This is a genomic window from Sphingomonas sp. 77B (assembly GCF_056497825.1).
The window spans coordinates 2,677,501-2,734,023 of sequence record NZ_JBWMBY010000001.1; the positions used below are offsets into that span (position 1 = coordinate 2,677,501).

At 66.6% G+C, this 56,523-nt stretch carries 46 protein-coding genes, 1 tRNA gene, 2 rRNA genes, 1 other RNA gene and 2 pseudogenes (2 of these 52 cut by a window edge); 23 read left to right on the top strand and 29 right to left on the bottom strand.

The window, feature by feature from the left end; all coding sequences use genetic code 11:
• The 3 genes from AC1GI4_RS12560 to AC1GI4_RS12570 all read left to right on the top strand — a co-directional run.
• Positions 1 to 1,945: ribosomal RNA gene (locus AC1GI4_RS12560) — 23S ribosomal RNA — on the top strand; it begins 846 nt to the left of the window's first position.
• 132 nt (positions 1,946 to 2,077) lie between these two features.
• Positions 2,078 to 2,192: ribosomal RNA gene (rrf, locus tag AC1GI4_RS12565) — 5S ribosomal RNA — on the top strand.
• Positions 2,193 to 2,239: 47 nt separating this feature from the next.
• Positions 2,240 to 2,316: transfer RNA gene (locus AC1GI4_RS12570), tRNA-Met, on the top strand.
• Positions 2,317 to 2,633: 317 nt separating this feature from the next.
• Here AC1GI4_RS12570 and AC1GI4_RS12575 read toward each other — a convergent pair.
• A protein-coding gene (locus AC1GI4_RS12575) for an IS3 family transposase (RefSeq protein WP_479628475.1) occupies positions 2,634 to 3,799 on the bottom strand; the annotation gives its coding sequence in 2 pieces (ribosomal slippage) (positions 2,634 to 3,538 and positions 3,538 to 3,799; 1,167 coding nt in all).
• Positions 3,800 to 3,837: 38 nt separating this feature from the next.
• Here AC1GI4_RS12575 and AC1GI4_RS12580 point away from each other — a divergent pair.
• The 3 genes and pseudogenes from AC1GI4_RS12580 to AC1GI4_RS12590 all read left to right on the top strand — a co-directional run bounded on the left by AC1GI4_RS12580 (position 3,838) and on the right by AC1GI4_RS12590 (position 6,931).
• Positions 3,838 to 4,748, top strand: a pseudogene (locus AC1GI4_RS12580) (IS630 family transposase).
• A 288-nt stretch (positions 4,749 to 5,036) separates the two neighbouring features.
• Complete coding sequence (locus AC1GI4_RS12585) at positions 5,037 to 6,569, top strand: L,D-transpeptidase family protein (protein ID WP_479629729.1); 1,533 nt, start codon at positions 5,037 to 5,039, stop codon at positions 6,567 to 6,569.
• Between the two features lie 14 nt (positions 6,570 to 6,583).
• Entirely contained in the window at positions 6,584 to 6,931 is a 348-nt protein-coding gene (locus tag AC1GI4_RS12590; protein ID WP_479629730.1) for a hypothetical protein, read from the top strand.
• Between the two features lie 138 nt (positions 6,932 to 7,069).
• Here the strand turns inward: AC1GI4_RS12590 and AC1GI4_RS12595 are convergent, their stop codons facing one another.
• The 3 genes from AC1GI4_RS12595 to uxuA are packed head-to-tail and all read right to left on the bottom strand — an operon-like array spanning position 7,070 to position 11,054.
• Complete coding sequence (locus AC1GI4_RS12595; protein WP_479629731.1) at positions 7,070 to 8,446, bottom strand: mannitol dehydrogenase family protein; 1,377 nt, start codon at positions 8,444 to 8,446, stop codon at positions 7,070 to 7,072.
• Positions 8,443 to 9,855 carry a glucuronate isomerase gene (gene uxaC, locus AC1GI4_RS12600; protein WP_479629732.1) on the bottom strand — a complete coding sequence of 471 codons (1,413 nt, stop codon included), beginning with the start codon at positions 9,853 to 9,855 and terminating at the stop codon, positions 8,443 to 8,445. The genes AC1GI4_RS12595 and uxaC overlap by 4 nt, the downstream gene beginning before the upstream one ends.
• Positions 9,852 to 11,054 carry a mannonate dehydratase gene (gene uxuA / locus AC1GI4_RS12605; RefSeq protein WP_294273563.1) on the bottom strand — a complete coding sequence of 401 codons (1,203 nt, stop codon included), beginning with the start codon at positions 11,052 to 11,054 and terminating at the stop codon, positions 9,852 to 9,854. Before uxuA ends, uxaC begins: the two co-directional genes overlap by 4 nt.
• A gap of 140 nt (positions 11,055 to 11,194) precedes the next feature.
• Between uxuA and AC1GI4_RS12610 the strand changes: the two genes are divergently transcribed.
• Positions 11,195 to 12,094, top strand: a complete 900-nt coding sequence (locus AC1GI4_RS12610; protein WP_479629733.1) for a sugar kinase — start codon at positions 11,195 to 11,197, stop codon at positions 12,092 to 12,094.
• 365 nt (positions 12,095 to 12,459) lie between these two features.
• Here the strand turns inward: AC1GI4_RS12610 and rplA are convergent, their stop codons facing one another.
• From rplA to AC1GI4_RS12640, 6 genes are all read right to left on the bottom strand, one after another.
• Entirely contained in the window at positions 12,460 to 13,152 is a 693-nt protein-coding gene (rplA, locus tag AC1GI4_RS12615) for a 50S ribosomal protein L1 (protein ID WP_294273559.1), read from the bottom strand.
• A 4-nt stretch (positions 13,153 to 13,156) separates the two neighbouring features.
• A complete protein-coding gene (gene rplK / locus AC1GI4_RS12620) occupies positions 13,157 to 13,588 on the bottom strand; it encodes a 50S ribosomal protein L11 (RefSeq protein WP_007407063.1) in 432 nt (143 codons plus the stop codon).
• A 328-nt stretch (positions 13,589 to 13,916) separates the two neighbouring features.
• Entirely contained in the window at positions 13,917 to 14,453 is a 537-nt protein-coding gene (nusG, locus tag AC1GI4_RS12625; protein WP_042491307.1) for a transcription termination/antitermination protein NusG, read from the bottom strand.
• Positions 14,454 to 14,463: 10 nt separating this feature from the next.
• Complete coding sequence (secE, locus tag AC1GI4_RS12630) at positions 14,464 to 14,661, bottom strand: preprotein translocase subunit SecE (RefSeq protein ID WP_042491311.1); 198 nt, start codon at positions 14,659 to 14,661, stop codon at positions 14,464 to 14,466.
• Between the two features lie 615 nt (positions 14,662 to 15,276).
• Positions 15,277 to 15,459, bottom strand: coding sequence for a YbdD/YjiX family protein (locus tag AC1GI4_RS12635; protein ID WP_433909025.1), 183 nt, complete (start codon positions 15,457 to 15,459; stop codon positions 15,277 to 15,279).
• Positions 15,456 to 17,501: a carbon starvation CstA family protein gene (locus tag AC1GI4_RS12640; RefSeq protein WP_479629734.1), complete on the bottom strand. Its 2,046-nt coding sequence runs from the start codon at positions 17,499 to 17,501 to the stop codon at positions 15,456 to 15,458. Before AC1GI4_RS12640 ends, AC1GI4_RS12635 begins: the two co-directional genes overlap by 4 nt.
• A 265-nt stretch (positions 17,502 to 17,766) precedes the next feature.
• On the opposite strand from AC1GI4_RS12640, the gene AC1GI4_RS12645 reads away from it, so the two are divergent.
• Positions 17,767 to 17,976: a cold-shock protein gene (locus tag AC1GI4_RS12645; protein ID WP_042491318.1), complete on the top strand. Its 210-nt coding sequence runs from the start codon at positions 17,767 to 17,769 to the stop codon at positions 17,974 to 17,976.
• A 57-nt stretch (positions 17,977 to 18,033) separates the two neighbouring features.
• On the top strand, positions 18,034 to 18,219 hold the full coding sequence (locus tag AC1GI4_RS12650; RefSeq protein WP_294274395.1) for a hypothetical protein: 186 nt from the start codon (positions 18,034 to 18,036) through the stop codon (positions 18,217 to 18,219).
• Here the strand turns inward: AC1GI4_RS12650 and AC1GI4_RS12655 are convergent.
• Positions 18,214 to 19,062 (bottom strand): MipA/OmpV family protein, encoded by an 849-nt coding sequence (locus AC1GI4_RS12655; RefSeq protein WP_479629735.1) that lies wholly within the window; start codon positions 19,060 to 19,062, stop codon positions 18,214 to 18,216. The two genes, AC1GI4_RS12650 and AC1GI4_RS12655, sit on opposite strands and share 6 nt — an antisense overlap.
• A gap of 111 nt (positions 19,063 to 19,173) precedes the next feature.
• On the opposite strand from AC1GI4_RS12655, the gene AC1GI4_RS12660 reads away from it, so the two are divergent.
• The gene (locus AC1GI4_RS12660) at positions 19,174 to 19,767 is read left to right on the top strand and encodes an NADPH-dependent FMN reductase (RefSeq protein ID WP_479629736.1); all 594 of its coding nucleotides are present in this window, start codon (positions 19,174 to 19,176) and stop codon (positions 19,765 to 19,767) included.
• A gap of 388 nt (positions 19,768 to 20,155) precedes the next feature.
• Here the strand turns inward: AC1GI4_RS12660 and AC1GI4_RS12665 are convergent, their stop codons facing one another.
• Complete coding sequence (locus tag AC1GI4_RS12665) at positions 20,156 to 20,827, bottom strand: nucleoside/nucleotide kinase family protein (protein ID WP_479629737.1); 672 nt, start codon at positions 20,825 to 20,827, stop codon at positions 20,156 to 20,158.
• Positions 20,827 to 21,105: a chorismate mutase gene (locus AC1GI4_RS12670; protein WP_294274403.1), complete on the bottom strand. Its 279-nt coding sequence runs from the start codon at positions 21,103 to 21,105 to the stop codon at positions 20,827 to 20,829. The genes AC1GI4_RS12665 and AC1GI4_RS12670 overlap by 1 nt, the downstream gene beginning before the upstream one ends.
• 121 nt (positions 21,106 to 21,226) lie before the next feature.
• On the opposite strand from AC1GI4_RS12670, the gene AC1GI4_RS12675 reads away from it, so the two are divergent.
• The 3 genes from AC1GI4_RS12675 to AC1GI4_RS12685 all read left to right on the top strand — a co-directional run bounded on the left by AC1GI4_RS12675 (position 21,227) and on the right by AC1GI4_RS12685 (position 25,311).
• Entirely contained in the window at positions 21,227 to 22,237 is a 1,011-nt protein-coding gene (locus AC1GI4_RS12675) for a polyprenyl synthetase family protein (RefSeq protein WP_479629738.1), read from the top strand.
• A gap of 329 nt (positions 22,238 to 22,566) precedes the next feature.
• Complete coding sequence (hrpB, locus tag AC1GI4_RS12680) at positions 22,567 to 25,017, top strand: ATP-dependent helicase HrpB (protein ID WP_479629739.1); 2,451 nt, start codon at positions 22,567 to 22,569, stop codon at positions 25,015 to 25,017.
• Positions 25,018 to 25,029: 12 nt separating this feature from the next.
• Entirely contained in the window at positions 25,030 to 25,311 is a 282-nt protein-coding gene (locus tag AC1GI4_RS12685) for an ETC complex I subunit (RefSeq protein WP_042491340.1), read from the top strand.
• A gap of 449 nt (positions 25,312 to 25,760) precedes the next feature.
• On the opposite strand, the gene AC1GI4_RS12690 is transcribed toward AC1GI4_RS12685, so the two are convergent.
• From AC1GI4_RS12690 to AC1GI4_RS12705, 4 genes are read right to left on the bottom strand one after another with little or no spacing between them, the layout of a single operon-like run.
• Positions 25,761 to 26,294, bottom strand: a complete 534-nt coding sequence (locus AC1GI4_RS12690) for an NUDIX hydrolase (protein WP_479629740.1) — start codon at positions 26,292 to 26,294, stop codon at positions 25,761 to 25,763.
• Positions 26,291 to 26,956: a TPM domain-containing protein gene (locus tag AC1GI4_RS12695; protein WP_479629741.1), complete on the bottom strand. Its 666-nt coding sequence runs from the start codon at positions 26,954 to 26,956 to the stop codon at positions 26,291 to 26,293. The genes AC1GI4_RS12690 and AC1GI4_RS12695 overlap by 4 nt, the downstream gene beginning before the upstream one ends.
• 1 nt (position 26,957) lies before the next feature.
• Positions 26,958 to 27,854 (bottom strand): TPM domain-containing protein, encoded by an 897-nt coding sequence (locus AC1GI4_RS12700; protein WP_479629742.1) that lies wholly within the window; start codon positions 27,852 to 27,854, stop codon positions 26,958 to 26,960.
• A 10-nt stretch (positions 27,855 to 27,864) separates the two neighbouring features.
• A complete protein-coding gene (locus AC1GI4_RS12705; RefSeq protein WP_433909016.1) occupies positions 27,865 to 28,458 on the bottom strand; it encodes a LemA family protein in 594 nt (197 codons plus the stop codon).
• Positions 28,459 to 28,567: 109 nt separating this feature from the next.
• Between AC1GI4_RS12705 and mscL the strand changes: the two genes are divergently transcribed.
• Positions 28,568 to 29,020: a large conductance mechanosensitive channel protein MscL gene (gene mscL / locus AC1GI4_RS12710; RefSeq protein ID WP_294272317.1), complete on the top strand. Its 453-nt coding sequence runs from the start codon at positions 28,568 to 28,570 to the stop codon at positions 29,018 to 29,020.
• Between the two features lie 164 nt (positions 29,021 to 29,184).
• On the opposite strand, the gene AC1GI4_RS12715 is transcribed toward mscL, so the two are convergent.
• Positions 29,185 to 29,616 carry an RrF2 family transcriptional regulator gene (locus AC1GI4_RS12715; RefSeq protein ID WP_042491370.1) on the bottom strand — a complete coding sequence of 144 codons (432 nt, stop codon included), beginning with the start codon at positions 29,614 to 29,616 and terminating at the stop codon, positions 29,185 to 29,187.
• A gap of 37 nt (positions 29,617 to 29,653) precedes the next feature.
• On the opposite strand from AC1GI4_RS12715, the gene ssrA reads away from it, so the two are divergent.
• Positions 29,654 to 30,004: a transfer-messenger RNA gene (gene ssrA / locus AC1GI4_RS12720) on the top strand.
• A gap of 277 nt (positions 30,005 to 30,281) precedes the next feature.
• On the opposite strand, the gene mutS is transcribed toward ssrA, so the two are convergent.
• A complete protein-coding gene (mutS, locus tag AC1GI4_RS12725; protein WP_479630404.1) occupies positions 30,282 to 32,852 on the bottom strand; it encodes a DNA mismatch repair protein MutS in 2,571 nt (856 codons plus the stop codon).
• A 330-nt stretch (positions 32,853 to 33,182) separates the two neighbouring features.
• Here mutS and AC1GI4_RS12730 point away from each other — a divergent pair, with 330 nt between their 5' ends.
• Positions 33,183 to 35,441 (top strand): NADP-dependent malic enzyme, encoded by a 2,259-nt coding sequence (locus AC1GI4_RS12730; RefSeq protein WP_479629743.1) that lies wholly within the window; start codon positions 33,183 to 33,185, stop codon positions 35,439 to 35,441.
• A gap of 313 nt (positions 35,442 to 35,754) precedes the next feature.
• Positions 35,755 to 38,142 carry a TonB-dependent receptor gene (locus AC1GI4_RS12735; protein ID WP_479629744.1) on the top strand — a complete coding sequence of 796 codons (2,388 nt, stop codon included), beginning with the start codon at positions 35,755 to 35,757 and terminating at the stop codon, positions 38,140 to 38,142.
• Positions 38,143 to 38,284: 142 nt separating this feature from the next.
• On the opposite strand, the gene AC1GI4_RS12740 is transcribed toward AC1GI4_RS12735, so the two are convergent.
• The 4 genes from AC1GI4_RS12740 to AC1GI4_RS12755 all read right to left on the bottom strand — a co-directional run bounded on the left by AC1GI4_RS12740 (position 38,285) and on the right by AC1GI4_RS12755 (position 43,348).
• Positions 38,285 to 39,568, bottom strand: coding sequence for an Hsp70 family protein (locus AC1GI4_RS12740; protein WP_479629745.1), 1,284 nt, complete (start codon positions 39,566 to 39,568; stop codon positions 38,285 to 38,287).
• Between the two features lie 177 nt (positions 39,569 to 39,745).
• Positions 39,746 to 41,305, bottom strand: coding sequence for an alpha,alpha-trehalase TreF (treF, locus tag AC1GI4_RS12745; RefSeq protein WP_479629746.1), 1,560 nt, complete (start codon positions 41,303 to 41,305; stop codon positions 39,746 to 39,748).
• Between the two features lie 13 nt (positions 41,306 to 41,318).
• Positions 41,319 to 42,683, bottom strand: a complete 1,365-nt coding sequence (locus tag AC1GI4_RS12750) for an ATP-binding protein (protein ID WP_479629747.1) — start codon at positions 42,681 to 42,683, stop codon at positions 41,319 to 41,321.
• Complete coding sequence (locus AC1GI4_RS12755) at positions 42,680 to 43,348, bottom strand: response regulator (protein WP_294272331.1); 669 nt, start codon at positions 43,346 to 43,348, stop codon at positions 42,680 to 42,682. The genes AC1GI4_RS12750 and AC1GI4_RS12755 overlap by 4 nt, the downstream gene beginning before the upstream one ends.
• 135 nt (positions 43,349 to 43,483) lie before the next feature.
• On the opposite strand from AC1GI4_RS12755, the gene AC1GI4_RS12760 reads away from it, so the two are divergent.
• From AC1GI4_RS12760 to AC1GI4_RS12770, 3 genes and pseudogenes are all read left to right on the top strand, one after another.
• Positions 43,484 to 44,176 carry a hypothetical protein gene (locus AC1GI4_RS12760; protein WP_479629748.1) on the top strand — a complete coding sequence of 231 codons (693 nt, stop codon included), beginning with the start codon at positions 43,484 to 43,486 and terminating at the stop codon, positions 44,174 to 44,176.
• Positions 44,177 to 44,546: 370 nt separating this feature from the next.
• Positions 44,547 to 45,304, top strand: a pseudogene (locus tag AC1GI4_RS12765) (IS5 family transposase).
• Between the two features lie 135 nt (positions 45,305 to 45,439).
• Entirely contained in the window at positions 45,440 to 46,561 is a 1,122-nt protein-coding gene (locus AC1GI4_RS12770) for a mechanosensitive ion channel family protein (RefSeq protein WP_479629749.1), read from the top strand.
• Between the two features lie 63 nt (positions 46,562 to 46,624).
• Here AC1GI4_RS12770 and AC1GI4_RS12775 read toward each other — a convergent pair whose 3' ends face one another.
• From AC1GI4_RS12775 to sdhC, 6 genes are all read right to left on the bottom strand, one after another.
• Complete coding sequence (locus AC1GI4_RS12775) at positions 46,625 to 48,040, bottom strand: alpha,alpha-trehalose-phosphate synthase (UDP-forming) (protein ID WP_479629750.1); 1,416 nt, start codon at positions 48,038 to 48,040, stop codon at positions 46,625 to 46,627.
• Positions 48,037 to 49,815 carry a glycoside hydrolase family 15 protein gene (locus AC1GI4_RS12780; protein ID WP_479629751.1) on the bottom strand — a complete coding sequence of 593 codons (1,779 nt, stop codon included), beginning with the start codon at positions 49,813 to 49,815 and terminating at the stop codon, positions 48,037 to 48,039. The genes AC1GI4_RS12775 and AC1GI4_RS12780 overlap by 4 nt, the downstream gene beginning before the upstream one ends.
• Complete coding sequence (gene otsB / locus AC1GI4_RS12785; protein WP_433909005.1) at positions 49,815 to 50,588, bottom strand: trehalose-phosphatase; 774 nt, start codon at positions 50,586 to 50,588, stop codon at positions 49,815 to 49,817. Before otsB ends, AC1GI4_RS12780 begins: the two co-directional genes overlap by 1 nt.
• 419 nt (positions 50,589 to 51,007) lie before the next feature.
• Positions 51,008 to 52,816: a succinate dehydrogenase flavoprotein subunit gene (gene sdhA / locus AC1GI4_RS12790; protein WP_479629752.1), complete on the bottom strand. Its 1,809-nt coding sequence runs from the start codon at positions 52,814 to 52,816 to the stop codon at positions 51,008 to 51,010.
• Positions 52,816 to 53,199, bottom strand: coding sequence for a succinate dehydrogenase, hydrophobic membrane anchor protein (gene sdhD / locus AC1GI4_RS12795; RefSeq protein ID WP_479629753.1), 384 nt, complete (start codon positions 53,197 to 53,199; stop codon positions 52,816 to 52,818). The genes sdhA and sdhD overlap by 1 nt, the downstream gene beginning before the upstream one ends.
• Complete coding sequence (sdhC, locus tag AC1GI4_RS12800; protein ID WP_367113955.1) at positions 53,199 to 53,627, bottom strand: succinate dehydrogenase, cytochrome b556 subunit; 429 nt, start codon at positions 53,625 to 53,627, stop codon at positions 53,199 to 53,201. Before sdhC ends, sdhD begins: the two co-directional genes overlap by 1 nt.
• A gap of 189 nt (positions 53,628 to 53,816) precedes the next feature.
• On the opposite strand from sdhC, the gene AC1GI4_RS12805 reads away from it, so the two are divergent.
• The 3 genes from AC1GI4_RS12805 to AC1GI4_RS12815 all read left to right on the top strand — a co-directional run.
• Positions 53,817 to 55,199: a methyl-accepting chemotaxis protein gene (locus AC1GI4_RS12805; RefSeq protein WP_479629754.1), complete on the top strand. Its 1,383-nt coding sequence runs from the start codon at positions 53,817 to 53,819 to the stop codon at positions 55,197 to 55,199.
• A 182-nt stretch (positions 55,200 to 55,381) separates the two neighbouring features.
• Positions 55,382 to 56,077, top strand: coding sequence for an SDR family NAD(P)-dependent oxidoreductase (locus AC1GI4_RS12810; protein ID WP_479629755.1), 696 nt, complete (start codon positions 55,382 to 55,384; stop codon positions 56,075 to 56,077).
• Positions 56,067 to 56,523: the beginning of a 50S ribosomal protein L11 methyltransferase gene (locus tag AC1GI4_RS12815; RefSeq protein WP_479629756.1), read on the top strand. 476 nt of this gene lie beyond the right edge of the window; only the first 457 of its 933 coding nucleotides appear in the window; its start codon is at positions 56,067 to 56,069; its stop codon lies beyond the right edge, outside the window. Before AC1GI4_RS12810 ends, AC1GI4_RS12815 begins: the two co-directional genes overlap by 11 nt.

Genomic DNA, 56,523 nt, shown 5'->3' on the forward strand with positions numbered 1-56,523 from the left:
CGAAAACTATTGAGGTAGTGCCTCGAGCGGACACCATAGGGGGTAGAGCACTGGATGGTTGCGGGGGTCGCGAGATCTACCAATACTAACCAAACTCCGAATACCTATGAGTGATACTCGGGAGACAGACGGCGGGTGCTAAGGTCCGTCGTCAAAAGGGAAACAGCCCTGACCTACAGCTAAGGTCCCCAAGTCGTGTCTAAGTGGGAAAGCATGTGGAAATCCCAAAACAACCAGGAGGTTGGCTTAGAAGCAGCCATCCTTTAAAGAAAGCGTAACAGCTCACTGGTCTAAACAAGGGTTTCTGCGGCGAAGATGTAACGGGGCTCAAGACACGCACCGAAGCTTAGGGTGTACACTTTGTGTACGCGGTAGCGGAGCGTTCCGTAAGCCTGCGAAGCGATCTGGTAATGGGTCGTGGAGGTATCGGAAGTGCGAATGCAGACATGAGTAGCGATAAAGAGGGTGAGATGCCCTCTCGCCGAAAGACCAAGGGTTCCTGCGCAAGGCTAATCCGCGCAGGGTGAGCCGGCCCCTAAGACGAGCCCGAAGGGGGTAGTCGATGGGAACCACGTTAATATTCGTGGGCCTGGTGGTGTGTGACGGATGGTGTGTGTTGTACGTCCTTATCGGATTGGACGTGCTTCGAAACTGTCCCGGGAAATAGCCCCACCGTATAGACCGTACCCGAAACCGACACAGGTGGTCAGGTAGAGTATACCAAGGCGCTTGAGAGAAGTGTCCTGAAGGAACTCGGCAAATTGCCTCCGTACCTTCGGAAGAAGGAGGCCCCACATGAGCGCAAGCTTTTGTGGGGGGCACAGGCCAGGGGGTAGCGACTGTTTAGCAAAAACACAGGGCTCTGCTAAGTCGGCTTCAAGACGACGTATAGGGCCTGACGCCTGCCCGGTGCCTGAAGGTTAAGTGGAGGAGTGCAAGCTCTGAAATGAAGCCCAGGTAAACGGCGGCCGTAACTATAACGGTCCTAAGGTAGCGAAATTCCTTGTCGGGTAAGTTCCGACCTGCACGAATGGCGTAACGACTTCCCCACTGTCTCCAGGACATGCTCAGCGAAATTGAATTCTCCGTGAAGATGCGGAGTACCCGCGGTTAGACGGAAAGACCCCGTGCACCTTTACTGCAGCTTCAGAGTGGCATTGGACAAGAACTGTGTAGCATAGGTGGGAGGCTTTGAAGCATTGGCGCCAGCCGATGTGGAGCCATAGGTGAAATACCACCCTGTTGTTGTTTAATGTCTAACCTCGTACCGTGAAACCGGTACAGGGACCCTCTGTGGCGGGTAGTTTGACTGGGGCGGTCGCCTCCTAAAGAGTAACGGAGGCGCGCGAAGGTTGGCTCAGGACGGTTGGAAACCGTCTGTTAGAGTGCAATGGCATAAGCCAGCCTGACTGCGAGACTGACAAGTCGAGCAGAGACGAAAGTCGGTCATAGTGATCCGGTGGTCCCTCGTGGAAGGGCCATCGCTCAACGGATAAAAGGTACGCCGGGGATAACAGGCTGATAACCCCCAAGAGCTCATATCGACGGGGTTGTTTGGCACCTCGATGTCGGCTCATCACATCCTGGGGCTGGAGCAGGTCCCAAGGGTTTGGCTGTTCGCCAATTAAAGTGGTACGTGAGCTGGGTTCAGAACGTCGCGAGACAGTTTGGTCCCTATCTGCCGTGGGCGTCGAAATTTGAGAGGAGTTGACCCTAGTACGAGAGGACCGGGTTGAACGTACCTCTGGTGTACCTGTCGTCGTGCCAACGGCGCAGCAGGGTAGCTATGTACGGACGGGATAACCGCTGAAAGCATCTAAGCGGGAAGCCTCCCTCAAGATAAGATTTCTCAGGACGGTCGAAGACCACGACCTCGATAGATCGGATGTGGAAGTGCGGTAACGCATGGAGCTAACCGATACTAATTGTCCTATTCGCGCTTGAGAGCTCCACACCCCCACCATCAGCCCTGGGCTAGATGGCAGGGTGCGGTCATCAACACAGCCAGTGCACGCATCGATTTTATACCCAAACGCCCCATCCCAACAGATGGGGCCTGTATTCGCGGACTCTATTGCCTGGTGGCCATAGCGTCGGTGTCCCACCCGATCCCATCCCGAACTCGGCCGTGAAACCCGACTGCGCCAATGGTACTACTGCTCAAGCAGTGGAAGAGTAGGGCGTCGCCAGGCATTACAGCCCGCGAATACACAAAACCCATTCACAATTTCCCCCTTCTCGCGGGGTGGAGCAGCCCGGTAGCTCGTCAGGCTCATAACCTGAAGGCCGCAGGTTCAAATCCTGCCCCCGCAACCACCGCATTACAACGCCACACGCCGCCCTCCAGGGCGGCGTTGTCGTTTATGCCATACGCCACCAATGACGCTACGCCTGACACTTGGCGCAACCTTAGGGCCGGTGGGCGCATGCGGATCAAACGCCATGCGCCCTAGAGTCTGAGTCATCTGAGCGGAATCGATTGAGGATTCCCAAAGCGGTGCGCTTCTGATTCAAGCTGTCTGCCGTTTGGAGGTCGGCAGCTATGGGTCGAGCCTATTCGGATGATCTGCGTGAGCGAGTAGCAGCATCGGTTCTGGGTGGCCGGTCGTGCCGGGTGACGTGACCCCCGCCTTTCATCCAGCGGCAACCAGAGACTGACCGTGGTTTTCGCGCATGAGCGCAAGTGAAGCAACGGGCGGGGTTAACCCCGCCCGTTGCTGTTCGAGCCCGGCAGCGAACGCAGCCGGGGTATCGTAGCCGAGCGACGAGTGCGGCCGCTCGGTGTTGTAGTCGTCGACCCAGCGCGCCAGGATCGAGCGGGCCTGACCGATGGTGAAGAACAGCGTCTCGTTGAGCAGCTCGTCGCGCATGCGACCGTTGAAACTCTCGACAAAGCCATTCTGCGTCGGCTTGCCCGGCGCGATGTAATGCCACTCGATGCCGGTATCGCCGGACCAGACGAGCACCGCGTTCGACGTCAGTTCAGTCCCATTGTCGCTGACGATCATCTTCGGCCTGCCGCGCTCGGCGATCAGATCGGCCAGTTCGCGCACGACCCGCCGGCCCGAGATTGACGTGTCCACTACCGCCCGGAGGCATTCGCGCGTGACGTCGTCGACGATGTTGAGCACGCGGAACCGTCGACCGGTAACGAGCTGGTCGTGCACGAAGTCCAGGCTCCAGCGCTGATTGGGGAGCGTTAGCACCGGCGCGGGTGCCCGGCTGCCTGTAGCACGCCTTCGTCCTTTACGACGACGCACCGTCAGGCCCTCCTCGCGGTAGAGCCGCTGGGTCTTCTTGCGGTTGATCGTGATGCCGTCCCGGCAAAGCAGAATGTGCAGACGCCGATAGCCGAACCGCCGGCGCTGCTGCGCCAGCTCACGCAAACGCGACCGCAGGTCGCCATCATCTGCCCGGCACGAGCGATACCGCATGCTCGTGCGGTCTGCCCCAACGACCATGCACGCCCGCCGCTCGCTCATCCCCAACGTCGCCTGGAGATGCGCGACCGCTTGCCGCTTCGCGGCGGGCGTCACCACTTTTTTGACAGCAGGTCTTTCAACCCCGCGTTGTCGAGCATCGTGTCCGCCAATAGCCGTTTGAGCCGGGCGTTCTCCTCTTCGAGCGACCGCAGGCGCTTTGCGTCAGACACCTCCAGGCCGCCGAACTTCGCCTTCCACGCATAGTAGGTCGCGCTCGACATCCCGTGCTTGCGGCACAGCTCCGTCACCACCGCCCCCGCCTCGGCCTCCTTCAGGATGCCGATGATCTGCTCTTCCGAAAACTGCTTCCGCTTCATTCCGTCCGTCCCTTCAATGGGCCGGTCTCTAGTTCCAGATGGATGAAGAAACGGGGGTCACTTCAATCACGTCACGGGCAACCGCGGAACTGTTCGGCGTCAGCGTGGCGAGTGCGGTGAAATGGTCGCAACGCCATCGGGCGACGGGCAGCGCCGCGGCCCGGCCGCTGGGACGCAAGCAGCCCCGTTCGCTGGCCGCCGAGCGTGAGTGGTTGCTGGAGTGACTGGCGACCAAGCCGGACGTGACGTTACGCGGCTTGGTGGCGGAGTTGGGTGAACGGGGCGTGGTGACGAGCTACGGGTCGGTGTGGCGGATCGTGCGCGAGGCGGGGATCACGTTCAAAAAAAGACGCTGATCGCCCGCGAGCAGGATCGGCCAGCGATCGCCAGGCGCCGCACGCAATGGCGCAAGTATCAGGGCCGGATCGATCCGCGGCGCCTCGTCTTCATCGACGAAACCTGGGCCAAGACCAACATGACGCGGTTGCGCGGCTGGTGTGCCCGTGGTCAGCCGCTGGTCGACAAGGTGCCGCACGGCCATTGGCGCACGCTCACCTTTCTGGCCGCGCTCCGGCATGATCGTATCGACGCGCCGCTCGTGCTCGATGGCCCCATCAACGGCGAGAGTTTCACCGCTTATGTCGAGCAGTTCCTGCTGCCCACCCTCTCGAGCGGCGACATCGTCGTCATGGACAATCTGGGCAGTCACAAGAGCAAGGCCGTTCGCCAGCTCATCCGCTCCGTCGGCGTCAGGCTCCTCTTCCTGCCGCCCTACTCCCCCGACCTCAATCCCATCGAGCAGGTCTTTGCCAAGCTCAAGACGCTGCTTCGCAAGGCAAACACCCGGTCGGTCGAGGCCACATGGAAGCAGATCGGCTCGCTACTCGACGCCTTCCCACCTCACGAATGTGCCAACTACCTCCGCAATAGCGGTTACGCTTCAGCTTAGATGGATCAGACTCTAGAAGCCGCGATATCACGATGCCGCCTGCTTGCCTGCCGCACGGGCCAGCACCCCCGTTCCCAGACCAACGCCGGGTTGCTCAACAAGATGCGTTGCGCGTCGATGCAGGGCGGCGCGGAAGGGGCGTACCCTGATCCATGTTGCCTCAAGAATGTTGATCCCTGGTGGCTGCAGGGCGTTCAACTGACGATCGGTTCAGCTTGGCGTAGGATAGCGTGATTTAATGCGCCCTCCGACGACGACATGCCGACGAACAGGGGCTATCATATTCGCATGACCAAATTGCCTTTCTCCGTTTCCCGCCCGTCCGTTGCCCGGCTCCTCGGTGCGTTGGCGGCGGGATCGATGATCGCGACTCCGCTGCTGGCTCAGGTCGCGCCGCCGCCGGTGATGGTGCCCGCCACACCCGAGCAGGCCCGCACCCCGGCCGCGCCGCCTGCGATCGTGCAGCCCCTGCCGCAGGCCGCACCGGCCGTGGTGATTCCGTCGCTGTCGGACGCCCAGGCGCGGCAGTTGGCGACGCTGATCGCGGAAGGCGAGGTGGCGCAGGGGCTGCGCCAGGGACCACCGCGTGACCTGACGACCTTGTCGCCCGCAGCGCTGACCCGCGTGGCGCTGGATTATGCCCATGCGGTCCATGTCGGGCGGCTCGACACCGCCGATTTCACCAAGGACTGGGGCATCCGGCCGCAGCCTTATGACCCCGCACCCGGATTTGCGGAGGCGGTGCGGCGCGATCGGCTGTCGACGTGGATCGCCTCGCTGCCGCCGCCCTATGCGGGCTATGACGCACTGGTGAAGGGGCTGGCTCGGTATCGGGCGATGGCTGCGGCGGGGGGCTGGTCGTCGCTTCCCGCGACCACCATTAATTTCGGTGCAAGCGGGCCGCAGGTGCTGGCGCTGCGCAAGCGGCTGGCGATGGAGGATCCGGCGGTCAGTGCCACCGGCGAGAAGTTCGACGACGATCTGCTCGCAGCCGTACGGCGGGCGCAGCGCCGCTATGGCCTGAACCCGGTCGGCACCGTCGGCAGCCAGACCATTGCCGTGCTGAACGTGCCGGTGGCGCAGCGCATTCGCCAGATCATGGCGAACATGGAGCGCTGGCGCTGGCTGCCCCAGCAGCTGGAGGCCAAGCGGGTCCAGGTGAACATCGCCGCCGCCGTGCTGACCGTGTTCGACGGGGACAATCCGGTCATGTCGATGAAGGCGGTGACGGGGCGTCCGGGCAATGAGACGCCGATGCTGGTCTCGACGATCCGTAGCATCGTGCTGAACCCGCCCTGGAACGTGCCCAGCTCGATCGCCAATAAGGAACTGTGGCCCAAGGAAAAGGCCAATCCCGGCTATCTGAAGCGCGCGGGTTTCCGCATCATCGACAATGGCGACGGCTCCAAGCGGTTGCAGCAATCGTCGGAGAAAAGCGCATTGGGGCGGTACAAGTTCGACTTCCCCAACGACTTCGCGGTCTATCTGCACGACACACCCGCCCAGTCTGGTTTTTCGAAGTTCGACCGGCTGGCCAGCCATGGCTGCGTCCGCCTGGAAAAGCCTGCGGACCTCGCCGCGTTGATGCTGAAGACCACGCCCGAATGGCAACAGCCGCAGATCGATGCGGTCATCGCCTCGGGCAAGACGGTACGCGCGACCATGGCCGAGCCGGTGGCGGTCTATCTGCTCTATTGGACCGCATTCGCGAATGCCGATGGGCAGGTGGGGTTCCGCGAGGATCCCTATAGCTGGGATGCGCAGCTGGCGACCAAGATCGAGGCGCGTTCGGCCGAGCGTGCCCAGGCGACCAAGGACTGAAAAGGGGACACAGGATGAAGATTGCTACCAAAAGCGCCATGGCGCTGTTCGCTGCCGGCCTGTTGCTGGCGGGCTGCTCGCGTTCGTCAGAGGACCCGCCCGTGCCGGTGGAGAACGACACGCCCGCCGTGGAAGAGAATATGACCGCGCCCGACGAGACCCCGGTCATGACCAATGATGCGGAGACGGTCGCGCCGGTCAATATGGCGGCCGACACGATCCCGCCGCCGCCGCCCGAGCGGACGGTCGATCAGCAGATGCTGGACGATGCCTCGGCCACCGGCATGACCTCGCGCGTGCAGCGTACGCCGAGCAACGACGCGCCCCCGGCGGAGGGTATCGAGCCGAAGGACGGGCAGTAAACGAAAAATCCTCCCCGGCACGGGGAGGGGGACCGCCGCGAAGCGGTGGTGGAGGGGGCTTGCCGCTAAGCACGTCCTATGAGGAAGCCCCCTTCCGTCAGGCCTGACGGCCTGCCACCTCCCCGTGCCGGGGAGGATCTATTCTGCGATCTCGCGGATCAGCGCCTGACGCTGCGCCTCGGTCGGCCGCCATTGGCCCGCCATCGAACCGCCGTCCCCGAACAGCGCATCCACGACATGGGCCGCATCGCCCTGTTCCCACAGCGTGGCCAGTTCCGCCCGGCGCGGATCGGGCGAGGCGTCATTCCCAGTGCGGATGAACCGTAACCACGCCGCCAGCGCGGTCAACGTCGCGGGTGCGTCCCCGCGATGCGCTGTCAGCGAGGACAGCCAGCGTGGGCCGACCTTTTGCGATCCGTCGCTGGCGATCTGCGACAGCCGATGCTCCAGCGTCCGATTGGCAAAGCGCGCCAGCAGTGCATCGGCATAGGGCTCCAGCGCCTGTCCCTCGGCAGCGGTGAAGCTGGTCGCCGCCTCGTCCCGCATCAGCCGTTCGACCACGGGGCGGATGTCGGGATCGGCGACGGCCTGGTGGACGAACTGATGCCCGCGCTCCAGCCCCAGATAGGCGAGCGCCGAATGCGCACCGTTGAGCATGCGCAGCTTGGCGGTCTCATAGGGCGCGACATCGGTGACGAACTGTGCACCGCCGACTTCCCAGCGGGGGCGGTCGCCCGCGAAGTCATCCTCGATCACCCATTGGCGATAGGGCTCGGTGATGACGGCGGCTTCGTCGCGCATCCCCAGTGACGCCTCCACTGCTGCGCGATCGGCATCGGTGACGGCGGGGACGATGCGGTCGACCATGGTGTTGGGGCAGCGCCAGTCGCGCTCGAACCAGTCGCGCGCCGCAGCCTCGCCCTGATGGTCGAGAAACGCCGCCACACCGGCGCGTAACACCCGGCCATTGTCGGGTAGATTGTCGCAGCTGACCAGCGTCAGCGGACCCAGGCCCGCCGCCTTTCGTGCGACCACCGCCTGCGCCAGATAATGATAGATGCTGTTCCCGTCCGCGACGATGCCCGCCAGATCGGTCGCGCCATCGGGCCGCCGCCAATAGCCCTTTTCGGTGACGGTCAGCGTCACGACCCGCGTGTCGGGCCTGGCGAGGCGTTCGGCCAGCCGCTCGGGCGTCTGGGCCGCGACGATCACCTCGCGGATCGCACCGATCAGGCGGACGCTCTCGCCCTCGCTCGACCGTTCGGTGACGGTATAGAGGCCGTCCTGCGGTGCCATCTGGTCGTGCACGCCCGCCGAGCGAAGCGAGGCCGCTGCGATGGCCCAGTCGCGGTCGCCCGCCGCCATCGCATCGTCGGTATAGACCGCCTGATGCGCGCGGTGGAACGCACCGAGGCCAATATGGACGATCCCGATCCGCTGGCCCGCCCGGTCGTAACCGGGGCGCGCCACGCTTTCGGGCAGCGTCGCGGCGGTCGCTTCGCGCAGCCGGGTCACAGCCGGTACGCCGTGCGGACCAGACCGTTGGTCAGCGCATGGGCCAGCTCGACCGCCTCGTCCTCCTCCAGCCGATGCTCGGCAACGAGGCGCGCGAGGAAGCCGCAGTCGATGCGCCGCGCCACGTCGTGCCGCGCCGGGATCGACAGGAAGGCGCGGGTGTCGTCGTTGAACCCGACCGTGTTGTAGAAGCCCGCCGTCTCGGTCGTCATTTCGCGGAAGCGGCGCATCCCCTCCGGGCTGTCATGGAACCACCAGGCGGGGCCCAGCTTCAAGCAGGGATAATGCCCGGCCAGCGGCGCCAGCTCACGCGCATAGACACTCTCGTCCAGCGTGAAGAGGATGATGGTCAGGTCGCGCTCATTGCCGACCACGTCGAGCATGGGTTTCAGCGCATGGACGTAATCGGTGCGCATCGGCATGTCCGCGCCCTTGTCGCGACCATGGCTGGCGAACAGCCCGGCATTGTGATTGCGGAACGAGCCCGGATGGATCTGCATCGTCATGCCGTCCGCGACGCTCATCTTCGCCATCTCGGTCAGCATCTGTGCGCGGAAGAGCTCGGCGTCCGCAGGCGTCCAGGTGCCGCCGACGACACGCGCGAACAGCGTCTCGCACTCGGCGGTCGAAAGGTTCGCCGTCGCTGCCGTCGGATGGCCGTGATCGGTCGCGGTCGCGCCCAGCGCGCGGAAGGCGGCGCGGCGCTTGGCATGGGCGGCAAGATAGCCCGACCAGCTATACACATCCTCGCCGGTCAGCTCGGCGAAGCGCTGCATGGCGCCGCCGAACTGCTCATGCTCGACGTCGATCACGCTGTCGGGGCGGTAGGTGGTGATGACGCGGCCGTTCCAACCGGAGTCGCGGATCGCCTGGTGATGGACCAGCGGATCGTCGGCACCTTCGGTCGTCGCGAGGCATTCGATGCGGAACCGCTCGAACAGCGCGCGCGGGCGGAAGGCGGGGGTGGCCAGCGCCTCGCCGATCGCGTCGAAATAGCGATCCGCGGTGGCCTCTTCCAGTGCGACATCGAAGCCGAACACCTCGGCGAAGACATGGTCGAGCCACATGCGCGACGGCGTGCCGCGGAACAGGTGATAGTTCGACGCGAACAGCTTCCACGCCGCACGCGGATCGGTCGCCGGGCGGCCGCCGCGATGCGGGATGCCCAGATCGTCGAGTGCGATCCCCTGGCTGTAGAGCATGCGGAAGACATAATGGTCGGGCGCGAGCAGCAGATCGCTGGCATCCGCCCAGGGCTCGTCGGTGGCGAACCAGCGCGGGTCGGTATGGCCGTGCGGACTGATGATCGGCAGGTCCGCGACTTCGGCGTAGAGCGTGCGTGCAATGCCCCGCGTCGTCGGATCGGCGGGCAACAGCCGGTCGGGATGCAGTTCCAGCTTGCGGGTCATGCGGTCAGCTCCAGTTCGGCCGGAGCCGCGTTCGCGTTCAGGCCCAGCATGTGCACGATCCCTTGCTCCAGCCCGCGCAGCTCGGCCAGCCCGCGCATCCGGCCCAGCAGCGAATAGCCGGGATTGGAGCTGCGATGAAGGTCGTCCATCATCCGGTGGCCATGGTCGGGGCGCATCACGATCGCGCGGCCTTGCGCATGCGAAATCTCGACCACGGCCTGCATCACCTGGGTCATGCGGGCATTGCCGCCCAGATGCTCGGCCTCATGGAAATTGCGCTCACCCGGCTCCCAGCCGACCGAGCGGAGGTGAAGGAAGTCGATCCGCTCGGCAAAGCGCCGGACCATTGCAGGCAGGTCGTTGTCCGGCCGCGCCCCGAACGATCCGGTGCAGAAGCAGAGGCCGTTCGCCAGCGACGGCACCGCGGCATAGAGATGATCGAGGTCGTCCGCCGTGCTGACCACGCGCGGCAGACCGAAGATCGGGAAGGGGGGATCATCGGGATGGACGACCAGTGTGATGCCCACCTCCTCGGCGATCGGGCAGACCGCGCGCAGAAAGGCGATATGGTTGGCCCGCAACGCGTCGGCGTCGATCCCGGCATAGGTGTCGATCGCGCGCTGGAAGGCGGGTGAGTCGAAGCTCTCCTCGCTGCCCGGCAGACCCGCGATGATCGTGCGCTCCAGCTTGTGGCGTTCCTCCGGCGTCATCGCGGCGAAGCGTTCGGCGGCGGCGGCGCGGACGGCCTCGGAGTAATCCGCCTCGGCACCGGGGCGGCGCAGGATGTGGATGTCGTAGGCCGCGACCGCCGCCCATTCGAAGCGCAGCGCGGTCGCGCCGTCTGGCAACCGCCAGTCCAGGTCGGTGCGAGTCCAGTCGAGCAGCGGCATGAAATTATAGGTGACGGTGCGTACGCCCTCGGCCGCCAGGTTGCGCAGACTGTCGCCATACGCCCGGATCAGTTCGTCAGTCAGTTCGCCGCGCTTGATCGCGTCATGCACCGGCAGGCTCTCGACCGTCGACCAGCCGAGCCCGGCCGCCTCGATCATCGCGCGACGCTCGGCGATCGCCGCGCGGGGCCATACCACGCCATTGGGGATCTCGTGCAGCGCGGTGACGACCTCGGTAGCGCCCGCCTGGCGGATATGGGACAAGGCGATCGGGTCGGCGGGGCCGAACCACCGCATGGACTGGATCATCAACACGTCCGCTATTCCCTCATCCCAAATTCGCGTTTTTGCTGGGGTTAGCGGTAGCATTCAGCATTCGGATTGACCAGTTACAAATTTTGGCCTTGCCACTATGCAGGTGTGGTCCAGAGAGGCAGGAGAGAAACGAAATGCGGATCGTCGTCGTCGGGGAAGGGATGATCGAATTGTCGCGGGCGGACGGCGGGCTGTGGCGGTTGGGTCATGGCGGCGATACGCTGAACACCGCGATTCATCTGGCACGAATGGGCCGTGACGTCCGCTACGTGACCGCCCTGGGCGACGATCCGTTCAGTGCGACGCTGCTTCACGATTGGGCGGCGGAGGGCATCGATACCAGCCTGACCCTGCGCGACCCGACCCGGATGCCCGGCCTGTACGCGATCACCACCGATGAAGCGGGCGAGCGCAGCTTCTCCTATTGGCGCGGGCAGAGCGCCGCGCGGCGCACCTTGTCCCTGCCGGAGAGCGAGGCGGTGATGGTGCAGGCCGAACAGGCCGATCTGTTGCTATATTCGCTCATCACCCTCGCGATCCTGGACGAGCCGAGCCGCGAGCATCTGTTCGATCTGGCGCAGCGGTTGCGGGCGCGGGGCGGGCGGGTCGCGTTCGACGGCAATTATCGCCCCCGCCTGTTCGCCAGCCAGGACGAAGCGCGCGCGCTGTGCCGCCGGGCGATCGGCGGCTGCGACATCGGCCTGCCGACGCTGGAGGACGAAGCGATGCTGGTCGGCGCCCAGTCCGCCGAAGAGGTGCAGGGTCGCTGGCAGGGGCTGGGCGCGAGCGAGGTCGTGGTGAAGCTGGGCGCCGAGGGCTGTCTGGTCGCCGGTATCGGCATCGTCCCCCCGCCCGAGCGGCTCAGCCCTCGCGATACCAGCGGGGCGGGGGATGCGTTCAACGCGGGCTATCTGGCGGCGCGGCTGGATGGGATAGATCCTGCGGAGGCGGCGGTGCGGGGGCATAGGCTGGCCGGATGGACGGTCATGCGCTCGGGCGCGATTCCGGCGCGGGATGACGACTTGCCGCGTTGATTGGTTTTGGACTGACCAAAATCGATGGCGTGGTCTGGGGTAAGCCCCTTTAGCCCCTCCCCTTCAGGGGAGGGGTTGGGGTGGGGCCTCCCCCCCTTGGCGACGTGCTTGTGGGACTGCCCCACCCCCAGCCCCTCCCCTGAAGGGGAGGGGGGAATCCGCCTTTTTCCCATCCCTCCGTTCGCACGGAGCGAAGTCGAAGTGCATGGGGTTCGCTTGCGGCGAGGCTCGGGCGTGGCCTTCGACTTCGCTCAGGCTGAACGGAGCGGGGGAAGGGGGCGACACCGCCTCGCCCCAAAACGAAAAGGGGGCCGGAACCTCGGTTCCGACCCCCTGATCCTGTCAGCTTGTGCTGGCGGCGGTGATTACGCGCCCGGGATTTCCGAGACGTTCACCTTGATGCCGCGGCCCATCGTCGACGAGACGGCGACCTTGCGGACATACTTGCCCTTCGCGCCCGACGGCTTGGCCTTGATGAGCGCATCGACCAGCGCGTCGAAGTTGGCGCGCAGGTCTTCCGCCGGGAACGACGCCTTGCCGATGCCCGAGTGGATGATGCCGGCCTTTTCGACGCGGTACTCGACCTGGCCGCCCTTGGCCGCCTTGACGGCTTCGGCGACGTTCATGGTCACGGTGCCCAGCTTCGGGTTCGGCATCAGGCCCTTGGGGCCGAGAACCTTACCGAGGCGACCGACGACGCCCATCATGTCCGGGGTCGCGATGCAGCGATCGAAGTCGATGGTGCCGCCCTGGATGGTTTCCATCAGGTCTTCGGCGCCCACGACGTCGGCACCAGCGGCGCGCGCTTCGTCGGCCTTCGCGCCCTTGGCGAACACGCCGACGCGAACGGTCTTGCCGGTGCCCTTGGGCAGGGTGACGACGCCACGGACCATCTGGTCGGCGTGACGCGGGTCAACGCCCAGATTGACGGCGACTTCGATCGTTTCGTCGAACTTCGAGGTCGCGTTGGTACGAGCCAGCGTGATCGCTTCGTCGATGCCGTGCAGCTTCTCGGAGTCGATCTGGACCGACTTCTGCTTCTTGGTCAGCTTGGCCATGATCTTAGCCCTCCACCACTTCGAGGCCCATCGCGCGGGCGGAGCCTTCGATGATCTTGGTCGCAGCCTCGATGTCGTTGGCGTTCAGGTCCTTCATCTTGACCTGGGCGATTTCCGCGAGCTTCGAGCGCGCGATCTTGCCCGCCGACACCTTGCCCGGCTCCTTCGAGCCCGACTTCAGGTTGGCGGCCTTCTTGATGAGGTAGGTCGCAGGCGCGGTCTTCGTCTCGAACGAGAACGAACGGTCGGCATAAACGGTGATGACGGTGGGCAGCGGGGTGCCCTTCTCGACTTCGCCGGTCTGCGCGTTGAACGCCTTGCAGAATTCCATGATGTTCACACCGCGCTGACCCAGCGCCGGGCCGATCGGCGGCGAGGGGTTGGCGGCGCCTGCAGGGACCTGCAGCTTGATATAGCCGGTAATCTTCTTTGCCATGTCACTCTCTTTTCGAGTCTAGCGGTCGTGACGGGCACGTGGCGTACGCCAGCGCACCCTCCCGCAAGGGTTCCGTCGCATGATGCTAGGGAAGCGCGGGCCGATAGCGGATTATGGGTGGAATGGCAAGGCGGCCAAACCACCACCTCCGTTCGCACTGAGCGAAGTCGAAGTGCACGGGATTCGCTTGGCGGCGAGGCTGGGGGCGTGGGCTTCGACTTCGCTCAGCCTGAACGGAGGTTTGGGAGGGGTGGGGAGTGGGCGCACAATACGAAAAAGGGCCGGTGGCGTCGCCGCCCCGGCCCTGTTTTCGTCGGATGGTCCGTGCTTACTTCGAGCGTTCGACCTGCTCGAAGTCCAGTTCCACCGGGGTGGCGCGACCGAAGATCGACACCGACACCTTGACCTTGGACTTGTCGAAATCCAGTTCCTCGACCACGCCGTTGAAGCTGGCGAAGGGGCCTTCCAGCACCTTGACCGCGTCGCCGATCTCGTAGTCGACCTTGACCTTGTGCTTCGGGGCGGCGGCGGCTTCTTCCTTGGAATTCAGCATCCGCGTGGCTTCCGCCTCGCTGATCGCTTGCGGCTTGCCCATCGCGCCCAGGAAGCCGGTCACCTTCGGCGTGTTCTTGACGAGGTGATAGACCTGATCGGTCATGTCGAGCTTGGCGAGCACATAGCCGGGCATGAACTTGCGCTCGACCGCGATCTTCTTGCCGCGGCGGGCCTCGGTCACGGTCTCGGTCGGAACCTCGATCTGGTCGACCAGATGGTCGAGGCCCAGACGGGTCGCCTCGGCCATGATCGAGTCGCGAACCTTGCCCTCGAAACCGGAATAAGCGTGGATGATGTACCAGCGCGCCATGAGAACCCTTTTACTTCGCGAGCGACAGCAGGGTGCGGACCAGCGTCTCGAAGAACGAGTCGACCGCCAGGAAGAAGATGGCCAGGATCGTGGTCATCACGACCACCATCACGCCGGTCATCACCGTCTCGCGCCGCGTCGGCCAGACGACCTTCTTGGTCTCGGTCTTGACCTGGTTGAGGAATTCGATGGGGGTCGTCTTCGCCACTCGTGCCGTTCCCGCACCTGCGTTGAAATTACTGTCAGCGGGGCATGGGTCCGCCGTCGCCTGCCCAAGGGGCCTGCGACGAAAGGTCCGTCCGCGCTGTTCGGATGGGAACGCGATGTAGCCGTGGCTCGGGTAAAAGGCAAGGGTGAGGGCGGGGCGAGGTTTTTGGGTTCGCGGGGAGGCGTGGATAGGGAGGGGAAAGCTCTTATCGACTCTCTCCCAACCTTCCGTTCAGCCTGAGCGTAGTCGAAGGCCAAGGGAAGGCGTCGCTTCAAAAGGCCTTCGGGCCGTAGGCTCAAGGAACGCTGGCGCATTAGACTGTGATGACATTGCCTTGAACCAACGTAAGCCCCTCCCCTTCAGGGGAGGGGTTGGGGTGGGACCTCGCCACAGACTGTACGTTTGCGGAAACGCCCCACCCCCGGCCCCTCCCCTGAAGGGGAGGGGTGAATGAATCTCATGTCATCATGCTCTAAACCCGTATGACGGGCGTTATCCCGTAGCCTTCGACTACGCTCAGGCTGAACGGAGGTGGGGGTGGGTGACGCCCCCTCCGCGTCTCCGCGTCTCCGCGCGAACCAGCTTTCTTCGCATCCTCGCGCCTTCGCGTGGAAATCAGCAGCACCGCCCGCCATTCTTCCCGCCATACCGCGCCTGCTGCCGCTCGCGGAAGAACGTCACCTCGTCCATCGGCTCGCGGTCGGGATGCTTGGCGGCCATGTGCGCCACATAGGCGCCGTAGCTGGGCATCCCGACCATGGCGTTGCCGATCTCGCGCAGGCGGGCGAGCCAGCTCATTCGGCGGCGACCATTGCGGGCGGGACCTCGGTCACGCTCGGCCGGTCGATCGCCCGCGCGATCAGGCAGGTGCGCACCGCATAGACCAGGATCGCCAGCACCACGCCCAGGAAGATCGCGCACAGCCCGGCGTCGATCCGGTCGTTGAAGACGATCCGGCCCATGTCGCCCATGGTCTTGGCGGGGGGCAGGACCTTGCCCGACGCGGCGGCGCTGGCGAACTTGTCGGCATGCGCCAGGAAGCCGACGCGCGGATCGGCGGAGAAAATCTTCATCCACCCGGCGGTCAGCGTGCAGGCGAGCAGCCAGACGGTCGGCACCACCGTGATCCAGGCATATCGGTCCTTCTTCATGCGGAACAGCACGACCGTCGCCAGCATCAGCGCGACGGCGGCCAGCATCTGGTTGGAAATGCCGAACAGCGGCCACAGCGTGTTCACCCCGCCCAGCGGATCGGTGACCCCCTGATAGAGGAAGAAGCCCCAGGCCGCGACGCACAGGGCCGTCGCGATCAGGCCCGGCGCGACCTTGCTCGATCCCCGGAAGCTGGGGACGACCAGGCCGATCAGGTCCTGCAGCATGAAGCGGCCCGCACGGGTGCCTGCATCCACGGCGGTCAGGATGAACAGCGCCTCGAACAGGATGGCGAAATGATACCAGAAGGCCTTCATCGCCTGTCCGCCAAAGACATGGCTGAAGATTTCCGCCATCGCCACCGCCAGCGTCGGCGCGCCGCCCGCACGGCTGATGATCGTATGCTCGCCCACGTCCCGCGCGACCTGCGCCAGCGTGTCGGCGGAGATGGGAAAGCCCATCGCGGTCACGGCGGCGGCGGCGCTGGCCGGGTCGGTGCCCAGCACGGCTGCGGGCGCGTTCATCGCGAAATAGACGCCCGGATCGAGGATCGAGGCGGCGACCAGCGCCATGATCGCGACCGCGCTTTCCATCAGCATCGCGCCGTAACCGATGAAGGGCGCGTCCTTCTCGCTGGCGATCAGCTTGGGCGTGGTGCCGCTGGCGATGAGGGCGTGGAAGCCCGACACCGCACCGCACGCGATGGTGATGAACAGGAAGGGGAAAAGCGGCCCCGCCCAGACCGGCCCGCTGCCGTCGATGAACTTGGTCAGCGCGGGCATCTTCAGCGGCGGCGCCATGATGACGATCCCGATCGCCAGCGCCACGATCGCGCCGATCTTGAGGAAGGTCGAAAGGTAATCACGCGGCGCAAGCAACAGCCACACCGGCAGGACCGAGGCGACCGCGCCATAGCCGATCAGCAGGAAGCAGAGTTGCACCGGGGTGAAGGTGAACAGCGGGGCCAGCACCGCCGACTGGGCGATCGACTGGCCATAGACGATGGCGAGGATCAGGCCGATGAAGCCGATGATCGACACCTCGCCGATCTTCCCCGGCCGGACCCAGCGGGTGTAGCCGCCCATCAGCATCGCCAGCGGCACGGTCGCCGCCACGGTGAACAGCCCCCAGGGGCTCTCGGCGAGTGCCCGCACCACGATCAGGGCGAGGACTGCCAGGATGATGACCATAATCATGAAGGCGCCGAACAGCGCGATCGTGCCCGCCACTGGGCCCATCTCCATGCGGATCAGCTCGCCCAGCGACCGCCCGTCGCGCCGCATCGACAGGAACAGCACCAGGAAGTCCTGCACCGCGCCCGCCAGCACCACGCCCGCCAGGATCCACAAGGTCCCCGGCAGATAGCCCATCTGCGCCGCCAGCACGGGGCCCACCAGCGGCCCGGCACCCGCGATCGCGGCAAAGTGGTGGCCGAACAGCACTGTCCGGTCGGTCGCGACATAGTCCAGGCCGTCGGCCCGGCGGATGGCGGGGGTGGGTCGGCTGGGGTCGATGCCGATCACCTTGGCGATGAACAGCGCATAATAGCGATAGGCGATCAGATAGACCGAGACGGCGGCGGCGACGATCCACAGCGCGTTGATCGGCTCGCCGCGTACGCTCGCGACGACGCCCAATGCGCCCGCTCCGACGATCGCCAGCGCGATCCAGGGAAGGTGTTTCGTCATGCCCCGCTCGGTCCTCCGGTTATGCTCTTGTCCGCCTTTCTACCCCTCCGACAGAAGCATGCCACCCCAATTTCGGCCTTGATGGCGGTGGAGCGCAGGAAGTTATTTTCGGCTTGGCCTTGTAGATTCAGGTGGGGAGGCCCACATGTCAGGCTGCTAAAGTCGCAAATCGACGGTTCTCTGCTTTGCGGCTCGTTCCTTCTTTCCCTGCACCGCGGCCCCGAATCCGGCCCAGCGCCTGGTTCACCATTATGAAGGAACGAATATGAGCATCACCGGAACCGTCAAATTCTTCAACGCTGACAAGGGTTATGGCTTCATCGCCCCCGAAAATGGCGGCGCGGACGCCTTCGTCCATATCAGCGCGGTCGAGCGTGCGGGCATGATTACGCTGAACCAGGATCAGCGGGTCAGCTACGAACTGGAGCAGGATCGCCGCGGAAAGATGGCGGCGGTCAACCTTCAGCCCGCCTGAATGTCGAAGCGGTAGCCGATCCGGCTACCGCTTTTTTTGTGGTCGAAAGGATAATCCATGTCGCGCGATGCCATCTTCTTCCGCAACCAGGCCGAGCTTGAGCGCGCCAATGCCGCCGATGCGACTTTGCAGAATGTCCGCGAACGCTGCGAGCGTGCGGCGTCCTCGTGGGAGGCCATGGCCGTCCGGGCCGAGCGCGCCGAACTGGGTCGCGCGGCGGCAGCAGCCCGATCCGCGCTATAGGCCGAAGCGGAACCCGTAACCCAGGCCCAGCGTCGCCTGCATCCGCTGTCCCTGCTGACGGATCAGCGGCGAGTCGGCGGCAGGACCGCCCAGCCGCTCCAGGCTGGTGAACAGCGTCAGCGCGCTGCGCCGGTTCAACGGGCGAATGACATTGCCGCCCAGCCCATAGGACAACACGCCGCCGTCCGCACGATAGGGGGCCAGGCCGGTGCGCGCCGATTGCGCCGCCGAGATGCCGAAATAGGTCCGCATGAAATTCGCGCTGGCCAGCGTCATGCGCGGCCCCACGCTGACGATCGCGCGGCCGATCCGGGTGCGATAGGCCGCTGACAGGTCCGCGACCACGCCGTCATGGCCGCCGAACCCCTGCCGCACCTCTGCGCGTGCCCGCCAGGCCCGGCGCGGGCCGAACGACTTCTCGACGAAACCGCCAGCCTCGCCCGCCGCCTTGATATTCCCCATGCCCTCCAGCGCGTCGCTGCCGCCCGCGATCAGGAAGGGCGAGCCGCCATTGCGCTCGTCACGGCCGAAGCGGATCTTGACCAGCGGCCCCGCGCGCCAGCCGTCGCGGCGGATCGCGTTCCAACCGATCCCGTCGGGCACCGAGGCAAAGAGCGTGTCGCCATAATTCACCCGCAGATCGGGAAATACCGACAGCGCCATGTCGCGCGATCCCTGCCAGGCTGGGCCAAGGACGGGAGCCGCCCCGATGGTGATGCTCCAGCCCGCAGGCGTGGCCGGTGCGCCGGACGCGATGCCAGGGGGCGGGCCGCTCTGCCGCACCTCCTGCGCCTCCGCCGGACAGGCGAGCAGCGCAACCATCCCCAAAGCCCAGACACGCATCCTTCATCTCCCTGTCATCTTGGATAGGGCGGGACCCGCATCGCCGCAACCGGACGTGGACCCTGAACTTAGCGCTTGCCCCGCCGCGCCGTCCGGGGTGAAAGGCGGGGTATGGCCAGCGCATCCTCTTCCCCGCTCGTCGTCGGCATCGGCGGCACGATCGGCAGCGTCTCCTCGACCGAGCGTGCGCTGTGCACCGCGATGACGGCGGCGGCGGACGAGGGGTTCCGCACCCATGTCTTCGGTGGCGAGGATCTGGCGCGCCTGCCGCTCTACAACCCGCGCGCGACCGAGCGAACCGAGGCGGAGCGGGTGTTCGTCGACACCGTGCGACAGGCCTCGGCGATCATCATCGCCAGTCCGGGCTATCATGGCAGCATCTCGGGGCTGGTGAAGAACGCGCTCGACCTGTTGGAGGAAACGGCGAAGGACGATCGCCCCTATCTCGCCGACATGCCGGTGGGGCTGATCGCCACCGCCTATGGCTGGCAGGCGACGGGCTCGACCATCGCGGCCCTCCGCTCGATCGTTCATGCGCTGCGCGGCTGGCCGACGCCCTTCGCGGCGGCGGTGAACACGCAGCAGACGCGGTTCGACGAAGAAGGCCGGATCAGCGACCCGGCGGTCGAAGGGCAATTGCGCCTGGTCGGCCAACAGGTCGCCCGCTTCGCACCGCTGGCGGGGACGATCGGGGCGTCGAACTGAGGGGCTTTTGATTCACGCGAAACCGCGATGACGCGAAGAGCTTGATTTCGTGCGAAGGCGCGGAGGACGCAGAGATGTATCGCGCGCGGCAGCGCCTATTTCTCCATCTTTGATCGCTGGAAGAATAAAGGCTGCAAGAGCACCGGGTACGACATCTCCGCGTCCTCCGCGCCTCCGCGCGAACCAACTTCTTCCTCTTCGCGGCATCGCGGCTTCGCGAGAGATAGAGAGATTATACCCCGTTCCCCGGCGAAGGCCGGGGCCCAGTTTCTTCCAGGCCGCTGGTGCGCAAAGATCGTGCGTGGGCGGCAAATGCCTTGCGCCTTCGATAGCACACAGGAACTGGACCCCGGCCTTCGCCGGGGAACGGCGAGTCGCCGGGAAACCGTTAGCGCAGACGCTCCGTCACCAGCGCCGTGATCTCGTCCGCGATCTCCGCCGGATCGCGCAAAGCACCATGCGCCACGGTCGACACCGTCACCCACTCGCCCAGCATCGCCCCGTCCGCCATCGCGGCGTAATTGGCGCGCACCCGTGCCTGAAGCCCCAGATCGGCCTCATAGGCGTCATAGGTATCGTCCGTATAGCTGCGCTTGCGCTTGCGGGCGATCAGGTCGCGCGCGACGTCGAGCGGCGTGTCGAGATAGACCGACAGATGGGGTGCGGGCAGGCGGAACTGCACCGTCTCCAGCTGTTCGATCCATTGCAGCAGCGCAGGCGCCCGGTCAGGCGGCACTTGGGCCGCCTGATAGGCCATGTTCGACGCGATATAGCGGTCGAAGACGATGACATCGTGCGCTTCGGCCAGCTCGACCAGATGCGGCCGCGACTCGAATCGGTCGAGCGCATAGAGCGTCGCCGCCGTCTCGGGTGCGGCGGCATGGGGCAGGCGGCCCGCCAGATACTCGCCCAGCGCCCAGCCGCCGACCGTCTCGGCATAGCGCGGGAATGACAAGGCCGCCGCCGACAGCCCGGCGGCGTTCAGCCGTTCGGTGACGGCCGCCGTCGCGGTCGCCTTGCCCGCGCCGTCGGCGCCTTCGATCGCCAGCAGGAAGGCCATCAGCCGCGAAAGCCTTCGTGGTGGCGGATCACCTCGTCGATGATGAAGCGCAGGAATTTTTCGGAAAATTCGGGGTCCAGCTGCGCATCGCTGGCCAGCTGGCGCAGGCGCGCGATCTGTGTTTCCTCGCGGCCGGGATCTGCGGGGGGCAGGGCGTTCTCCGCCTTGTAGCGCCCGACCGCCTGGGTGATCTTGAACCGCTCGGCCAGCATGAACACCAGCGCGGCGTCGATATTGTCGATCGACTGGCGATAGCCGGTCAGGACGGTGTCGGACATGATCGCTACGTCTCCCTCTGGCGCCCCTGCCGGGGCCCGTGCCGCACATGAATTCGCGCGCGCCCTTTCGCGCTTAGGCTTGCGTTCGGCAAGCGTTGTCGCCAGAGGCTCTTACCTGCCCATGACCGTAACCGCCACCCGCCTCGCCAAGCCCGCGCCCTCGCTGGACCCGATGATCCGGCTGGTGGCCGACGACATGAACGCCGTGAACCAGGTCATCATCGACCGGATGCGGTCGGAGATTCCGTTGATCCCGCAACTGGCGGGTCACCTGATCTCCGGCGGCGGCAAGCGGATGCGCCCGATGCTGACCTTAGCCAGCGCACAGCTGCTGGGCTATCAGGGCACCAGTCACCATGTCCTGGCGGCGGCGGTCGAGTTCATCCACACCGCCACGCTGCTGCACGACGACGTCGTCGACGGCTCCGACCTGCGGCGCGGACGGCGCACCGCCAACATCATCTGGGGCAATCCGGCCAGCGTGCTGGTCGGCGACTTCCTGTTCAGCCGGTCCTTCCAGCTGATGGTCGATGCGGGCAGCCTGAAGGTGCTGAACATCCTGTCGGGCGCGTCGGCGGTGATCGCCGAGGGCGAGGTGAACCAGCTGACCGCGGTGCGGCAGGTGGGATTGCCCGAGGAACGCTATCTCTCGATCATCGACGCCAAGACGGCGGCGTTGTTCGCCGCCGCCTGCCGCATCGCGGCGGTCGTCGCCGAGCGGCCCGAGGTGGAGGAGCTGGCGCTGGAGGCCTATGGCCGGAACCTGGGCATCGCGTTCCAGCTGATCGACGATGCGATCGACTATGTGTCGGACGCAGGCACGATGGGCAAGGACGCGGGCGACGATTTCCGCGAGGGCAAGATGACCCTGCCGGTGATCCTGGCCTATGCCCGCGCCAACGACGAGGAACGCGCATTCTGGAAGGACGCGGTCGAGGGACGGCGCACCTCGGACGAGGACTTCGCCCACGCCATCGCGCTGGTCCGCAAGAGCCGCGCGGTCGACGACACGATGGCCCGCGCGCGCCATTATGGCGGGCTGGCGATCGAGGCATTGCGGGGCTTTGCCGATGGTCCGGCGAAGAGCGCGATGATCGAAGCCGTCGAGTTCGCGGTCGCGCGGGCTTACTAAAGCCACACGGTCGTTCCCTGGCGAAGGCCGGGGCCCAGTTGCCGTGCAGTGTCGTAGGCGCGAAGCGGTTTGCCTCCCCCGCATCGTGCTGCGCGCTACGACCTTGGTAGAAACTGGACCCCGGCCTTCGCTGGGGAACAGGCAAATGAAACGGCATTCGACACCCTCCGTTCGGGCTGAGCGAAGTCGAAGCCCACGTCCCGACATGCGCCAAATGGACAGGCTTTCCCTTGGCCTTCGACTTCGCTCAGGCTGAAAGGGGGTAGGGGGCTGAACAGGAACGGCGCGCTGGCCTTCACCCCGCCCGCCAAACCCCGTATCGCGGCGCCATGACCCTGCCTGTCACCGCCGTCCTGCCCGATCTGCTCGCCGCGCTGGCAAACGCGCCCAACGCCGTCCTCGTGGCACCACCCGGCGCGGGCAAGACTACCGCCGTTGCGCCCGCACTCCTTGATCAGTCCTGGTGCACCGGGGAGGTCCTGCTCCTCTCCCCCCGCCGCCTCGCCGCGCGTGCCGCCGCCGAGCGGATGGCCGCGCTGGCCGAGGAGCCGGTCGGCCGCACCTTCGGCTATGCCACCCGCATGGATACGAGGGGCAGCGCCGCGACCCGCGTGACCGTCGTCACCGAAGGCATCTTCGTCGCGCGTATCCAGGCCGATCCCGAGCTGACGGGTGTGTCGGCGGTGCTGTTCGACGAGGTGCACGAACGCAGCCTCGACGGCGATTTCGGCCTGGCGCTGGCGCTGGATGCGCGAGCGGGGCTGCGGCCAGATCTGCGGCTGGTCGCCATGTCGGCGACGCTCGACGGCCGCCGCTTCTCCAGCCTGATGGGCGACGCGCCCGTCATCGAGAGCGAGGGGCGCAGCTATCCGCTGACCCTGCGCCATCTCGGCCGGGCGGCGGAAGCGCGAATCGAGGACTCGGTCGCCGCCGCCATCCGCCGTGCACTTACCGAGGAGGCGGAGGGCGACATCCTCGCCTTCCTGCCCGGCACCGCCGAGATCGCGCGCACCGCCGAGCGGCTGGCGACCCTGCCCGAGACGATCGCGATCCACGAACTCCACGGCTCGCTCGACCCGGCGGCGCAGCGCGCGGCGATCCGGCGCGATCCGGAGGGGCGGCGGCGGATCGTGCTCGCCACTTCGATCGCGGAGACCAGCCTGACGCTCGACGGGGTGCGGATCGTGGTCGACTCCGGGCTGGCGCGTCGTCCGCGCTACGACCGCGCGGCGGGGATGACTCGGCTCGTTACCGAGCGCGCCAGCCAGGCCGCCGTCGTCCAGCGTGCGGGACGCGCCGCGCGTCAGTCGCCGGGTGTCGCCTATCGCCTGTGGGAGGAAGCCGCGACGGCGGGCCTGCCGCGCTTCGACCCGCCCGAAATTCTGGAGGCGGACCTATCGGCGCTGCTGCTCGGCACCGCGCTATGGGGTGTCAGCGACCCGCGCGCGCTCCCCTGGCTCGACCCGCCGCCCGAGGCCGCCGTCGCCGAGGCCCGCGCGCGGCTGACCGTGCTGGAGGCGCTCGACGACACCGGCCGTCCGACGGCGCATGGCAAGGCGATCGCGAAACTGCCGATGCCGCCACGTCTGGCGCACATGCTGATCCGCAGCGGCGAGCGCGGATTGGCGTCGACCGCCGCCGAGGTCGCGGTGCTGCTGGGCGAGCGCGGGATCGGCGGGCAGGATGTCGATGTCGAGCAACGCCTGCGCCGCTGGCGAACCGAGCGTGGCCCCAAGGCCGAAGCGGCGCGTCAGATGGCGAAGCGCTGGACCGGCCTCGCCCCCAGGCCGGTCGAGCAGGAGGTGTGGGACCATCCGGCGGGCGTGTGCCTGGCGCTCGCCTATCCCGACCGGGTGGCGCGGCGGCGTGACGGCACGGGCGAGAATTGGGCGAGTGTCGGCGGGCGTGGCTTCCGGCTCGACCCGGCGTCGGGCTTGGCGAGTTCGGAATGGCTGGCGGTGGGCGAGACGCAGGGCGCGGCATCGGGCGCGCGCATCCTGTCCGCCGCGCCGCTTGACCTCGCCACGGTCGAGGCGCTGTTCGCCGACCGGATCGAAACGCGGCGCACCGTCACCTTCAACCCCGCGACCGGCGGGGTCGAGGCGCTGCGCGAGCGGCGGCTGGGCGGACTGCGTCTGTCGAGCGGCCCCGATTCGGGCGCGTCACCCGAGGCGATCGCCGAAGCGCTGGTCGAGGGGGTGCGGACGCATGGTCTGTCGCTGCTGCCCTGGAGCGACGGGGCGGGGGCGTATCGCGCGCGGGCGGCCTATGCCGGGGTGGCGCTGGACGATGAAAGGTTGCTCGAAACGCTGGATGACTGGTTGCCCGCATTGGTGGCTGGCAAGCGGCGTCTGGATGCGATCACCCCCGGCGCGCTGACCGAGGCGATCCGCAATCTGGTCGACTGGAACGAGCAGAAGCGGATCGATTCCACGGCGCCGTCGCACTTCACCAGCCCGGCGGGTAGTAGCCATACGATTGATTATGCGGCCGAAGGTGGCCCGCGTGTCGAGCTGCGCGTGCAGGCGCTATTCGGCCTCGCCGAGCATCCGGTGATCGGCGCCGCGCGGGTGCCCTTGGTGCTCAGCCTGACCTCGCCCGCCGGTCGGCCGATCCAGACGACGCGCGACCTGCCCGGTTTCTGGGCGGGCAGTTGGAGCGCGGTGGCCAAGGAAATGCGCGGCCGCTACCCCCGCCATCCCTGGCCCGACGCACCCGCAGAGGCCTCCGCGACGTTGCGCACGAAAAAGGCGGATGCAAGAGCCGCCGGTTCGCGATAAGGGACAAGAATTATGGCCACTGCTCGCATCTTCCAGCGCCCCAAGAACGCGATGCAATCCGGCAAGTACCGGACCGATCGCTGGCAACTCGAATTCGAACCGACCGAGGCGAAAAAGCCCGATCCCCTGACCGGCTGGGCCGGCAGCGGCGACACGCAGGAGCAGGTCCGCTTGACCTTCGCGACGCTGGAAGAGGCGATCGCCTATTGCCAGCGTGAAGGGCTCGACCATCATGTCGTGCCGACGCCGCAAAAGACGCTGAAGCTGCAAAGCTACGCCGACAATTTCCGCTGATGTTCGAGCGCTCCGGTGGACGCCGGGGCGCTTTTTCTTGCGCACGCAGCGCTTGAGAAGGTCGGTTCGCGCGGAGACGCGGAGACGCGGAGGTGTCTCGCCTTCCGGCATCGGGATCGTATTGTAACCAGCCTTTCAGAGAGGCGTGTCGCGTCAGCGAGCGATTGCCTCTGCGCTCTCTGCGCCTCCGCGCGAAAAACTTCTTGGCGCCTTCCAGTCAGGTCAGGCGTGTCCTCCATGTGTTCGCGCGAAGCCGCGATGACGCGAAGATTTTCAGAATCGGTTCGCGCAGAGGCGCAGAGAGCGCGGAGGTGTATGTGCGGTGGCATCGGGTACGCATGACAAACGGCCGATTGAAGAGATATCTCGCTGCCGCGAGTAAGACCTCTCCGCGCCTCCGCGTCTCCGCGCGATAAATCTTCTTCGCGTCCTCGCGGCTTCGCGTGAACTCAAAAGCCCAGGATACCGCCGCCCAGCAAAAGCAGCAGCTTGGCATCGACCGCCACCCCCGCCGCGCGGCGTTCGGCGATGAAGGCGACAACCTCGGACAGCTTCACCCGGTGGACGGTGATCTGCTCGTCCGAGTCGCCCCCACCGTCACCGACCTTTTCCAGCCCGGTGGCCCGGACCAGGGTGAAACGCTCCGACGTCATGCCCGGCGAGGAACAGAATTCCCCCAGCGTCTCGATCCGGGCGGGGCGATAGCCGGTTTCTTCTTCCAGCTCGCGGGCGGCACCGTCCAGCACCGCTTCGCCCTCGGTTTCGTCGCCGATCAGACCGGCGGGCATCTCCAGGCAGGACGCGCCCAGCGGAATGCGGAATTGCTCGACCAGCAGGATATGGCCGTCCTCGATCGCCAGGATCACGGCGGCACGGATGTCGCGCGGGCGGTCGGCATATTCCCAGGTGCCGCGCTGGCGCAGCGCCAGGAAACGCCCCTCGGCCAGGGTTTCGAGGGGGGCGTCCATACGGGGATCGGTCATAGCGAGATGGGTCTGTCCGGCAGTTCGTTGGTATCGGCCGCCGTCTTGGGGAAATGGGTCGCCAGCACAAGCCCGATGCGCTCGACCGCCGCACTCATCCCTTCGCCGACATGGCCTTTCGCGACATGGGGCAGCATCACCGCCATCGCCTTGCCCCAGGTTTCCGGCCCGACCTTGCCGGTCAGCCCGGAGTCGGCGACGATCTCGGCCATGTGCTCGTCCTCCGAGAGGTAGAGAAGCACGCCGTAGCGGCTGTCGGTTCGCCGCTCGGCCGACACGCGGAACAGCAGCACCGCGCGTGCGCGAACACGGGCATGGCGGATGCTCTTGGGCACCAACGCGATGCGGCGCGACACTGGGCCGAGCAGCGCGTATACCAGGCCGAAGACCAGAATTTGTGCGATCATCAGAACGCCCAGGATCAGGTCCTCACCCGGCGCGCTCCAGGCGTCATGGATCAGCGCGAGCAGCTTCAACCCCAGATCGGGGAAGATCGCAGCGAAGAGCGGCACCAGCAGCATGGCTGGTGCGGCGAACCACAGGGCGATGTCGCGATACTCGTCCGATCGGGGTGCGACGATGGTGACGATCTCGGCATCGGTCGTCGCTTCGGCGCGCGCGACGGCGGCGGTGACCAGATCGCTATCGGCTTCGCTCAACATCTCACCAATCCCCCGATGCGCCGCCGCCGCCGAAATCGCCGCCGCCGCCGCCGGTAAAGCCGCCGCCGAACCACGATCCGTCGCTGCCCCCGCCCGACGAGCCCCCGCCGGAACTCCAGCCGCCGCCCGAGCCGCCGCTGCCCCAGCCGGGGCCCCAGAGGATGATCGGCCAGCCACCGCCGCGACGCCCGCCACCGCCGCCACGGTCGTCGTCGTCATCATCGTGGAAGCGCTGGCCCTGCCTGCGACGCAGAATCGACAGCAGGACGAAGCCGCCGATGAAGATCACCAATATGATGACGATCGGAAAGCCGTTGGAATCGCCGCCGCCGCGCCGGTGTTCGCGGTCGAACTGCTTGGCGGCCTCGGCCACCTTGGCCTTGGCTTCCTCGGGCGAGGCGCGAAGCTGCGCGATCACGGCGTCTGCGCCAGCATTCAACGCGCCCGATATATCCCCTGATTCGCGCAGGCGCGGGATCATTAGCGTGCGGATCATCTGCGACGACCAGGCGTCGGTCAGGATCGGCTCCAGCCCGCGCCCGACCTCGAGCCGGGGGCCGCGCTGGCCCTTGCCCTCGTTGGGCGCGACGAACAGGATCGCGCCGTTGTTCGCGTCCTTCAGGCCGACGCCCCAGGCGCGGCCCAGCCGATAGCCATAATCCTCGATCGGATAGTTCTGCAGATCGGGAATCGTCGCGACGACCAGCTGGCGGCCGGTATCCTTTTGCAGCGCTTCCAGCTTCGCCTCTAACTGCGCCTTGGTCGCAGGATCGATCTTGCCAGCCGCATCGACGACCAGGCCGTCGAGCTTGGGAAAAGTCTGCGCCATCACGGGGACGGCGCAGAGGATCAGCCAGAGCCCGAGGACCGGGCGAAGCAACCGGGTGAACCGGGGCATGAGGATACGATCAGGCGCCGAAATTCACCTTGGGCGCATTTTCGGCGCCCGGCGTGGTCGCCTGATACGGCGTCTTGGGCTTGGCGCCGTAGAAGACCTTGGCCCCGATCGCGTCGGGGAAGGTACGGATGCGGGTGTTATAGGCCTGCACCGCCTTGTTGTAATCGCCGATCGCGATGTTGATACGGTTCTCGGTGCCCTCGAGCTGGCTCATCAGCGTCTGGAAATTGTCCTGGCTCTTCAGGTTCGGATAGGCCTCGACATTGGCGAGCAACCGGCCGAGCGAGCCGCTGAGCTGGCCTTGCGCCTGGGCGAACTGCTGCATCTTGGCGGGGTCGGACAGGTCGGCGCTGTTGACCTGGACCGAGGTCGCCTTGGCGCGCGCGTTGACCACGTCGGTCAGGATGGACTTCTCCGAGGCGGCGGCGCCCTTCACGGTCGCTTCCAGATTGGGGATCAGGTTCGCGCGGCGCTGATAGGCAGCCTGGACGTCGGCCCATTTCGCGTTCACATTTTCTTCCGCCGTGGGCACGCTGTTCATGCCGCAGCCGGACAAAGCGACGGCCATCACGACCGGGGTCAGGGCAAGAACGGGACGACGCATTCGAATATTCCTCCGTCAACTGTCTGGTCTATATAAGACGCACGATGCGCTTGGCGAAGGGCAAAAGCGACGATACCCTCGAAGCTCAGGCAAATAGAGGGATTTGGCGATGCTCAAGGAATTTCGCGCCTTCATCGCGCGGGGCAATGTGCTCGATCTGGCGGTGGCGGTCATCATCGGGGCGGCGTTCAGCAAGATCGTGACGTCCCTGACCGACGACGTGCTGATGCCGGTGATCGGCAAGATCTTCGGCGGACTGGATTTCTCCAGCTACTTCCTGCGCATGGGGCCGATCCCGGCCAATTATGCGGGCTCGCTGACCGATTATGCCGCCTTGAAGAAGGCGGGTGTGCCGCTGCTGGGCTATGGCGCGTTCGTGACGCAGGCGGTCAATTTCGTGATCGTCGCCTTCATCATCTTCCTGCTGATCCGCACCGTGAACCGCGCGACCGCGATGTTCGAGAAGCAGAAGGCCGAGGCCCCCGCAGCGCCCCAGGCCGAACCGGCCGATGTCGCGCTGCTGCGTGAAATCCGCGACGAACTGCGCGCGCGGCGTTCTTAAAATCCTGTCTCTGGCGTAAGTCGCAACATGTGAAATTCCTCCCCTGCGAGGGGAGGGGGACCAGCGAAGCTGGTGGAGGGGTGTCCCGCTATCGAGAGGGGTGACACCCCTCCGTCAGGCCTGCGGCCTGCCACCTCCCCTTACACGGGAGGAATAAGACAGGTTTACGCCGCCGCCAGCTTCTTGGCCGTCGCATCGGCCAGGCTGGTGCCGTCGAGAATCCGCGCCGTCTCGTCGCGCACGCGCATCATCGCGTGGCGGATGGCGCAGTCGGCCTCGCTCTTACAGTCGTTGCAGGGGCGGTACGCTGTCCGGCTGACGCAGGGGACCAGCGCCAGCGGCCCCTCGATCGTGCGGATGATGTCGCCCAGTGAGATCAGGTGCGCGGGCCGGGCGAGCCGATAGCCGCCCATCTTGCCGCGCTGGCTGTCGAGCAGCTGCGCGCCCTTCAGGTCGGCGAGGATCAGCTCGAGGAACTTGCGCGGGACATTGGCCTCGGCCGCGATGCGGGTCATCGAGGTCGGCGGCCCTTCCACCGGCATCTCCGCCAGGAACAGCATCGCGCGCAGCGCATAACGGGACCGCTGGGTCAACATGGCGTTCCCCATGGACCCAAATTGGGGCGAGCGAAAGGCATTTGCGTAATGCCGCCGGGCTTCCTATATCCGCTGTTGCCGGGTTTCACCCGGCTATGACGATAAATTGCGGCGTGCAATAGACGCAGCGGACCCGGGGGCAGTACCCGGCGGCTCCACCATAAAAGGTGGTGTACTTGGACACCGTTTCTGACGGGGCCGAACCAGGATCGACGTGTGTTGAAAAGCGCTGTTTTCGTTCGGAATGGGACCACCGCAACGGCCCATTACACACAAGTGCCAACGATAACGAAGCACTCGCGATTGCGGCGTAATTGAGGGCCTCACGGCCTGACATTACACCAAAATAGCGCGGTCGGACCCCACCGGGCAACAGAAGGGGAATCCAGCGGTACGGGGAGCACCGGGCAACAGAAGCTCCCCACTTTCCGGTTTTTATCTGTTGGCCTGGTGTCGCCTTGCCCTCCGTTCGCACTGAGCGAAGTCGAAGTGCATGGGACTCGCTTGCGGCGGGGCGATGGGGCGTGGCCTTCGACTTCGCTCAGGCTGAACGGAGGGGTGGACTGAACCTCTGCCCGTCATTGCGAGCGCAGCGAAGCAATCCAGAGTGGGACTGCGATGCCCTTGATTGCTTCGCTGCACTCGCAATGACGGGTCGGGGGCTTTTACCCCTCCCGCGCCAACGCCTTCAGCTTGTACAGCGCATCCAGTGCCTCACGCGGCGACAAGCTGTCGACGTCGAGCTTCTCCACCTCCGCCCGGATCGCGTCACACTGTTCCTCTTCGATCTGCGCGGCGGCGGCGAACAGGGGCAGGTCGTCGAGCCCCGCGGCCAGCCCGCCGGTCTTGGCACGCCCCGCCTCCAGCTTGGCGAGCACAGCCTTGGCGCGCGCCACCGTCGTCGGCGGCATCCCGGCGAGGCGCGCCACCGCCAAGCCGTAGGAGCGATCCGCCGGGCCTTGCGCGACCTCGTGGAGCAGGACCAGTTCGCCCTTCCACTCGCGCGCGCGGACATGGTGGAGCGACAGCGCCTCGCACCGCTCGGCCAGCCGGGTCAGCTCGTGATAATGTGTCGCGAACAGGCAGCGGCAGCGATTGTCTTCATGGATCGCCTCCACCACCGCCCAGGCGATCGCCAGGCCGTCATAGGTCGAGGTGCCGCGCCCGACTTCGTCGAGGATCACGAAGCTGCGCGGCGTCGCCTGGGCCAGGATCGCGGCGGTCTCGACCATCTCGACCATGAAGGTCGAGCGCCCGCGTGCGAGATTGTCCGATGCGCCGACCCGGCTGAACAGCCTGTCGACCAACCCGATCTTCGCATGGGTGGCGGGGACATAGGACCCGGCCTGCGCCAGCACCGCGATCAGCGCATTCTGGCGCAGGAAGGTCGACTTGCCGCCCATGTTCGGACCCGTCACCAGCCAGAGCCGGGAGGCTTCCGACAGCGAGCAGTCATTGGCGACGAACCGCTCACCCGATCGGGCCACGGCGGCTTCCACCACCGGATGACGGCCACCGGTGACTTCGAAACACGCATGCTCGACCAACTCGGGCCGCACCCAGCCGCCCTCGACCGCGCGTTCGGCAAGGCCGCTCGCCACGTCGAGCCGGGCGAGCGCGTCCGCCGTCGCGGCGATGCTTTCGCGCGACGCCAGCGCGGCGGCGGTCAGTTCCTCCAGATGCGCGGCCTCGGCGGCCAGCGCATGGGCACCGGCCTGCGCAACCTTGCTGGCGACCTCGTGCAGCTCGGGGGTGTTGAAGCGGACCACACCCGCCAGCGTCTGCCGATGGGTAAAGCCCGACTCCGGCTTCATCAGCGCATCGGCTGAACGCGCGGGCACCTCGACATGATAGCCGAGCACGCCGTTATGACGGATCTTGAGCGCGGCGATGCCGGTCTTCTGGCGGAATTCGGCCTCCAGTGCGGCGATGGCGCGGCGGCCACCGGCTCCGGCATCGCGCAGATCGTCGAGCGCCACGTCATAGCCCGCCGCGATATAGCCGCCCTCGCTCGCCTCGATCGGCGGTGAGGGGACGAGCGCGCGGCGCAGCAGGTCGATCAGTTCGCCATGCCCGCGCAGGCGGGGCGTCGTCTCGCGGAGCAGGGGCGGGCCATCGCTCAGTTGCTCGGACAGCGCCCAGGCCCCGTCGAGCCCGTCGCGCAACTGTCCCAGATCGCGCGGGGATCCACGCCCCGCCGCGATCCGCCCGATCGCCCGGCCGATGTCGGGCAGCGCGCGCAGCGCCGCGCGCAGCCGTTCGCGAAGCGCGGCGTCGTCATGGAAATGCTGCACCAGATCGAGCCGCGCCTCGATCGCGTCGCGGTCCATCAGCGGCGCACCGATATCACCCGCCAGCGCCCGCGCGCCCGCGCCCGTCACCGTCCGGTCGACCGCATCGAGCAGCGAGCCTTTCCGCTGGCCATTGGCGGTCTGGGTCAGCTCCAGGCTCTCGCGCGTCGCCGCATCGATCGCCATCGCGCCCGCCGCCTGGGACAGCACCGGCGGGCGCAGGAAGGGCAGGGCACCCTTGGCCGTATGGTCGAGATAGGCGACCAGCCCGCCCGCCGCCGACAATCCGGCGCGGCTGAACTGCCCGAACCCGTCCAGCGTCGCGACGCCGTAGAGCCGCTTCAGCCGATCCTCGCCGCTGCCGCTGTCGAAGGTCGCGGAGGGCCGCAGCGTCGTCGCGACATCGGCGTGCGCGGCATTTTCGGCCGCGACCACCTCGGCGGCGGCAAGGCGGGCGAGTTCGGCCCCCAGCGCATCCGCCTTCACGTCGATCACCACGAACCGCCCGGTCGAGATGTCGGCGGCGGCCAGTGCGACCGCGCCACCCGCCTCGCCGATGGCGACGCACCAATTGTCGCTCTTGGCGTCGAGCAGCGCTTCCTCGGTCAGCGTGCCCGCCGTCACCACCCGCACGATTCCGCGCGACACCAGCGCCTTCGAGCCCCCGCGTGCCTTGGCCTCGGCGGGCGTCTCGGTCTGCTCGGCGATGGCGACGCGGTGCCCGGCCTTGATGAGGCGCTGCAGATAGGCGGTCGCGGCATGGACCGGCACGCCGCACATCGGAATCTTCTCGCCCCCATGCTCCCCGCGCGAGGTCAGCGCGATGTCGAGCACGCCTGATGCGATGCGCGCGTCGTCAAAGAACAGCTCGAAGAAATCGCCCATTCGGTAGAAGAGCAGGCAATCCTCGGCCTCGGCCTTCAGCGTCAGATACTGCGCCATCATCGGGGTGGGGGTGGTCATCGAGACGGGTGTTCCAGATTTAAACGGCAAGTGGGAATGGGCCAACTGATCGCGACGGCCCGCTCCATGAAAGGGGACGGTCGGCTATAGCGGCGGCCGGATCGACTGGCGAGGCTCAGCTCCCGGTCTTCCCGCAATCCCGCTTTTTGATGTTGCGATGCAGCATCTTTAGCCACGGAACAGCTTAGCTAATCGACAGCATCATCCGGCTTGTCCGAAAGCCAAAACTCGCGCGCGACAGGGTTGTCAGCCGTGCCCGAAACCTCCAAGAGCCGTAGCGTCCTTGTATCCACAGCATCGAAGGCCGCGCGCATGTCCGACGAACCCACCGACCAGTTCTCCGAGCGCGAAGCCCTGCTGTTCCATTCCGAGGGACGGCCCGGCAAGATCGAGATCATCGCGTCCAAGCCGATGGCGACGCAGCGCGACCTGGCGCTGGCCTATTCGCCCGGCGTCGCGGTGCCGGTGCTCGCCATCGCCGAGGACCCCGCCACCGCGTACGACTATACCGCCAAGGGCAATCTGGTCGCCGTCATCTCCAACGGCACCGCGATCCTGGGACTTGGCAATCTGGGCGCGCTGGCGTCCAAGCCGGTGATGGAGGGCAAGGCCGTCCTCTTCAAGCGCTTCGCCGATGTCGACTCGATCGATATCGAGCTGAAGACCGAGGATGTCGACCGGATGATCGACGCGATCGAGCTGATGGAGCCGAGCTTCGGCGGCATCAATCTGGAAGACATCAAGGCGCCCGAATGCTTCATCATCGAGCAGACCCTGCGCGAGCGGATGAACATTCCCGTTTTCCATGACGACCAGCACGGTACCGCGATCATCTGCGCCGCGGGCCTCATCAACGCCTGTCTGCTGACCAAGCGGCGGCTCGACGAGATCAAGGTCGTCGTCAACGGCGCGGGCGCGGCGGCGATCGCCTGTACCGAGCTGATGAAGGCGATGGGTGTCCGCCACGACAATGTCATCATGTGCGACCGCACCGGCGTGATCTATCAGGGCCGCGACGACATCAACCAGTGGCAGTCGGCGCATGCCGCCGTCACCGACCGCCGCTCGCTGACCGAGGCGCTGCACGGCGCCGACGTGTTCTTAGGGCTTTCGGCGGCGGGCGCGCTGAAGCCCGAGATGGTCAAGGACATGGCGCCGTCGCCGATCATCTTCGCGATGGCCAATCCCGAGCCGGAAATCCGCCCCGAACTCGCCAAGGCCGCGCGCCCCGACGCGATCGTCGCGACCGGCCGTTCGGACTATCCGAACCAGGTCAACAACGTCATCGGCTTCCCCTTCATCTTCCGCGGCGCGCTCGACGTGCGCGCGACCGGCATCAATGACGAGATGAAGATCGCCGCCGCCAACGCGATCGCCGAGCTGGCACGCCAGCGGGTTCCGGAGGAAGTGGCGCTGGCCTATGGCACGCAGCACACATTCGGCCCCGAATACATCATTCCTGCGCCGTTCGACCCGCGCCTGATGGAACTGGTCCCCTCGGCGGTGGCGAAGGCGGCGATGGACTCGGGCGTGGCGACGCGGCCGATCCTCGACATGGACGCCTATCGCCAGAAGCTGCGCGCGCGCCTGAACCCGACCACCTCGGTCCTGACGCTCGCCTATGAGGGCGCCCGCGCGCATCCGAAGCGCGTGCTGTTCGCCGAGGGCGAAGAGGAAGTCGTGCTGCGTGCCGCCATCGCCTTCAAGGAAGGCGGTTACGGCACCCCGGTGCTGGTCGGTCGCGACGACGTGTATGACCGCCTGAAGGCGCTGGGCGTCACCAACCCGCAGGAATATGAGGTCCATAACAGCCGCACCTCCGAGATGGTGCCGCAGATGGTCGACTTCCTGTACGAGCGGCTCCAGCGGCGCGGCTATCTGAAGCGCGATGCCGAGCGGCTCATCAACCAGGACCGCAACATCTTCGGCTCGGTGATGCTCCAGCTGGGCCAGGCCGATGCGATGATTACCGGCATCACCCGCACCTATGCGCAGAGCTTCCGCGAGATTCGCCGGGTCATCGACCCGGTCGACGGCAAGGTGCCCTTCGGCATCCACCTGCTCGTCGGGCAGAGCCACACCGTCTTCATCGCCGACACCACGGTCAACGAGCGTCCCTCGGGCGAGGAGCTGGCCGACATCGCCGAGCGCACCGCCGCCGTCGCCCGCCGCATGGGGCATGAGCCGCGCGTGGCGTTCCTGTCCTATTCGACCTTCGGCAATCCCGAAGGCCAGTGGATCGACAACGTCCGCGACGGCGTCGCCGCGCTCGACAAGCGCCAGGTCGGTTTCGAATATGAAGGCGACATGTCGCCCGACGTCGCGCTGAACCCCAAGCAGATGGCGAACTTCCCCTTCTCGCGCCTGTCGGGGCCGGCGAACGTCCTCATCATGCCGGGGCTTCAGTCGGCCAATATCTCGGCCAAGCTGCTCCGCGAACTGGGCGGCGATTCCATGATCGGCCCGATGCTGATCGGCATGGAAAAGCCGGTGCAGATCGCGCCGATGACCTCGACCGCTGGCGATCTGGTGACGCTGGCAGTGCTGGCAGCGGGCGGGATCGCACGCTGATCTTCGCCGGACGGTAGGAAAGGGGGGCTGGGCAGCGAGAGGTTGCCCGGCCCCCTTTTTATTCCTCCCCGGCACGGGGAGGGGGACCATGCGCAGCATGGTGGAGGGGGATCGCCACAAAGGTAGATCCTTGTGGAAGCCCCCCTCCGTCAGGGCTGCGCCCTGCCACCTCCCCGGGCCGGGGAGGATCGTGTCGCCAAAACCACAACTCGACCCCGTCACATTCCGGTCATTACGCTGTCGCTACGGTGTCACGCCCCGGCTCCATGCGCCCGCTCCATTGGGTTAACGAGCCATTTGGGGGCCAGAGTACATGGTAAAGTTTCTGATCGGTGTCACGCCGCTGGCGCTGATCGCATCGGGTGCGTCGGCGCAGACGCTGCCCGCACAAGCCGCCGTCACCGGCACGACCACCGATCCGGTCGCCGCCGATCCCACCGCACCGACCGATGAGCAGGCCAATGTGCCTGCCGATGTCGTCGTGCTGGGCTTCGGACAGAGCCGCCAGGTGCAGACGATCACCGCCGCCGATCTCGACCGGCTGACGCCCGGCACGTCGCCGCTCAAAGCGATCTCGAAGCTGCCCGGCGTCAATTTCCAGGCCTCCGACCCGTTCGGCGCCTATGAATGGTCGACCCGCATCTCGCTTCGTGGGTTCAACCAGAACCAGCTGGGCTTTACGCTCGACGGCGTGCCGCTGGGCGATATGAGCTATGGCCCGACCAACGGCCTGCACATCAGCCGCGCGATCATTTCCGAAAATATCGCCTCGACCAGCGTGGCGCAGGGGGCGGGCGCGCTGGGCACCGCCTCGACCAGCAATCTGGGCGGCACCATCCAGTTCACCAGCCGCGCGCCGTCCGACACCGCCGGGATTGCCGCGTCGGGCACCTATGGCAGCAACGACACCGTGCGCGCCTTCATCCGCGCCGACAGCGGCGACCTGGGCGGCGGGCTGAAGGGCTATCTGAGCTATGCCTATCTGACCACCGACAAGTGGAAGGGGTTCGGCAGCCAGCGCCAGCATCAGGCCAATGCCAAGGTCGTGAAGGACTTCGGCGACCGCGGTTCGATCACCGGCTTCTTCAACTTTTCCGACCGTCGCGAGAACGACTATCAGGACCTGAGCCTCGATATCATCAAGCGTCGCGGCTATTATAACGACAACATCTCGAACAGTTATCCGCTGGCGATCCTCTACGCCAAGGAAGCGACCAATGGCGCGGCGGCGGCGGCCTATCAGGCGGCGCGCGGCTCGCTGAACGGCTTCACCGCACCTTATGCCGGGGTGCCGGTCGGCCTGCCGAGCGGGATCACGCTGGACGATGGTTATTATGACGCGGCGGGCCTGCGTCGCGACTATCTGGGCGGTGTCATCTTCGACGCGCACCTGACCGACAATCTGTCGCTGACCTCGACCAGCTATTATCATCACAACAAGGGGCAGGGATCGTGGATCACGCCCTATACCCCGACCATGGCGGGCGCGCCCAATGCCGATGGCACGCCGATCACCAACCCCGCGCCCTTGTCCTTCCGCACGACCGAATACAGCCTGGACCGCGCAGGGACCATCGCCAAGCTCGGTCTGACCACCGGCGCCAACAAGCTGGAACTGACCGGCTGGTATGAGAGCAACACGCTGCACCAGGCGCGGCGCCTCTATGGCATGACCGACACCGCGACGCCGAACCGCAATGCGCTGGATTTCCAGAGCAATCCGATGGCGACCGTCTGGAACGGCAAATATGATACCGAGACGCTGCAATATTCGGTCGGCGACACGCTCGACATCGGCCAGCTGACCATCAACGGCGGCTGGAAGGGCATGCGCGTGCGCAACCAGGCCAATGTGCTGGCGGGCACGCTGGCGCGCGGCCGGATCAAGAGCGAGGACTGGTTCCTGCCGCAGATCGGCGCGGTGCTGCACCTAGGCAACCAGGCGGAGGTCTTTGCCAGCTATACCGAGAATATGCGCGCCTTCATCGCCGCCGCGACCGCGCCGCCCTTCTCGATCAGCCAGGCCGCGTTCAACGCGGTCGCCAATACCGTGCGGCCCGAAAAGTCGAAGACGGCCGAGGGCGGCGTGCGCTATCGCACCGGCGGGCTGCAGCTGTCGGCGGTCGGTTATTATATCGACTTCTCCGACCGCCTGCTGACCTATTCGATCGGCACCGCGATCCAGGGTCTGCCGCCGACGCTGAACAATGTCGGCGGCGTGGAAAGCTATGGCGCGGAGGTCTCGGCCTTCTACCGCCTGACCCCGGCCTTCTCGGCGCTGGCCAGCTATTCCTACAACCATGCGACCTATCAGCAGACGGTGCGCGACGGTTCGGGCAATCTGCTCGCCGAAAAGGGACGCTATGTCGTCGACACGCCGCAGAACATGGTCAAGGGCGAGCTGGTCTATGACGACAGCCGGTTCTTCGGCCGGGTCGGCGCGGACTATATGTCGAAGCGCTACTTCACCTATTTGAATGACCAGTCGGTGGCGGGTCGCGTGCTGGTCGACGCCAGCATCGGCTATCGTTTCCCCAAGGAATGGGGCGGCTTCTCGATCGAGGGCAGCGTGACCAACCTGACCGACAAGCGCTATATCTCGACCATCGGCACCAACGGCTTCACCGCCAGCGGCGACAACCAGACCCTGCTCGCGGGCGCCCCGCGCCAGTGGTTCGTCACGCTGAAAAAGGGGTTCTGAGCTAAGCCGTAATGCACGCCCCTCCCGCAAGCGGGAGGGGATGGGGGAGGGCAAGGAGTCTCACCGAGACCATCGCTTGGGGCCTTGCCCCCACCCCAAACCCCTCCCCCCTGCCGGGAGGAGGGGCTTCTTTATACGGCTCTCAGACCGCCCAGGCCGCGATATCCGCCTGCTCGCCGATCAGCGCCAGGCCATGTGCGATCGAGGTGAGTTCGCCGCCCGTCGCGATCTTCTCCCCCCCGAAGCGCGTCTCGAACATCCGCCGGATGGCGGGCATCAGCGAGGTGCCGCCGGTTAGGAATACCCGGTCGATCGCGCCCGCCTCGGTTGCGGCGGCGGTCAGTGCCCGGTCGACCGCCTGCTCGATTCGCGCGAGGTCGGGAGCGATCCAGCTTTCAAAATCCTTGCGCGTCACATCCGCCTCGATCGACAGCCCGCCGCCCTCGAAACGGAACCGCGCGTCTTCCGCCGCCGACAGATCGCGCTTCACCCGGCCGACCGCGTCGTAGAGGCGATAGCCCTGCTCTTCCTCGATGATCGCGATCATCCGCCCGATCGTGTCGGGGTCGAGCGCGGCGCGGCGCAGCTTTTCCAGTTCGGCCAGCGTCTTGCGGTTGCGCATCAGCGCCAGGCGGGACCAGTCGCCAAAATCGGCGAAATAGCCGCGTGGAATCTCCAACACCTTGTCGAAAGACCGATATTTCCCGCCCGCGCCGAGCAGCGGCAGGACGAGATGATCGATCAGTCTCTGGTCGAACCGATCCCCCGCGATGCCGACACCGGCATGGCCCAGCGGCTCGCAACGCCGGGGCGCGCCGGGGGTGGCGATGCGCACGACCGAAAAGTCGCTGGTGCCGCCGCCGAAATCGGCGACCAGCACGGTGGCAGGCTCGGTGATGCGCGAGGCATAGCTGAACGCCGCGCCGAGCGGCTCATAGACATAATGAATCTCCGCCCCCAGCCGCGCGAACATCGCGTCGTAACGCTGGCGGGCGAGCGCTTCGTCGGGCCGGTGCCCGGCATATTCGACCGGCCGCCCGACCACGATCCTCGCGGCCTTGCCATCAAGCACAGCACCGCTGCGCGTCGCCATCCGGTCGAGAAATGCGCGGCCCAGTTCCTCGAAGCGATAGCGTTTGTCGAACACGGTGGCGTGTTCGAATACGGGCGAGGCGGCGACCGACTTGAACGACTGGATGAAGCGGCTGCCGCCCGGAAAGTCGAGATATTCGGCGATCGCCCAGGGGCCCGCCTCGACCTCGATCCCGTCATCCTCCCAGAAACACAGCGCGGAACGGAAGACGGGGTCTTCGCCCTTCGGGGCCTTGAGGGGAACGAGATGCGATTCTCCCGCCACGGCGCGGGCGACGACCGAGTTGGTGGTGCCAAAGTCGATGCCGAGGATGGGGGACGGGGTGTCGGTCATGCGGCGTCCGCTACACGATGTGCGCGGCGGGGGAAGAAATTTTGTTCGCCTCCTTATTCTTCTCCTCTCCCGCAGGCGGGAGGGGCCGGGGGAGGGCAAAGCCATAAGCGACGGTCTCGGTGAGACGCCCGGCCCTCCCCCCAACCCCCTCCCGCCTGCGGGAGGGGGAGCAGCAGGTCATTGCTTCTCCAAATCCGGCCACCGCTCCAGCATCGCCGCCGTCACGCCGTTGGTCCAGCCAAAGCCGTCCTGCGTCGGATATTCGCCGCCGCCGCCGGGTTTGCGCTCTTCGACATCGTATTTTTCCAGCAGCTTGCCCGTTTCGGCATAGGTGCGCGCGACGGTGGCGATCCAGCGGCGGGCAATGTCCCTGGCCAGCGCCTGTTCGCCGTATCGCCCCAGCGCCTCGACCGCGATCCATTGCAGCGGCGCCCAGCCATTGGGCGCATCCCATTGCTGGCCGGTGCGCAGGGACGTGGTGCGCAGGCCGCCCTCGCCGACCAGCGTGGCGCGGGTCGTGGCGGCGACCGCACGCGCTTGGTCCAAGCTGGCCAGCCCGGCGAATAGTGGGAAGAGCGAGGCGGCCGTCTTTGCGGGCGTAGGCCGCTTGGCCATCCGGTCCCAATCGGCGTAGCGCTTCTCGCCCGCGACCCAGAGATAGCGGTCGATCGCCGCCTTGCGCCGCGCCGCCATGTCGGTGAAGCGTCGCGCCATTGCCGTATCTCCGGCGGCGGCCGCGCGCGTGGCGATGCGGGTTTCAGCCATCCACAACAGGCTATTGAGATCGACCGGCACGATATCGGTGGTGTGGATCGTCTCCAGCCGCATCGGATCGCTCAGCCAGCGCGAACTGAAGTCCCAGCCCGACTCCGCCGCCGCGCGCAGGTCGCGCTGGACGACGCCGGGGGCACGCGGCGCGGCCTTGGCGGCGGTTTCGCGGTCCTCGCGCCAGCTTTCGTCGCGGGGCGTGTCGCGGGCATCCCAATAGCGGTTGAGCAGGCTGCCGTCCGGCATCCGCACGACATGGGCGCAGGCACCCGAAGCATCAAGGCAGTTGGCCCCCGCCATCCAGTAATCATGCTCGCGGACCAGCGCCGCCAGCCGCCGTTTCGCCAATACCGGATCATGATTCTCGGACAGGTCCATCATCAGCGCCAGGAAAGGCGGCTGCGACCGGCTGAGATAATAGGTCCGGGTGCCATTGGGGACATGCCCGTAACGCTCGACCAGATCGACGAAATCGGCGAGCATCGCCTCGATCAGCGGGGCCTGGCGGTCTGCTTTCAGGCCCAGCATCGTGAAATAGCTGTCCCAGTAGTAGATTTCCTGGAAGCGGTCGCCGGGCACGACATAGCCATGGTCGAGTCCCAGCGCCGATGATCCCTGCACCGGCGCAAAGGGTGCGCGGCCCAGGATCGGCCAGAGCTCGCGGATCCGTTCGCGCAGAGGGAGCTTGGCTTGCGTGTCCCCGCGCACGGAGAAATAGCGACGGACGAAGGCGGCCAATGCCGCCTTGCCGACCGGCTTTTCGCGGGCATAGGCCGCCATGATCGCCTGCGGCGCCTCGCGCGGCACCGCGTCGGCAAAGGTCTTGCCGTCGGGAAATACCTGCGCCTCCTGCACGGCGCCGAACAGCGGGCCGTAGATATCGGCCGGGGAGGGCGGGGTATTCTGGGCCTGGAGGAGCAGCGCCAGTGCGGGCAGCAGGACCAGGGGGCGGAGCCGAGCAGCGATCATCCTATACTCCTGACTATTCGGGTCGTGCGGCGCGGGGCAACAGGACCGTGGCGGACAGGCCACCGCCCGGCGCTTCGTCCAGCATCAGCGTGCCGCCATGCAGTTCGGCCAGTTCGCGCGCGATGGCGAGGCCGAAGCCGTGCCCGTCGCCCCGCTCGTCCAGCCGTGCGCCCGCCTGCGTCGCGCGAAGCCGGTCGGCCTCCGGGATGCCGGGGCCGTCATCGGTGACGCTCAGCCGGATCTGCCGTCCCTCGACCGCCGCCGCGATCTGCACCCGGGTCCGGGCATGGCGGGCGGCATTGTCGACCAGATTGCCCGTCACCTCGTCCAGATCCTGCGCGTCCATCGCGACGGTCATATCGTCGGCGATGTCGGTGACGATGGCGATTCCCCGATCGGCGTGGATGCGCGCAATGGCATGGGCGAGGTCGTCTATCGCCGGGCGCAGCGCGGTCGCGGCGCGGCTGGTGCCGAGTTGCACCCGCGCGCGGGCGAGGTGGTGCCGGATGGTGTCATCGATCCGCGCGACCTGCGCGGCGCGGGGTGGATCGCCCGCGAGGTCGAGCGCCAACGTCGCCACCGGCGTCTTGAGTGCGTGGGCGAGGTTGGCGGCCGATGCGCGTGCCGCCGCCAGGGCACGTTCGCTGTCGGCGGTCAGCGCGTTCAGCTCGATGGCGAGCGGCTGGAGCTCGGCAGGTTGCTCCTCATCGACGCGGGTGCGCTCGCCGGTGCGAATGGCGGCAACCTGTTCGCGCAGCCGCCGCAACGGGCGCAGGCCGAGCCGCAACTGGATCAGGCTGGCAGCGGCGAGCAACACGCCCAGTCCCGCCAGCATCGCCAGCAGCGGCACCAGCGCGGCGCGGATCGGCCGTGCGACGACCGCGCGTGGCGCGGCGGCGGTGATCGTCACGGTCCCGCGTGTCGAGGGGATGGCGATCTGGCGCGCATGAACGCGGACGCCTTGCTCGGTGCGCCCTTCGGCCGGGCGCGGCGGCGCGATGGGGGCGGGACCGGGCGGTGAGCCGGGGGGCGGGGGGGCTCCGACCGAACCAGGAGGCCCCGGCGGATGCGGCGCGGCAAGCGGCGGGAAGTCGCCCGACCCGATCACCCCGTCCGGCCCCGCGATCCGCCAGCGCCAGCCGGGCTCGGGCTCCAGCAATCCGCGCCGCTGGTCGATGCGGGCCCGATCCACCGCGCCTTGTTTGTCGACGGCCGATGCCAGCACCGCGATCTCGGAATCGAGCCGCTGGTCCAGCCCGCGCGTCACGATCCCCTCCAGCGCGCCCGCCAGCCCCCAACCCGCCAGCAACAGCGCCGCTAGGATCGCCGCGCCCGAAATCAGGATCATCCGGCCATGAATCGACCGGGGAAGTCTCACGCCGCCTCTCCGGCGGTCAGGCGATAGCCCAGCCCTCGTACCGTCTCGATCAGGTCGGCGCCGATCTTCTTGCGCAGCCGCCCGACGATCACCTCCAGGCTGTTGGAATCGACATCGGCATCGCCTTCGTACACGCGCTCGAGCAGTTCCAGCCGGGGGATGACCGCCTCTTTGCGCAGCATCAGCGCCGACAGGACCCGCCATTCGAACGCGGTGAGTTTCAGCGGCAGGCCGTCCAGCTCGAACTGCCCGGTCTGGCTGTCGAAGGAGAGGGGGCCGCAGGTCAGGCGGGGCTGGGCATGGCCCGCCGCGCGGCGGACCAGCGCGCGCAGCCGCATGACCAACTCCTCGACGCGGAAGGGCTTGGTCAGATAGTCGTCGGCCCCCGCCTTGAACCCGGCCACCTTGTCCGACCAGCCGTCGCGCGCGGTGAGGATCAGCACGGGCAGGGCGCGCCCCGCCTCGCGCCATGCCTTGAGCAGGGTCATGCCGTCGCCGTCGGGCAGGCCCAGGTCCAGCACGGCGGCGTCATAGATTTCCGTGTCGCCCGCATGGCCCGCATCGATGCCGCGATCGAACAGGTCGACCGCGCATTGTTCGGCGCGCAGCGCGCGCGCGATGGCGGGGCCCAGCGCGGGATCGTCCTCGACCAGCAGAATCCGCATGACGTGTTCGTCGTCCCCTTGATGTCCCCGCGCCCGGCTATCGTCGCATAGCCTAAACCCAATCTGAACCGCGTGGTTCAGCGGGCATCGGGGCGAATCACCTAAAAGCATCTCCATCAACCAAGGAGATCGACAATGTCTCGCTTTCGCATTCCACTCCCCCATCTGCAGGGCAAGGCGCCGCTGGCCGCCGCTGCGGCCGTCCTGATCGCGCTGGGCGCGGGCGGTGGCGCCGCCGCCGTCTCGATGACCCGGCCGACCGTGACCATGGCGCCGGCCATTCCGACGCCGATCGCCAAGCTGGCGTCGACCAGCGGCGTCGTCACCGCCAAGGGGCGGGTGGCCGAAGTCTTCGGCGACCGTTTCGTGGTGCAGGACGGCACCGGCCGCGCGATGGTCGCCAGCAACCGCGATGCCATGCCCTCGGTCGGCAGCAACGTGATGGTGCAGGGCCGCTATGACGACGGCATCATGCACGCGCAGTATCTGGTCGATCCGAACGGATCGGTCGTGCCCGTCGGCCCGCCGCCGCCCCCGCCGGGTGGTCCGCGTGGTCCGGGCGGCCCGCGCGGCGACGGCCCGCCGCCGCCTCCGCCCCCCGGTGGTCCGGGAGGACCCGGCGCACCGGGTGGCCCGGGCGCGCCCCCTCCGCCTCCTCCGGGTGGCTGCGCACCCGGTGGTCCCGGTGGTCCGGGCATGACGCCTCCGCCCCCGCCGCCCCCGCCGGTGAATGGTGTGGCACCGCAGGGCGCGCCGGTCCCGCCGCCCCCGCCGCCTGCCGGGGCTCCGGCGCCTGCCCCCGCCGGGGCGGCGCGTCCGGCGCGGTGATCGGGGTTTGACGAAGACGCCCTCCGGCTTCGGTCGGGGGGCGTTTTTCGCTTGGGGAGAGGTTCGGGCGTGGCCTTCGACTTCGGCGCAAAGCGCCAAAGTTTATCCTGAGCGGCTGGCTTGCCAGCCAGCCGAAGGGCTCAGGCTGAACGGGGTTTAGAGCATGATGATATGAGATTACCTCACCCCTCCCCTTCAGGGGAGGGGCCGGGGGTAGGGCGTTTCCGCAAACGTGCGGTCTGTGGCGAGGCCCCACCCCAACCCCTCCCCTGAAGGGGAGGGGCTCTCCTTAGGCCGGATCGACATTCAGGCTTCCCAAAGCCGCTGCAGGCTGATTCATAGGCCTCCGTGTCAAAGCGCGGAGGGAGTGATGGGGATCAAGCGTTACGAGTTGAGCGAGGCGCAGTGGTCGCGGATTGCGTCGCTGGTTCCGGGCAAGACGACTGATCCCGGCCGAACGGGTTCAGATAACCGATTGTTCGTAAACGGATGTTTGTGGGTGCTGCGCTCGGGAGCGCACTGGTGCGACCTGCCGGAACGCTACGGCAAGTGGAAGACGGTGCATCGGCGTTTCAGCCGCTGGTGCCACGCCGGCGTCTGGGAGCAGGTGTTCGAGGCGCTGACGGCCGACCGGGACAACCAGTATCTGATGATCGACAGCACCATCGTTCGAGCACACCAGCAGGCTGCGACCGGAAAAGGGGGGCCAAGGATCAGGCGCTGGGGCGTTCCCGAGGTGGATTGACAACCAAGATTCACATGCTCGCCGACACGTTCGGTCGCCCTGTGCGGTTCCGCATCACGCCGGGGCAAGCCAGCGACATCGCCTCCGCATCTGATCTGCTCGAAGGTCAGCACGCCGTGGCGGTGCTGGCCGACAAAGCCTATGACGGCAACGACTTGCGTGACCGGATCGCAGGCATGAACGCCACCGCTGTCATCCCGTCAAAACGCAATCGCAAGGTCGCAATCCCGCACGACGCCGACATCTACAGGCACCGCAACCAGATTGAGCGATGCTTCGGACGCCTCAAACATTTCCGCCGCTTCGCCACCCGCTACGACCGCCGAACTGCTCACTTCACCGGCTTCGTACATCTCGCCGCCGCCATGATATGGTTACGCTGAATGTCGATCCGACCTAGTTCAACGCAACGTCATCACGGTTTAGGGGAGGTCTAACTCCAAACCTCCGTTCAGCCTGAGCGAAGTCGAAGGCCACGGGAATCGGGAACCTTCGCTCCCCTGACCCTTTAGCTCCCCATGCGCTGGCTTCGATCGCTCGACATTCCGGCCGAATGGCTGTGGCTTCAAAACGTGACGATCATCGCGGTTGCGATCCTGATCGCGGTGGTGGTGCATGCCATCGCGATGCGGATCGCGGGCCATGCCGCGCGGCGGACGGCCAGCCAGAGCGACGACCTGGTCCTCGAACATGTCCGCCAGCCGCTGCGCTGGGTCGCAATCGCCATCGCGGTCAGCTTCGCGATGCGGCTGGTACCGATGACGAGCGACGGGCGGGAAATCTGGCGGCAGGTGCTGGGCTTTTGCGTACCCGCGCTGCTCGGCTGGCTGGCGGTGGCGGGGCTGCGCGCGCTGCAGGGCGTCGTCTATCTGCGCGCCGATGTCAGCGTCGAGGACAATCTGCGCGCCCGGCGAAAGCGGACGCGCGCGCAGATATTGGGGCGGATCGGCATCTTCCTGATCGTGTTCCTGACCGTCTGCCTGATGCTCTTGAGCGTACCGGGTATCCGCACGATCGGCGTCACGCTGATGGCGTCGGCGGGTATTGCGGGTCTGGTCGTCGGCGCCGCCGCGCAGCCTGCGCTGAAGAACCTGATCGCGGGCGTGCAGATGGCCTTTACCGAGCCGATCCGCCTCGACGACGTGGTCATCATCGATAACGAATGGGGGCGGATCGAGCAGATCCACCTGACCTTCGTCGTGGTGCGCATCTGGGACGAGCGGCGGCTGGTCGTGCCGGTCGCCAAGTTCCTGGAGAACAGCTTCCAGAACTGGACGCGCGAGACCAGCCAGTTGCTGGGTTCGGTCTTCTGGTATCTCGATCCGGCGGCGGACATTCCCCGCCTGCGCGAGAAGATGGGGCAACTGGTCGAGGCGAGCACGCGCTGGGACCGGCGGTTCTTCAACATGCAGGTGACCGATGTGAAGCCCGACTCGATCGAGGTGCGCGGGCTGATGACCGCGCGCGATGCCTCGACCGCGTTCGACCTGCGATGCGAGATTCGCGAAGGGCTGCTGGAGTATATCCGGTTGGAAATGCCCGAGGCATTGCCCAAGCGGCGGTTGGAGCATTCCACTCCTCCCCAGCACGGGGAGGGGGACCAGCCGCAGGCTGGTGGAGGGGGCGTGCCGTTGGGCTAATCCTGTGTTGCAAGCCCCCTCCGTCAGGGCTGACGCCCTGCCACCTCCCCGTACCGGGGAGGATTAGTGGGCCGCCGCCTCGATCGCCTTGGCTTCCGCCTTCGTCCCGTCCCCACGCAGTGCCGCCAGGAATAGCTCGCACCACCAGAACACGTCCTCACGCCGGACATTGTCGATCAGGCTCTCCCAGCGCCGGATGCGCTCGTCGCGCGGCATGGCGAGTGCCTGGACGATGGCGTCGGACATTTCCTCGGCGCTGTACGGGTTGATGAGGACGGCGTCCTTCAACTGCTCGGCCGCGCCGGCGAAGCGCGACAGGATCAGCACGCCGGGGTCCTCCGGGTCTTGCGCGGCGACATATTCCTTGGCGACCAGGTTCATCCCGTCGCGCAAGGGCGTGACCAGTCCGATCCGTGCCGCGCGATAGATGCCCGCGAGCACCGGCCGGGGAAAGCCCTTGTTCACATAGCGGATCGGCACCCAGTCGATATCGGCATATTCACCGTTGATCCGCCCCGACAGCGAATCGAGATTGGCGCGAATCTCCTGATAGGTGTTCACCTTCTCGCGGCTGGGCGGTGCGATCTGGAGCATATAGACCAGACCCCGCCGCTCCGGATGCTGCGCCAGGAAGCGTTCGTATCCCAGGAACCGCTCGGCCAGCCCCTTGGAATAATCCAGCCGGTCGACGCCGACGATCAGGCTGCGACCCGTCGCCGACATATACATGCGTTCGCGCGCGAAACGGGCGTCATGGCCGTTGGCGGCTTCCTCGAACTCCTTGGTCTCGATGCCGATCGGCGCGCGAATCGCCTGGATCGTCTTGCCGTTCCATGTCACCGCGCCATTCTCGCCGAGGGTCCCGCCCAGCTCCTTGGTCACATAGTCGCGGAAGCTGTCGAGCCAGTCCTCGGTATGGAAGCCGACCACGTCATAGGCGAAGAGCGACTCGACCAGCTTGCGATGGCTGGGCAGCGACATCAGCAGCCGCACCGGCGGCCACGGGATGTGCAGGAAGAAACCCATCCGGTTCTTGAACCCCCGCTTGCGCAGGTCGCGGCCCAGGGGAATTAGGTGATAGTCATGCACCCAGACCAGATCGTCGGGCTCGATCAGCGGCTGCACCGTCTCGGCGAAACGCTCATTGACGCGCGCATAGCCCGAATCGAAGTCGCGCTCGAACTCGGTCAGGTCGATCCGGTAGTGGAAGAGCGGCCACAGCGTCCGGTTGGCATAGCCGTTATAATATTCGTCGATATCCTGCTCTTCCAGGTCGATGGTCGCGGTGGTGACGCCGCCGCCCTGCTGGAAGTTGATATGGCCGCTGAACTGGTCGGTGGTCTCCCCCGACCAGCCGAACCAGATGCCGCCCTGTTCGCGCAAAGCGGCGAGGAGTGCGACCGCCAGCCCGCCCTGATTTCCGCCCGGCCCGGTGGTGGGCGGCTGGACCCGGTTCGAGATGACGATCAGGCGACTCATCGCACGGCACTCCATGGTTTACTCAGCAGGACGGCGCAGTTGATGAGGCCGACCAGCGAATAGGTTTGCGGATAATTCCCCCACAGCTCGCCCGTATTCGGGTCGATATCCTCGGACAGAAGCCCGGCGGGGGTGCAACGCGCCACCATCTCCTCGAACAGCGCGCGGGCGTCCTCGTGACGCCCGGTAACATACAACGCCTCGATCAGCCAAAAAGTGCATACATTGAAGGCGGTATGGGGAAGGCCGAAGTCGTCCTCGGTCGCATAGCGCAGCATGTGGCTGCCCCGGCGCAGGCCCTTTTCGACCGCGTCGAGCGTCGAGCGGAAGCGGGGATCGTCGGGCGACAGGAAGCGCAGGTCGAGCAGCTGGATGATGCTGGCGTCGAGGTCGTCGCCGCCAAAGGTCGCCGACATGCGCTGCGTTTCGGGGCGCCACGCCGCCTGCTCGATCGTCTCGCGCATCAGGTCGGCGCGCTCCTGCCAGAAGGCGCGCCGGTCCTCCAGCCCCAGCGCCTGCGCGGCGTTGGCGAGTCGATCACATGCCGCCCAGCACATCGCCGCCGAGTAGGTGTGGACATGGCTCTTGGTGCGCAGCTCCCACAGGCCTGCGTCCGGCTGGTCGTATTTGGCCCAGGCGCGCTCGCCGACGCGTTCGAGCGAGTGGAAATCCTCGACGCCCGACATGCGGAACAGGCGGGTGTCGAAGAACGCCTGCACGTCCGACAACACGATCTGGCCGTACGCGTCGTGCTGAATCTGTTCATAGGCCTGGTTGCCGACCCGAACCGGCCCCATGGCGCGGTAGCCGGGGAGCTTCTCCTCGATCCGCTCGACCAGGGTCGCCTCGCCGCCGACGCCGTAGAGCGGCTGGATATGCCCGCCGCGCGCCGCATCAACGATGTTGCGAAGATATTCGAGATACCCTTCCAGCACGTCGAGCGCACCCAGCCGGTTGAGCGCCTGCACCGTGTAATAGGCGTCCCGGATCCAGCAGTAGCGATAGTCCCAGTTGCGGCCCGAATTAGCATGTTCGGGCAGCGAGGTGGTCAGCGCGGCGACGATCGCGCCGGTTTCCTCATGCTGGCACAGCTTCAGCGTGATGGCGGCGCGGATGACGACCGCCTGCCACTCGACCGGCGTGGCGAGACCGCGCACCCAGTGATGCCATTCGTGCGTGGTCCGCTCCAGCATGGCGCGGCACGCCTCGCTCAGCACGCCCGCAAAGCTCTCGTCGGGCCCCAGGAACATGTGGATCGGGCGTTCCAGGCGGAACCATTGTTCGGCGGTGATATGGCCGACCGGCGCATCGGTCGACAGGCGCAGCGTCTGTTGCGTCATCAGATAGCGGACATGATTCGACCCCTGGGTCCGCTCGGTCGGATTGCCCCAGTCGGTCGCGACGCGCAGCGCGATGCGGATACGGGGAGAGCCGATCGGCCGCACGATCCGCACATAGCTGGTCGGGCGATAGACGCGCCCCTCGCGCGAGAAGCGTGGGCAGAAATCGGTGATCTCGATGCCGTTGCCCCGGTCGTCCATATGGGTCGTGACCAGGATCGGGGTGTTGCGTAAGTAACCTTGGGTGGTCGAGACCCGGTCCTCCAGGTCGATCGCCCAATAGCCGGTCTCCGGCTCGCCATCGCCCAGCAGCGCGCAGAAGGCGGGGTCGCCATCGACGCGCGGCACGCAGCCCCAGACGAAGCGGCCGGTCGAATCGATCAGCGCGGAAACCTGGCAATTGCCGATCGGCCAGAGGTTCATGTCCTGTTGCATTACTTGGCATTCTCCAGCGCTTGGGCGAGCCACTCATGGACGGCGGCGACATCGGGCAGGCGGTAGCGGGCGGCGGTGTCGCGCATCGGGCCGACCAGCACGCCCGCGCCGCCGAGCCGGGCGGCGGCCTCGAAACCGTCCTCGTCGGTGACATCGTCGCCAAAGAAGATCGGGACCGTTCCTCGCATCGCGGGGGCCTGCATCAGCGTCTCGATCGCCTGGCCCTTGTCGCCGGGCAAGCGGACCTCGACCATCATCTTTCCCGGTTGCAAGGTCAGCCCGTGGCGCTCGGCGATGGCGGTGGCTTCTCGCAGGGCGAGCGGCTCCGCGTCGGGGTTGCGACGATAGTGGAGGCCCGCACCGAAGCTCTTGGTTTCGAAATACAGGTCGTTGGCTTCGGCCACCGCGCGCATCTCGTCGGTCGCGGTGGCCAGATGCTCGGGCTTTTCGGGCTGGCTATGGCCGTCCTCGGGGGTGCGGCGTTCGGCGCCGTGGCTGCCCGCCAGCGTGAAATGCTCGGCCTGCGGGCCGAACAGCGCGTCGAGCTGGGCGATCGAGCGGCCGCTGACGATGGCAAGGCGGCCGGGCATGTGCGCGGCAAGCGCGTCGAGCCGGTCGGCGAGTTCGCGGCTGACATGCACTCCCTCCGGGTTGTCGGCGAGGTCGACCAATGTGCCGTCGAAGTCGAGGAACAGGCTGTCCGTCGCGGACAGGCGGGGCGGGGGCGGGGGCAGGTCGGCCGACATGGGCGAAAGCATAGCGGATGCGGACATGCCGAGTGAACCCATCCCCGCCGCTCGCGTTCCGCTGCGCTGCCGAAATGATTACAGTTTGAAGGGCGACCGTCGCACCAAGCGTACCCCCTCGCGCAGGCGGGAGGGGGATGGGGGGAGGGTTCTCTCCGCAGGCTGAGTCGCCTGTGGCTTTTCCCTCCCCCGGCCCCTCCCGCTTGCGGGAGGGGAGAAGAAGGGGGCTGCCGGTGCGGATCAATTCTGGCGCTCGCCGCTTGGCGCACCCCCTCCCGCAGGCGGGAGGGGGATGGGGGGAGGGCTCTTTCCACAGGGGATGTCGCTTGTGGCTTTCCCACCCCCAGCCCCTCCCGCCTGCGGGAGGGGAGAAAGAAAAAAGAAGGTAAGAAAAAGGGGCCGGCGATCGCTCGCCAGCCCCTCTTTTCCGAACCGTAAACCGGGCCTCAGTACACCCGCTTCTTCGGCTTGATATACTCGATATCGTCGGTCAGCGTGTAGTCGTGGACCGGGCGATAGTCGATGGCGACCCCGCCGCCCTGGCCGCCCCAGCCGTCGAAGGTCGCAACGGTGTGCTTCATCCAGTTGGCGTCGTCGCGATCGGGGAAGTCCTCGTTCACGTGTGCGCCGCGGCTTTCCTTGCGGTTCAGCGCCGATTCCATCGTCACGACCGCCTGGCTGATGAGGTTGTCCAGCTCCAGTGTCTCGACCAGATCGGTGTTCCAGATCAGCGAGCGATCCTTGATGCCGATGTCCTTCATCCGGTCATAGGTGGCGCGGATCATCTGGCGACCTTCGGTCAGCAGTTCGTCGGTGCGGAACACGGCGCAGTGGCGCTGCATCGTCTTCTGCATCTCGCTGCGCACCGACGCGGTGGTCGAGCCACCGGCGGCGTTGCGGAAGTGGTCCAGGCGGCTGAGCGCGAGCTCTTCCGAACCCTGGGGCAGCGGCGCGTGGGGCGTGCCGGGCTTCAGCGTGTCCTTGATGCGCAGGCCGGTCGCGCGGCCGAACACGACGAGGTCGATCAGCGAGTTGGAGCCCAGGCGGTTCGCGCCGTGCACCGACACGCAGGCCGCTTCGCCGACCGCGAACAGGCCGGGGACGACCGAGTCCGGGTTGCCGTCCTTCAGGCGGACGACTTCGCCGTGATAGTTGGTCGGAATGCCGCCCATATTATAGTGGACGGTCGGCGTGACCGGCAGCGGCTGGCGGGTCAGGTCGACACCGGCGAAGATCTTGCCGGTCTCGGTGATGCCGGGCAGGCGCTCGGCCAGCACCTTGGGGTCGATATGGTCGAGATGGAGGTAGATATGATCCCCCTCCTTGCCGACGCCGCGCCCTTCGCGGATTTCCATCGCCATCGAGCGCGACACGACGTCGCGGCTGGCGAGATCCTTGGCCGACGGGGCATAGCGCTCCATGAAGCGCTCGCCCTCGGAGTTGGTCAGATAGCCGCCTTCACCGCGCGCACCCTCGGTGATGAGGACGCCAGCACCATAGATGCCGGTCGGGTGGAACTGAACGAACTCCATGTCCTGGAGCGGCAGGCCCGCACGCAGCACCATGCCGCCGCCGTCACCCGTGCAGGTGTGCGCCGAGGTGGCCGAGAAATAGCAGCGGCCATAGCCGCCGGTCGCCAGCACGACATTGTGCGCGCGGAACCGGTGGATCGAGCCGTCTTCCATGCACAAAGCGATCACGCCGCGGCACTGGCCCTGCTCGTCCATGATGAGGTCGAGCGCGAAATATTCGATGAAGAAGTCCGCGTCATACTTCAGCGACTGCTGGTACAGCGCGTGCAGCATGGCATGGCCGGTACGGTCGGCCGCGGCGCAGGTGCGCTGCGCGGGCGGGCCTTCGCCCATATTCTGCATCATGCCGCCGAAGGGGCGCTGATAGATCTTGCCCTCTTCGGTGCGGCTGAACGGCACGCCGGCGTGCTCCAGCTCGTACACGGCGGCGGGCGCCTCGCGGCACAGATATTCGATCGCGTCCTGGTCGCCCAGCCAGTCCGACCCCTTGACGGTGTCGTACATGTGCCAGGTCCAGTGGTCGGGACCCATATTGCCCAGCGAGGCGGCGATACCGCCCTGCGCTGCGACGGTGTGGCTGCGCGTCGGGAACACCTTGGTGATGCAGGCGGTCTTCAGACCGGCCTCTGCAATCCCCATGGTGGCGCGCAGGCCCGAACCGCCCGCACCCACAACGACGGCGTCATAGGTATGGTCGATGATCTTGTAGGCGGCAGCAGACATTATGCAGCGGCTCCGAAGGCGATCTTGAGGATCGAAAAGATGGCGATGGCGGCGGTCGTGAAGACGAACAGGTTCATGACGACGAGCAGCGCGACCCGGTTCTGGTCCTGCTCATAATCCTCGATCACGACCTGAAGGCCCAGGCGCATGTGATAGAAGATCGAGGCGACCAGCAGGACCATCGGGATGGCGGCCCAGGGGTTGGACAGCCACAGCCGCATCGCGGCATAGTCATAGGACGGCTGGCGCAGGATCGAGATCATCAGCCAGACGACCAGCAGGAAGTTCGACCCCGCCGTCAGGCGCTGGTTGAGCCAGTGATGGGTGCCCGACTTGGCCGAGCCCAGGCCGCGCACGCGGCCGATCGCGGTTCCGGAACGCATCACTTGATCCCCAGATAGAGCCAGAAGGCCACCGTCATCACGACGGCGAAGATAATGGTCGCCTGCGCCTGGCGCTTGTTCGACTTCAGCTCGAACCCGGCGCCGACATCCATGAACAGGTGGCGGATGCCGTTGGCCAGATGCTGGAACAGCGAGGCGGTCAGGCCGATGCCGAGGACATAGCCCAGGATGTTCAGCTTGCCCGAGTCGGTGGTGAAGACGTCGCGGAACGTCGCATAGCTTTCGGGACCCGCGGCGACCGCCGCCAGGAACCAGACGAGAAGCGCCGCGCCCACGGTCGCCAGCCCCGTGCCGGTGGCACGATGCAGGATGGAGACCAGCATGTTGGGACCCCATTTCCAGATCTGGAGATGCGGGGAGAGCGGGCGTGCGGTGTTGCGGGCGGCCAAGGGCAGATCCTCGAACAGTCTAAAGTCGGGCTGGTTTGCGGATATGCCTATGGTGAAGACGCCGTCAGGATGCAAGTCGCGAGGCGCGATTCGCGGCCCTGCGCCGGTCATGGCGGCATGGCCCGTCCGGTGACTAACCCGGCTTTAACGCTTTTCGCGGCAGAATCACCCGCATCACGTTCCGATTGCCTGAACGCGGGAGCCATTATGCCCGAACGGGGAAATATTGTTGCCAGGACCGATCTGCCGCCGCCGACGGAGATTACGGCGGGGATCGATCTTGATGCGCGGATTCGCGCCTTCGACGGGGGCGACGGCACGCTGACCCGCCTGGCCACCGATCTCTGGCCCGCCATAGAGGCGCGCGCCGACGAGGTGGTCGAGGCCTATTGGAATCACTGGCGTAGCGCCAATCCGGCGGCGCCCGACTGGACCAAGCTGGACCGCGAACGGCAGCTGACCGCCGGGCGCGCCTATCTGCGCAACCGCTTCTGTCATCTGTCGGGGCGCGACTGGGTCGAGTCGCTGGGGCGTTCCGTCGTGTCCGCCTATGCCGCCGGGGTGCCGCCGATGGAGGTGCTCGCCATGTCCTGCGCCAGCGACCGGGCGGCGTTGAAGGTGCTGCAGGAGACGGTTCCCGTCGACGATCCGCGGCGCGAGGCGATGATCGACACGCTGATGCGTCTGTTCGGCATGGAGACCGAGCTGACCGTCGAGCTGTTCGCGGGCTTTCGCGAATGGAGCGCCGAGCGCGAGCGCGAGCGGCTGGCGGGTGATTTCCGCAACGGCATCTCCTCGGTGGTCGAGAATGCCAGCGTCGAGGGGCGCGATCTGCGGCGTCAGGCGCAGGAAGCCTCGCTGTCGACGCGCGGGATGCTCGGCAAGTCGAGCGAAGTCGCCGCCGCCGCCGAACAATCGGCCGTCGCGATGCGCGAAGCCGCACAGACTGCCGCCGGGCTGATCCGTGCGATCGAGGATGCCCGTACCGAGGTCGACCAGGCCGCCGACGTCGCCAACCGGGCCGCCGATCAGGCGGGGCAGGCGGTCGGCATGTCGGAGATGCTGTCCGACCATGCCAAGTCGATCGAGTCGATCCTGGGCCTGATCCGCGACATCGCCGGGCAGACCAACCTGCTCGCGCTCAACGCCACCATCGAGGCGGCACGCGCGGGTGATGCGGGCCGGGGCTTCGCGGTCGTCGCGCAGGAGGTGAAGAGCCTCGCCAGCCAGACCGCGCGCGCGACCGACGACATCGCGACCAAGATCGCCGCGATCCAGGCCGCGACCCGCTCGACGGTCGAGACCAATGCCTCGATCAAGGCGACGGTCCATGAGGTGCAGATATCGGCCGAGCGGATCCGCCACGCCATGGAGGCGCAGGCCCAGACCGTCACCGCGATCACCGCGGCCGTCGACGAAACGGCGCTGGCTGCCGATTCGATGTCGCACACCATCGCTGCGATCCGCCAGGATACCGAACATGTCGCGCAGGAGATCGACCGGGTCGGGCGGGGCTTCGACCATCTCGACACGCAACTGGGCGACCTGAAGACCAGCGCCAGCCAGTTCGTCGCGCGGGTTGCGGCCTAGTCCATTCCTCCCCGGTACGGGGAGGGGGACCATGCGCAGCATGGTGGAGGGGGGCGTGCCACCAGGGATTCCTTGTGTAGCGGGCCCCCTCCGTCAGCGCTGAGGCGCTGACACCTCCCCGTGCCGGGGAGGATCGATCCAATCGGTTGACGCATCGGCCCTTGCCCGGCACGGACATGGGCATGACGACGATATTGGTAACGGGCAGCAGCCGAGGGATCGGCGCGGCCATCGCATCGAGCCTGGGCGATCTGCCCGACACGCAGGTCCTGGGCCATGGTACGCGCAGCGGTATCGCCGCCGACCTGTCCGATCCCGCTGCCCCCGCGCGGCTCTGGGCCGAAGCGCTCGACCGGGCGGGCGGCGCGATCGACATCCTAGTAAACAATGCCGGGATTTTCGAGGCCAGTCCGCTCGACGCCGACGACTGGTCGGACAGCTGGGCGCGGACCATGCAGGTCAACCTGACCGCCTCGGCCGAACTCTGCCGCCTGGCGGTGCTGCACTGGCAGGAGCGGGGCGTCGGCGGGCGCATCGTCAACATCGCCAGCCGCGCCGCCTATCGCGGCGACTCGCCCGCGCACTGGCATTATGCCGCATCCAAGGGCGGCATGGTCGCGATGACCAAGACCATCGCGCGGGGCTATGCCGCGCAGGGCATCCTCGCCTTTGCGGTCTGCCCGGGCTTCACCATGACCGGCATGGCCGACGACTATCTGGCGAGCCGGGGCGGCGACAAGCTGCTCGCCGACATTCCGCTGGGCCGCGTCGCCTCGCCGGAAGAGGTTGCCGCGACCGTCCGTTTCCTGTGCACCGATGCGCCGCACTCGATGACTGGCGCGGTCCTCGACGTGAATGGAGCCAGCTATGTCCGCTGACAGCTGGAGGCTGACGCTGCCCTGCACCCGCGACGAGGCGGAGGCGATCGACGCCGCCGATGACCTTGCGATCGAGGCGGTCATCATGACCACCGAGGAGGTGGAGGACGACCGCGAGCATTGGCGGCTCGACGCCTATTTCGAGGCGGAGCCGGATGCCGCCACGATCGCGGCGATCCGCGCGCTGGTGCCGAGCGCGGGCGACCATCCCGCTACGGTCGAGCATGTCCCTGCGCAGGACTGGGTGACGATGAGCCAGGCGGGACTCGAACCACTCTCGGTCGGGCGCTTCTTCGTCCACACCGGCGACGAGGTTGTGCCGGAGGGGCTGCGCGGCTTCCATATCCCGGCGGGCCGCGCCTTCGGCACCGGGCATCATGAGACGACCAGCGGCTGCCTCGCCATGCTCGACGCGATGGCTTCGGGTACGGTGATGAACGCCATCG

Bases quoted from the DNA above. Each gene is read 5' to 3' on its own strand.
- AC1GI4_RS12585 (WP_479629729.1), top strand. From the start codon at position 5,037: ATGACCAAATTGCCTTTCTCCGTTTCCCGCCCGTCCGTTGCCCGGCTC.
- AC1GI4_RS12590 (WP_479629730.1), top strand. From the start codon at position 6,584: ATGAAGATTGCTACCAAAAGCGCCATGGCGCTGTTCGCTGCCGGCCTG.
- uxaC (WP_479629732.1), bottom strand. From the start codon at position 9,855: ATGACCCGCAAGCTGGAACTGCATCCCGACCGGCTGTTGCCCGCCGAT.
- uxuA (WP_294273563.1), bottom strand. From the start codon at position 11,054: ATGATCCAGTCCATGCGGTGGTTCGGCCCCGCCGACCCGATCGCCTTG.
- AC1GI4_RS12610 (WP_479629733.1), top strand. From the start codon at position 11,195: ATGCGGATCGTCGTCGTCGGGGAAGGGATGATCGAATTGTCGCGGGCG.
- rplA (WP_294273559.1), bottom strand. From the start codon at position 13,152: ATGGCCAAGCTGACCAAGAAGCAGAAGTCGGTCCAGATCGACTCCGAG.
- rplK (WP_007407063.1), bottom strand. From the start codon at position 13,588: ATGGCAAAGAAGATTACCGGCTATATCAAGCTGCAGGTCCCTGCAGGC.
- nusG (WP_042491307.1), bottom strand. From the start codon at position 14,453: ATGGCGCGCTGGTACATCATCCACGCTTATTCCGGTTTCGAGGGCAAG.
- AC1GI4_RS12635 (WP_433909025.1), bottom strand. From the start codon at position 15,459: ATGAGCTGGCTCGCCCGCCTGCGCGAGATCGGCAACGCCATGGTCGGG.
- AC1GI4_RS12640 (WP_479629734.1), bottom strand. From the start codon at position 17,501: ATGACGAAACACCTTCCCTGGATCGCGCTGGCGATCGTCGGAGCGGGC.
- AC1GI4_RS12645 (WP_042491318.1), top strand. From the start codon at position 17,767: ATGAGCATCACCGGAACCGTCAAATTCTTCAACGCTGACAAGGGTTAT.
- AC1GI4_RS12650 (WP_294274395.1), top strand. From the start codon at position 18,034: ATGTCGCGCGATGCCATCTTCTTCCGCAACCAGGCCGAGCTTGAGCGC.
- AC1GI4_RS12655 (WP_479629735.1), bottom strand. From the start codon at position 19,062: ATGCGTGTCTGGGCTTTGGGGATGGTTGCGCTGCTCGCCTGTCCGGCG.
- AC1GI4_RS12660 (WP_479629736.1), top strand. From the start codon at position 19,174: ATGGCCAGCGCATCCTCTTCCCCGCTCGTCGTCGGCATCGGCGGCACG.
- AC1GI4_RS12665 (WP_479629737.1), bottom strand. From the start codon at position 20,827: ATGGCCTTCCTGCTGGCGATCGAAGGCGCCGACGGCGCGGGCAAGGCG.
- AC1GI4_RS12670 (WP_294274403.1), bottom strand. From the start codon at position 21,105: ATGTCCGACACCGTCCTGACCGGCTATCGCCAGTCGATCGACAATATC.
- AC1GI4_RS12675 (WP_479629738.1), top strand. From the start codon at position 21,227: ATGACCGTAACCGCCACCCGCCTCGCCAAGCCCGCGCCCTCGCTGGAC.
- hrpB (WP_479629739.1), top strand. From the start codon at position 22,567: ATGACCCTGCCTGTCACCGCCGTCCTGCCCGATCTGCTCGCCGCGCTG.
- AC1GI4_RS12685 (WP_042491340.1), top strand. From the start codon at position 25,030: ATGGCCACTGCTCGCATCTTCCAGCGCCCCAAGAACGCGATGCAATCC.
- AC1GI4_RS12690 (WP_479629740.1), bottom strand. From the start codon at position 26,294: ATGACCGATCCCCGTATGGACGCCCCCCTCGAAACCCTGGCCGAGGGG.
- AC1GI4_RS12695 (WP_479629741.1), bottom strand. From the start codon at position 26,956: ATGTTGAGCGAAGCCGATAGCGATCTGGTCACCGCCGCCGTCGCGCGC.
- AC1GI4_RS12700 (WP_479629742.1), bottom strand. From the start codon at position 27,854: ATGCCCCGGTTCACCCGGTTGCTTCGCCCGGTCCTCGGGCTCTGGCTG.
- AC1GI4_RS12705 (WP_433909016.1), bottom strand. From the start codon at position 28,458: ATGCGTCGTCCCGTTCTTGCCCTGACCCCGGTCGTGATGGCCGTCGCT.
- mscL (WP_294272317.1), top strand. From the start codon at position 28,568: ATGCTCAAGGAATTTCGCGCCTTCATCGCGCGGGGCAATGTGCTCGAT.
- AC1GI4_RS12715 (WP_042491370.1), bottom strand. From the start codon at position 29,616: ATGTTGACCCAGCGGTCCCGTTATGCGCTGCGCGCGATGCTGTTCCTG.
- mutS (WP_479630404.1), bottom strand. From the start codon at position 32,852: ATGATGGCGCAGTATCTGACGCTGAAGGCCGAGGCCGAGGATTGCCTG.
- AC1GI4_RS12730 (WP_479629743.1), top strand. From the start codon at position 33,183: ATGTCCGACGAACCCACCGACCAGTTCTCCGAGCGCGAAGCCCTGCTG.
- AC1GI4_RS12735 (WP_479629744.1), top strand. From the start codon at position 35,755: ATGGTAAAGTTTCTGATCGGTGTCACGCCGCTGGCGCTGATCGCATCG.
- AC1GI4_RS12740 (WP_479629745.1), bottom strand. From the start codon at position 39,568: ATGACCGACACCCCGTCCCCCATCCTCGGCATCGACTTTGGCACCACC.
- treF (WP_479629746.1), bottom strand. From the start codon at position 41,305: ATGATCGCTGCTCGGCTCCGCCCCCTGGTCCTGCTGCCCGCACTGGCG.
- AC1GI4_RS12755 (WP_294272331.1), bottom strand. From the start codon at position 43,348: ATGCGGATTCTGCTGGTCGAGGACGATCCCGCGCTGGGCCCCGCCATC.
- AC1GI4_RS12760 (WP_479629748.1), top strand. From the start codon at position 43,484: ATGTCTCGCTTTCGCATTCCACTCCCCCATCTGCAGGGCAAGGCGCCG.
- AC1GI4_RS12770 (WP_479629749.1), top strand. From the start codon at position 45,440: ATGCGCTGGCTTCGATCGCTCGACATTCCGGCCGAATGGCTGTGGCTT.
- AC1GI4_RS12775 (WP_479629750.1), bottom strand. From the start codon at position 48,040: ATGAGTCGCCTGATCGTCATCTCGAACCGGGTCCAGCCGCCCACCACC.
- AC1GI4_RS12780 (WP_479629751.1), bottom strand. From the start codon at position 49,815: ATGCAACAGGACATGAACCTCTGGCCGATCGGCAATTGCCAGGTTTCC.
- otsB (WP_433909005.1), bottom strand. From the start codon at position 50,588: ATGTCCGCATCCGCTATGCTTTCGCCCATGTCGGCCGACCTGCCCCCG.
- sdhA (WP_479629752.1), bottom strand. From the start codon at position 52,816: ATGTCTGCTGCCGCCTACAAGATCATCGACCATACCTATGACGCCGTC.
- sdhD (WP_479629753.1), bottom strand. From the start codon at position 53,199: ATGCGTTCCGGAACCGCGATCGGCCGCGTGCGCGGCCTGGGCTCGGCC.
- AC1GI4_RS12805 (WP_479629754.1), top strand. From the start codon at position 53,817: ATGCCCGAACGGGGAAATATTGTTGCCAGGACCGATCTGCCGCCGCCG.
- AC1GI4_RS12810 (WP_479629755.1), top strand. From the start codon at position 55,382: ATGACGACGATATTGGTAACGGGCAGCAGCCGAGGGATCGGCGCGGCC.